The following is a 57,671-nucleotide window of genomic DNA, read 5'->3' as shown; positions in this document are numbered from 1 at the left end:
TGACGCCGTCGATACTGAACGAGTGCGCCGAGATATCGTCGCCTGTCGCACCTGTGAGATCATCCGTATAGACAGTGATGGTAGCCCGCGCCATTGAGCATCTCCTCCGGAGGACCGAGAGTTCGGCTGCACATACCTCGGTTACTCGGTTTCTCCCGAATATGTTAAGCCTCCTGCGCCGATACACGGCCTGCCAGACGGGACGCGATACATACACCCTGTCACAGGCTGAGGTATTCACCTGTACGGAGATTGGGTCTCACAGCGGGAGAGTTATCCCGAGTTCCTGCATGGCGCTGGACGGCGGGCCGCCCTCGGAGCGTTCCGTCTTGTAGCCCTTCACCCGCGCCGACAGGGTGCGGGGATCGACGGCCTCGGCGGGCGCTCCCTTGGCGTAGAGCCCCTCCGGCTCGCTGTCACGGTCGTGGGGAAGCAGCCAGAACACCCGGCGCCTGAACGTCCCCGAGGAGCGCGACGGCTTCGCCTCGGTGCCCAGACAGGCGTAACCGACCATGCGCCCGTCACGGTGGTACGCCGGTTTGCCCCTGCGGGTGGGCAGCCGGTCGAGACTCTGCCGAACGTAGTCCAGCTGTCCGATGTCTTCCAGCCAGACGAGATCCGTCTCGTGGCTGATCTCGTCTTCGGTGATCAAGGAGCTCATGCGACGGCTTCCCTCTCCTCGCCGGTGAGCAGACCGATACCCGGGTAGTACTTCCGCTGGTTGGACAGGATCATCTCCTTCGGCGACGCCAATCCGACGAGTTCTCGGGCCCGTGCGGCGAAGGCACGAGAAGACATGGGTGGCACTCCCTCATTGTGGCACCAGTCCTTGTACGCCTTGTAGAGGCCCGTCTGCTCGGTGCGGAGATCGGCGGACAGGACACAGCACTCCTCGAAGAACCGGCCCGTGTGGTCCTCCGTCTCGGCGTAGGCGTTCGTGGCGATCCTTACCCGCTCCGGGCCCGTGAGATCCCGGGAGCCCTCCAGGTAACGGCGTGCCCCGTCGATGAGCCAGCCTAGGATGCCGGGTCCCTCCTCCGTGACGAGGATGTCGGCCAGGTTGTCGATCTTCCGGTCGTCGGAGACCACCCGCTCGAAAGGGATGAGCCGCATACGGCGCCAGAAGGCGAAGCCACCCGTGCCGACCTCCGGGCGATGGTTGCCGAGCAGCCAGAGCTTGTGAGTGGGCTGGAAACTGAAGAAGTCCTGCCGCATACGCCGGGCCTTGATGCGGTCACCGCCGGTCAGCAGCTTGACCCTGGCCTCGTCGAACTTGTCCCCGGGTTTCACCTCGGAACAGACGATCACCCGACGGCCGTGAAGTTCCGCCAAATCAGTGGGATGACCTTCATAGGGACGAGCCATGAGGAACCCGGGCGGCGCGGCATCGGCGTAATCGCCGAGCAACCGCATCAAAACATCCAGAAGAACCGACTTGCCGTTTTTTCCCGAGCCGAAAAGGAACGGGAGCACCTGCCCACCGACGTCACCGGTAACGGAATAACCGAGCAGTAGCTGGAGAAAATCGATCATCTCGGCTCCTTCGGCGTCGTCGCCGAAGGTGTCGGTCAGGAACCGGTTCCACCGGGGGGTGGCCACGTGCTGGGGACCCACCGTGGTCGAACGGGAGTGGAAGTCCTTGTTCGGGTCGGGGGCCTTGATCAACCCGGTCTTCAGATCGACGATCCCGTCGGGCGTGCACAGGGCGTACGGGTCGGCGTCGAGCCGTGCCGCGTTGAGGACCATGCCGGGGGCCGACTTCGCCTGGGCCAGCATGGCGTTGATGCCCGCCGTGGACAGCGCGCGCTTGCGGTGCTGCTGGAGGGACCCCGAGCTGAACACACCCCGCGGATCCTGCAAGGCGATGTTCTCCGCGAGGTCACCGGCCGCCCACAGGACCGTGTCGTCCTCGTCGATCTGCCAACGGGTGGTGTCCCACCGGTACCAGCCGATGCCCGGGACATGCCGGTAGTCGTTGGCGTACAGCTTCACGAAGAGCTTGGCGTTGCCCCGGTCCGACAACGTGTCGGGAAGCAGTCCCGCGGCGGTGACCCGGGGATCGTTCACCCTGCCCGAGTCGTTCTGCGCCGGAAGCGGTACGGCGACCTGGCTTCGGATCTGGGCCGCTACCGCGGCGGGATCGAAGTCGAACAGTTTCGGGTTGCTCGGCGATGTCACAGGTGTCCCCCGCCGTGGTACAGGGGTCGTTTGGAACCGGCTGTCAGACCGCTGCTGATGATCGCCTCGGCGCGACGGCGTTGTCCAGGCCTGACTGCCTCGGCGGCCTCGGTAAGGATGTGCTCGGCCTCCGCCTTCGTCACGCGTCCGGCCGCCACGAGCCCTCCGAGGGTGTATGCGGCACGGTTCAGGGCTTCCGAGAAGCCGGCGCCCTCCACCAGCCTCCCGCACGCCCACACGGGCGCCAGAACGGCTTTCAGTGCCCGTTCCACACCGGTCGCTCCCCCACCCGCCGCTCGGACCGCCTGCTGGGCCCTGGGCGGCACCGGGCGCGGTGCCGGGATGTTGGGTGCGGGCAAGTGGCCGGTGCGCTCCAGTTCCTGCTCCAGCCACTTGGGAAGCTCCGCGGGTTCCCGGACGCTTCCGATGGGAGTGTACGTGCCCGCGGCGGTCACGGTGCCCGGGGCAACGATGTAGCCACCGTGCGCCCGCACATCGACCTGCCAGGCGAGGGCACGCCCCTTGCCGGACCCTGACGAGCACTGCCAGCGGCGGTAGTCCCCGGCCCGGTACCAGACGTGCATTCCGCCCGACGGGGTGCGTACCCGCAGCGTCGTCTCGTCGTCTGCCGGGCTTTCCCGGTCCCGGAGGGCCGCGAGTACGGCGAGGGTGTGGAAGCCGTTCGACAGGCCGCTGAGATCGACCTGCTCGCCGATGGCGATACCCGGCAGGATGCGGTTCCTGTCCGGCGGCTGAACGGCGTGTGCGTCGATGTCGATGACCACCAGGTTGGCCGGGCCGCAGGCGACTCCCACCCCGAAGTCCGGGCGGGTCCCCCACCATTGGCCGATGCGGTGCTGATCCAGCGTCGCCGCGTGGAAGCCGTGACACCAGCGACCGAGCGGCAGACAGGCACACTCGGCGGCGGAGTGCGGAGTGGCCCGGCAGGCCGCGCAGTTGGCGGCCGGCGTCTTGCGGCCAGGAGCCAGCGGGTGGACGGGCCACCCCCGGCGGGCGCACCAGCGGGCTGTCGCCAGGGCGGAGGCAGCGACTGAAGGCTGCCGGTAGGCCTGATTTGAGTCGCTGGTGGAAAAGCCCAGTTCAGCGGACATACGCACCCCCTACCAGCGACCGAAGCTACCCAGTGACGCACACAGATTAGCGAACGTGAGCGCGGGGAGCATGGAATGCCCACCTGGGGAGACGCGGGCAAGTCGGGCTGCCAGGGAACCGCTGCCACGCGGAGCGACTGAGACTGAACAGCGAGCGACTGAGCAACTTCAGTCGCTGCGGTTGGGTCGCTCAGAAAAGCCCAGGTCAAAGCGGGCACGCCGGGGAGATTAGCGACTGTAGCGACTGAAGGTTTCTATCTATGACGCGCACACGCACACGCATAACCCCTTCATATATGGCAACCGTCGGTCGCTACAGTCGCTGTCAGACGCGGTCTACCCCCTCTGACCTGGGCTTCTGCTGATCAGCGACTCAGCTACCGAAGGGGTCTCACAGTCGCTGAGCTTCAGTCGCTGCGTTTTGGAGCCTGTGCGGCAGCCTTCAGGAGGCAGCGACTGAACGCCGACGGACCAAGAGGGGACGCGCCGGGTAGATGTTCAGGTTCGGTCGCTTCGGTCGCTGGAGTCGCTCCCCCGCCGGGCGTAACCTCCTGGCTCCCCGCACGTTGGTTCCGGTGTGGGGGCGGTCTTGGTCGGGAGTCAGGAACGGGAGGGGCGAGGGGCAGTGCGGGCGTACCGGTGCGGCTGCGTGGCGCTGACTGTGGCGCACCGCCGACTGCGGGTAGCTTGCACAGAAATGGGCGTCAGGATTGTACCACACAGCTGTCCGGATGACATGCCCCGCCCCTGGCTGATCCCATGCATGTCCCAGTCTCCCTGTGCGGCTACCGACTGGACCGCTGCAGGAGCCGTTCTGCGAGTCGGTGTGCCACCCGGATTGGTTACCTGCCGGACACCGCACGATAGTTCATCGTTAATCTTCGCTTCTCCTGGAACGGTCGTTGAATCGGTTCAGGTGGTGGTCGAGCACGGGGTGGGGTGCCCGCCCTGTCTCGGAGCCAGCAGGACGGCCGCTCTTGTGTCGAGGAACGTCGCGTGACGGATCGGTCTCTGGTGAAGATTTCCCTGAACAGCCCGCAGGTGCTTTGTGCGGATGCAGCCTTCGAGGTGGCCGGAGCGGCCTTGTCTACGGACGGGCCAGTTGCCTCGCGGTCGAGCCCCGGCGTGGGAACGGGAGTGATGTACGACGCGGTCAACCAAGGTTGCCCGAGCCAGGCTGCCTGCGCAGACTGCTGGCCTCAACGCCACTGCGACCGTAGCCGGCGGGCGGATCGTCCGGGTGGCCGACAGCAGCGACTGGCTGCGGTCCGACGTCTTCTCCCTGGCACTGCTGTTTTTCCACGTCTATGGGCGGGGTTGCAGCGCGGATCAGGTGATCCCCGATTCGCCCTCCTCCTCCGTCGCCGTCCTGGAGGCCGACGGCCGTCCCGGACCGCTACTGTGCTCCGCGAGGTCATGACTCGGCTTGTGCGAGCGGGGACAGTGGCACCCAGGAGACTCCTACCTTCGCATCGTCCTGGACACCGGCTAAGACGTCAGCTGTCTTGTTTCCGTCCTGACCGACCTGCCCGTTTGAGCCGGTCGGCCGCTGTGCGTGGACCGGGCCACCCTCCTCGCCGCAGGCCTCCGCCGCTCCCCCATGAGGCGGACCGCCCCACGGAACACGGAGACGTCCTCGTCTTCGCCAAGTCCGTAACGTGGCACGGCCCCGCCGCTGTCACGGTTTGTGACACCACCTGCTCCCCTCTTGATCACGGCATGTTGATCAGGCTGTAGGTCGAGCAACTGCCCGGCGACCGCGCCCCGCCAGGGTCTGGCTGTAGTCATGTCGGACTGGCATGACCCGCGCGGACGTCGTTCTCCGCCGACGGGCCTTCCGCCGCGATTCGACTTGAAGAGCCAGACCCTGAGCTGGACGGTGCCGAAGGTCCGCGATCCGCATACCGCCAACCGTGGACCTGCTGATCAGCGCCGCTCACACCCAGCTCCGCCTTGCCCGCGCCCTCGCTGAACATCTGTGCCGTCCTCCTGCCGGATTCGCCGGGGGTTTGGCACCTCCAGATGAAAAGTACGTGTCCCGTCAGCGTGCCGAGACACACGCGGCCTGGACCGGGACAGCCCTCGTTCGAAGAGTTGTAGGCCGGCTCCCTGCCACGAGCCCGGAAGACCGTGAAGCGAGTTGAAGCACGCATTGAGCATGTATGCCTGAAACAGCGGCAAGGTTAAAGATCAAATTTGATAGCTGCCGAGCCAGAGGCGTACTGCCGGGCTCAGCGGGTGCTCGTCCGCTTCGTTCATCGTTCCGTTCCCCCATTCGGCGGCCTGCCGACTCACTTGGACGTTGTGGCGCTGTCAGCTCGGAGGTCGCGCTGGAGGCGTTTGCGCTGTACCCGATGAAGGCTGTGTCAACGCCAGGAGGACCGGCTCAAGACAGCGTGCGAGACGCTGGAGCCGACCTGCGGGGTCTACACGGGCACGACGCCTGCGCCTGACCGCGCGCCCTGATGCAAGAGATGCCACCGGACATCCTGCTGACCACCTACTCCACGTTGGAATACACCTGAGACGACGGCAGGACCGGGAACTCTTCCGAAACGGGCTGCTGCGCCACCTGATCCTGAACGAAGGCCGGTTGATTATTACGTCGTAATAGCCGTCGGTTCCGTCACCGAGTCACATGTTGGTCCGCTTGCGTTCCGAGCGAGAGGGGCGAGCGCGGCCAGGGTGGGTGGCGGCGGCCCCCGCCCTGGCCGCCCCTAGGCGCAGTTGCCTGCCGCCCAGTCGATCGGCAGGGGCGAGGCCAGTGCCCGCAGGATCATGGCGTGGGCAGGTTCGCAGCGCCGCACGTAGCCGGATCGCGGTTGTCGTGAGAGGGCTGGTGCTATGACCACGAAGGTCCACCAGGTTGGTGGTTGCGGCGGTTGAATATGCAGTGACCTCTGATCCGACCCCCGCCGATATCGCACCGGGCTCGTGCTGCCCCGGCGCACGATGGGCGATGATGCTGCTGGTCTCGGCCGACGGGAACCGTGTGCCGGTGATCGTACAGCTGGTACACGCCGACGAGGCCCCCGTCCGGGACGGGAGCCACCGGTTCAAGGAGATCGGCTTGGCCTGTCTGGTCGCTTAGTGGGCGGGAGGCCGTCCCCGCCGGCTCAAGCTTGACGGCGAGGAATTCGTCGTGGCGACGACCACACCCCCAGATCGGCCGAGCTAGGCCAGTCCTTCACCCGCTGGTCACTGCGCAAGCTGGTCGCCTACCTGCACAGAGCCTCCGGCCGGGCCATCCACATCGGCCGCGAGGCATTACGTTGCCTGCTCGCCCGCTGCGGTATCACCTTCCAGCGCACCAAGACGTGCGAGGAATCCCGGGACCCCGAGCGTGACGCCCCGCCCGACCGGATCGAGGAGGTCCTGGACCGCTTACTGGACCGGGTCTCCGCCTTCGACGAGTTCGGCCCGCTCGGCATCCGCCCCCGGCGGGCTCAGGCTGACGCGAACAGGGGCGGCCGACCGGCTGCCCGCCACCTATCACCGCACCCATGAGGTGCGTTACTTCCATGGCTGCTACTCGGTCGACGACGATCGCTGGTGAGGCGTCAACCGCCGCAGAAGGAGTGCCGCCAACACGTTGGCCGCGCTGAAGTCGATCCGTGCCGTCCGGCCCGACGGCGCACCGATCTACGTGTTCCTGGACAACCTGTCCGTCCACAAGGGTGCCGACATCCGCTACTGGGCAATGTCCTGGCCGCCGAACGACGAGAACGCGCCCGCATCTGCAGCGAGAAAGGCCTCCGCTGGGGCGGTCGGCCCCTGTCAGCGGAGGCCCTGAGTCGGTCGGAAGGTGAGTCACCAAGACTGCTGTGCTCTCGCTCCCAAATACGGAATCCGACTAGCAGGACACCGCCACCGAACAGCACGGCCTGTATTGACCTGACGGCCACGGCCCGCTGGCTGTGGCCGTCAGCGTTGCTGTCTCTCTTGCGCACCGGGGCTCCCCTGATCCCTCAGTGCACCGACTGTACTGATGCAGGGGGCCGTCGAGGCGCGATCGCCCCGCGCCCGGCTGGCGTGAGCCGGCGCCTCGTCCTCGCGCTTGTTCGCCAGGCGGGCGCGGTAGGCCGCTCCTTGCTATTACGGCGTAATAGTTCTGGCCGACTCGTGGGAGTGAGAAGCGGCCGGTGGCTGCGGGACAGCGGTGCTGCGGTGGCGGTGTCCTCAAGGCCAGCTGGCTAGACCCCCGCTGGCTATTACGGCGTAATAACTCGCCCCCTCGTCTACGCCGCATCGCGTCTCCAGAGGCCATCGGAGACCGCGCAAGCCGTTCCAGCCCAGCTGCGCGGTCCGCTGGATGACCTGCCCGTTACAATAGACGTGAATAAACCGTATGAAACGAGAGGGTGGGTGGATCGGTGGAGATCATCCTGACTGTCAAGGAGCCCAGCAAGGAGTTTCAGAGGGACTTGCTGGCTTTGTTGGCGAGGCACGCCGATCAGGTGCGGATGGACTCCGACTGGGATGACGAGCGCGCGGCTCGCTTCTATGAGTCGCTGCCTGCACGGGCTCGGCGGATCATCCAGGGTGCAGTGGCAGGAGGGGGCTTTGTCTCCGCGGACGCACTGCGACTCACTCCTGACGCGAGTTTGCGTGGCCACGCTGGTGCGTTGAAGCAGACGCTGGAGCGAGGGGTCCGCATGGGCTGGTGGCCTGAGGGGATGCGTCCTCCAGTCAAACCGGTGGGGCCGGGCTTCGGGAAGGTGCAGGGCTACCGCATGCCGGCTGACCTACTGGAGATCTTCAGCTCTGTGTTGCCGCATGGCGCACAGCCCCCCACCGTTGGCAGTGATTCAGTGGCATAGACAGGTGGCGCTTCACTCAACCGGGGCGCGCCACGGTGTCCTGCTATGGCTCCACCGCTCCTCGACCCCCGCCCACTTCCAGACGAGTAGGGCGACGACCCAGGTGGCGAAGAAGAGTCCGACGATGATGAAGCCGACGGTGTTGAGGTTCACGCCGCCGATCCACTGCCAGAAGGCCCCGTGCAGGTCGAGCTTGTCGGCAAGGAGGCCTAGCAGTTCCACGGTACCGATGAGGAGGGCTACGGCGACGGACATGCCGGTGATGGTGAGGTTGTAGTAGACCTTGCGGACCGGTTTGGAGAACGCCCAGCCGTAGGCGAAGTTCATGAACGTGCCGTCGATAGTGTCGAGGAGGGACATGCCGGCCGCGAAGAGGACGGGCAGGCAGAGGATGGCGTACCAGGGCAGACCGGAGGCGGCGCTGGAGCCGGCGAGGACCAGTAGGGCGATCTCCGTCGCCGTGTCGAAGCCGAGCCCGAAGAGCAGGCCCAGCGGGTACATCTGCCAAGGTCGGGTGATCGACTTCATCAGGGTGCCGAGTATCCGGTTGAGAAATCCCCGCTTGTTGAGGTGCTCCTCCAGTTCCGTCTCGTCGTAGTGTCCGGAGCGCATGCCCCGGAAGACCTTCCAGATGCCTACCAGGGCGAGAAGGTTGATGAGGGCGATGACGTACAGGAACGCCCCGGAGACCAGGGTGCCGATCCAGCTCGTCAGGGTGTGCAGGGTGGAGTTGTCGTCCTGAAGCGGGCCGGCGAGGCCTTTGATCCCGAACGCCAGGAGGAGGGAGAGGGCGAACACGATGCTGGAGTGGCCCAGAGAGAACCAGAAACCGACCGACAGGGGCCGTTTCTCGGAGTTCATCAGTTTCCGGGTCGTGTTGTCGATGGCCGCGATGTGGTCGGCGTCGAAGGCGTGCCGCATCCCGAGGACGTAGGCGGTGACGCCTATGCCCACGCCGAAGCCCTTCTGCCCCACGGTGAAGTGGTGAGGGGCCACAACGGTGATGAGGATGCCCCAGCCGATGATGTGCAAGGCGGCGATGACGGCGAAGACGCCCCCCAGGCGCGACCACTCGGCCTTCGTCAGCGAGCGACGGACTGTGGACAGTCGGCCGGGGGAGGAGGGTGGCCTCAGAGTGGGAGCGGACATGATGGTTCCTCTTCCGTGGGTGCGGGCGCGGCTGGCGCCTGGGTGCGCTCATGAGAAAAGCCGTGCGGACCTGCGTCAGGTCCGCACGGCTCAGTGCGTCAGACCGTTCAGGCCGCCGACGGCACGTACGGGAAGGTCTGCGACGGCTTCGCGGTGATCGACTCCTTGCCGATGCCCAGGGTCACCGGGGTGTTGCTGGCGAAGGAGAACATCACGTCCGGCGCGTTGTCCGTCAGGGTGCGGCCGTTCCACCGCGCGAACCCGTACGATGCGGGGGTGCCGACCTCGTACGGCAGGACGTTGGGGAGGATCCGGTCCACCACCGTCTTGGCGTATGCCTCGGGGTCCTCGGCCGTGCCGTAGGCACGGACCACGCCGGCGACCGACTCGGTGAGGGCCTTGCCGTACAGCGCCACGTCCTCGCTCGGCACGTTCTCGTTGAGCCGGTCGCCGAGGGTCTCGTTGTACTGGGTGAAGAGCGGGTGGATCATCGGCAGGCCGGCCCGGTTGATCGGACGCCAGCCACCGGCGTCCGTGGCCAGGAAGGCGACGGCCCATACATCGATCTTGCGGTCCTCACCGGCGATGGGCAGCAGCTCCTCGTCAGCGACCTCCAGGACGATCGAGTACACGGTGTGGCCGGCGAACAGGTTGGCCGCCCGCTCGGGGTCCCAGGAGGACAGGTCGACCTTGGTCCCGTCCTGGAAGGCGTGACCGACGGCGTGCAGGACATCCGGCTCGATCCAGAAGGGATCGCCCGCCTTGCCGACCCAGGCGCGGCTGCCACCGGGCAGCTCCAGGGTCTCGCCGGTGCGGCCCCGGCCGATCACCGTCCCCTCGGCGAAGTCGTCCTGAGCATCGGGCCCGGCCAGCCGGCGCACCTCATAGGTCTGGACGCCGTTCGTGTCGGCCTCGGCGAAGGTGAAGCGGTAGGTGACGTCTTCGATCGCGTCGCCATTGGAATCGATCTTGAACTCGTACTTGCCCTCCGGGTGCAGGCCGCGGGGGATGTCCTCGCCGGCCAGCGAGTGGCTGTGGTCCGTGACGAACACGGTGCCCTGCTCTCCTCGGAAGACGTACAGGTCCGTGATGTCCAGGCGCGGGTCCTGGCGGGCGATGGGGGAGTCGAGGTGGTGGGACATGGTGCTCTCGCTTTCTTGTCGAAGCCGTGCTCCACAGTCTGCTGAGATGACGGACCGCGATCTGTCGAGATGGCTCCAGAGTCGGTTGAGCGTCACCCACACAGCCCATGTGGGGTTTACCCGACAAGCCCTCCGCCGATCGCCCTGCGCAGCTCAGGAGGACAATGCGACCTCTTGGTCCACTTCCCGTAGGTACAGGCGAGCCAGCTGAACCCGGGACCGAACGCCCAGCTTCTCGAAGGCGTGACGTACGTGGGTGTTCACTGTGTGTGGCGACAGGAAAAGTCGTTCCGCGGCCTGTCGATTCGTCGCGCCGTGGGCGATCAGGCGCACAACGCCCAGTTCCGACGGCGTCAGTCCGCGCCATCCGGCGTCCTGTGCTCCGCCGGCAGTGATGGGCTTGATACCCAGCTTGCGCAACCGGCTGCGCGCGCGCCGGCTGTCGCGCTCGGCGCCGCATGCTTCGTACCCCTCCAGTGCCCGTTCGAAGCAGGCTTGTGCTTCGGATGGGTCGGCCATCAGCGTGCCGGCGTCCTCCCACGCCTGGGATCTGAGCAGCGGGCGCCCGTTCCCGTAACCCTCGGCCGCCTCCACGATCCTGCACCGGTCGCCGTCCAGAAGTCCCCGCGCATGCCGGGCCGTCACCTCGAAGAGCGGGAAGCGCGGGTTGCGTTGTGCCCGGCTCTCAGCGAACTCCACGACAGAAGCGGCGACTTCACGCATTCCAGAAGCCAATGCGACACGAACGAGCAGGACCGCGTCCCCGGCATCGATACCAGCCACGTGAACGTATCCTCGCGTCAAGTGCGCCTTGGCAATTCGTAGTTGACGCTCAGTCAGTTCCTCGCCACGACAAGCCGTCGTGACTGTGGTGATCCATGCCCCGATCCGGCGCTGCTGCGGTTCGGCACTCGACAGCAATTCCTCGGCCCGTGCCGCGCAGGCTTCGATTCCCGCGTCATCACTGAGGTGGAAGGCCAACCGGGCCTTGGTGCACAGCGCCGCCGACTCCCCGGTGAAGGAAAGCCCGGTGGCCGCGACGGCCTCCTCGGCGGCTGCCAGATCCCGTGCCGCGGCCGCCAACTGCCCGGTGTCCAGCAGAAGGCGGGCCCGAGTGGTCCGCCACAGGGGTATGAGCGCGCGTCGCCCGTGCTGTTCGGCCTCTTCGACCGCCGCCTCCACCAGCTCCAGGGCGCCCCGGTCATCTCCGGTCACACTCAGGACAGAGGCGCGCCAGCTGGTGGTGAGGGCCACCTCGGGAAGGGCGGCCGCCCGACCGGGATCGAGGTGTGCGAGGCCCGCTGTGGCCGCGTCGCTGTGCTTGAGGGCGTCCGCCCAGTGATGCCGGTGAACGGCGTTGATCGACTGCAGGGTCCGATGCGTCAGTTCACTGACGGGGTGCACACCGCGCGTCCGCATCAGGGTCTCTGCCACGGTACCGCCGGCCTCCTCGGCATCGCCGCTGAGCAGGCGGTTGAGCATGGTCATCGACAGCAACTGGTCCTTGAGCGGGACCGGCACGTCACGTCGACGATGGATGTGACGGATGTGGGCGTCGAGCCGGGGGACATCGAACTGACTGCCCATACGGGTCAGTTCCAAGCAGGCTCGTGCGTGGGCGACGGGATCGGGCGGCGTCTGGACGAGGCCGCGCGCCACATCACGAGCCTCGGCGATCTCGCCCGCCTGCCACAGCAAGGGAATGAGCTCCACCGAAAGGCGTTGACGCTCGGGGCACAGCTCCGTGGTGATCTCCAGAGCCTGCTGGAGATACCGGGCCGCGGTGCCAGGTGCCACGAAAGCCAGCTCCTGCGCGGCCTGCCGCAGGATACGCCCTGCCCAGACGTCCCCTGGTTCGGCGACGTCGACCAGCTCGCCGGCCAGCGACACGATGGGCACGCCCGCTCGCGCCCGGACCTCGACGGAGCGTCTGCGGACGGAGAGGCGTAGGGGCCGGGGCAGCGTTGCCGCGACCGCATCGCGCAGTGGCGCGTGCGGGAAGGACAGACGGTCGTCACCCGCCCGCAACAGCCGTGCCGCCAGGACCTCACGCAGCGGCGCGAGCAGTGCGGGTTCGGATCGGTCCAGCAGCTGGGACAAGTGCTGGACGGTGAACGTGTCACCCAGCACCGAGGCGATCAGCACCAGTTCCCGCGCGTCCTCGGAGAGCTGGTCGAGACGGCGGGTGACCAGCCAGGAGGTTACCTCCCACACGCCACCCGTATCCGCGGCCGGGCCCTGTGCGACGGGAGAGACGTCCTGGAGGTGCGCGCACAACTGTCGTACCGTTCCCGGGAGTCCATCGAGGTAGCAGAGAAAAGGCGTCGCCAGGGCCGCCTGCGCGCCCAAGAGGTCCTGTGTCATCTGCCGGATCGCGTCCGGTGCGAGCGGACCCAGTTCGAGTTGCGTCGCGTTCCTGGTGAACAGGTCCCGGCGCAGTGCTCGCACGGCTGGCGCTTCCGCATGGGTCCGGGATGCGAGTACCCACAGCAGCGGTAGGCCTGCGAGTTGTACCGTGAGGGTGCGTACGGCCAACAGCGTCAGGTCGTCGCAGTCGTGCACGTCGTCGACGAGCACGACGACCGGCCGGTCGCGGGTGAGTTCACGCAGACGGCCGGCGACCTTGCGCAGCAGCCAGTAGGAGGTGTCCTCAAGGTCCGGGACACCGGCGCTCGGCCCGTGGGTGAGGTCGTCGGGCTCGACAGCGAGAGCGTCCAGCAGCGGTGCCAGGGGAGTCATCCTGCCGCCCGCCGTCCCGGCGCCCGTGAGTACATGCGCCCCGGCCAGGGCCGCTTCGTTCCCGGCGAAGGCCAGGGTGCGGGACTTGCCCGCTCCGGCCGGTCCCTCGAGCCACAGCACTCCGCCGCCGTTGCGGTGGACGTGCCTGCGTACCCACTGAGTGAGCCGCTCCTGTTCCGCTCTGCGCCCGCGCACGGGGAACGAGGTCGCCTCGGCGACGGCGCCGGGCATTATTCTCAGGGTGTCAATCGCCTGGCTCAAGGCATCCTCCAGGGGTCCGTGTTCACTGCGACCGACGGGGGCACGAGACCGTGAGGCGTCAGTGCCGGGAGCCGGCATCCGATGGGCAGGACGGGCACATGAGATCCCGCGGCCAGCCGATCGAGTGCAAGGCCGCCGTCCCCCGTACCGGGGGTGTGGCCTTCCCCGCGTCATCAGACATAGTGGGCAATCCCGCGTCCCCTTGGCTGTCGAGAGCGCCTGAGAAGTGGTCCGGGCGCTCCCCAGGGCGGATGTCGGGACAACCCCACATGACGGCTCCGTACCGGGTTCACCGCCCCTTCCCCGGGTGCGATGGGCCGTGTGTGGCGCGGGCGTCGCCGCAGGTCCCTCCACTCGGCTGTGGGGTCCTCCCCAGGGTGGGCGCCGGGATGTCCCGTGGGAGATGTCGAGGTCGCACTACAGCCGGGGCGGCGGACCGGTCGCGACACTGGGAACCTGTCACGCCAGTCTCGGCAGCTAGGCCGGCGGGCCTCTCCGCGCGGGTGGCTGAGCATCGGCCGCCCACACGGAGAGGGACCGGGACGTGACTGTTGACGATGGATGGTCGCCGGTGGAACCGACGACTCGATAAGGACCCTGCCGGACGCGCTGCTCGCGGACGGCACGGAGAAACGGGAAGTGAACAGATGGCACAGCTGCAGACCGCGCGGTTCGAGGACCAGTCTGTTCCGCACCGGGCGATGGTGAGCGCGCTCCGCGGGTTTCGAGTGCGCCGCCGCGCCGCCAGGCTTGCCGGAGCCCTGATCTCCGTGAGCGTCGGCACCACCCTGCTGGTGACCCCGGGCCTGACCCGCACCACGGTGGGGATCGTCTTCGGGCTGCAGTTCGCTGTACAGGGTGTGCTCCAGCTGTTCGCCGCGCAAGAGGCGAGGGTGCCGCGTCCCGTGCGCTGGCTCCTGACCGCCGGTGGGCTCCTCGTCCTGTTCCTGGCGGTCTCCTTCTTCCGCGGCCATGCCGACTCCGTGTTCCTGCTGGGCCTGTGGACAGGTTTCGGTCTGCTCCTTCGCGGCTTCACCATGGCGGTGTCGATGATGCCGTCCTCGGTCAGTCACGTGGTCGCCTACGACGACCTGCTGAACGCGCTGATCGTCTCGGTCGGTCTCTTCATGACCGCCTTTCCCTTCTCATCCCTTGGCCAACTGACCTATCTTGCCGGGTTCGCCCTGATTCTTACCGGCCTGGTGGAGGCCGTCGGTGCCTTCCGCCGCCCCAGCAGGGCGCTGCGCACGCTGCACTGAATAGGCGGCTCGCTGCAATGCCCGCATTTCGCATCGGTAATTCGTTTCATTGCACAAGATGATTCCCGGCGCGACGCGGCGGGCGATCCGGTCGGCCCACAGGAGGTTTGAAATGACGAAGTGTCACATGAGGGTTGAGATCACGCACTGGATCGCCCGGCGACTTCCCGTGCCGATTATGTGCGAGTTCTCGTTCGACCCGGGTGACCCCCTGGCCGTCACTCTGATCTTCGACTCGGAGGGGGAGTATCCGGTGCGCTGGGTGTTCGCCCGTGACTTGCTGACAGAAGGTCTCACCGCCAGATCCGGTCGGGGTGACGTGGAGTTGTGGCCGGTTCACTCCGATGGCCGGCGTTTCCTGTGGATTCAGGTCGGGAACGCGCGCGCCGGCCGAACGGCGCTCTTCGAGGTGCCGGCTCAGTCGGTTGCCCAGTGGCTCGCCGGTTGTTACGGCCTGGTGCCGCGCGGCGCGGAGATGGCGGGCGTGGACTGGGGCGAGCTGACGCAGCTCATCCAGTGAGGTGGTCCAGGTTTCACAAATCGACAACCGAAGTAAGTCAATACCACGGGCGCGGCGTGTCGGCAGTCAGTGAGTTGACTCCGCGAGGGCAGACAGTCGGTTCACTTTCGTGTAGCGGTAACACAGTCCGCGTGTGACCGGCCAGCCCGGCCAATGGGACGAGGCGTAGTATCTGTGGGAGCGCCTGAGACACGCCCCCTCAGTAACCGCATGACACACATCGACATAGAGCCTTCGTCCTAGAGCCGAACCAAGGAGGGTCTGCGGCATGCCTGACGCCGAACTGACCACCACTGAGCTGCTGACGCATTACAGTTCCCAGCTCTCCAGAGACCTCGAAGAGAATGTGCAGGAGCAGGACAGGGTCCGAAGTGAGATCGAGGCACTTCAGGCTCGTCTGCTGACCCTGCAACGGGACCACACCGTACTCGCGACCATGCAGCAGGCCCTGGAAAGTGGCATTCCCCTGCAACAGGTCCGCATGTCGTCCCCCTCCCAGGGCTATGACCTGCCTGCCGTCTCCGCACCGGGCGCCACGCGGAGGAAGCAGCAGACACCGACCCTGGTGGCCCTGATCCGGAGGTACCTTGCCGAACAGTCGGAACCGTGTTCCGCGGCGGAGGTCGCGGCCGCGCTGAGCGAGGCCCATCCGGACCGCGTCATCAAGACGACCGTGGTGCGCACCACGCTGGAGGGGCTCGTCGCCCGGAGCAGCGCGCAGAGGCTCAAGCAGGGGCACTCGGTGTTCTACATGAGTCTGGAGAAGCCCCCAGGAGATGGCATGGCGGGAACCGACGCCGGCGAGGACGGCTCCACCGGCCTCTCTGCGGTCGACGGCTGACGGCGCCTGCTCCGCAGGCCGCGGGGCCAGGCTCCTCAATCGGGAGAGCGTGGCCCCGCTCCTGCAGTGGGAACGAGCAGGGAATTGTCATGAGCAGGTCACTGCCCGGTCGACCAGTGTCAGTCATCTGACGGATGCTCCACGACTGTCGAGTAAAAGAGGATAAAGCCAGTGAAACCCCGCGTGTTGCCTGTGAGTTCGGCCAGTGCGGGGAAGGAAGGAGGAAGAAGATGCGAACCCGACTGCTGCCTCTGCTGAGTGACTGGGAGTGGCAGGAACGAGCGGCCTGCCGCGGGATGAGCAGCACTGTCTTCTTCTCCCCTGCGGGGGAGAGGGGCCGCGAACGCCGGAAGCGCGAGGAGCGGGCCCGCCGGATATGCGGCCGGTGCGAGGTCATCGAGGCGTGCGCCGCCATGGCCCTCGACTACAGGGAGCGGTACGGGGTGTGGGGAGGCATGTCGGCAGGTGAACGCCAGGGCATCCTCGGCGAAGGCCAGCAGGATGCCGGCCAGGTCACCAGCTGAATATGCCCCTCGTGTGAGTAATCCGTAAGCGTTACCCGAGATCACTCGCAGGAAACCCACATTCCGCGCCCGAACACCTCATGACGCCGGGTGAAGGTGTACCCACTGCGTACACCCGCCGGGAATTGGTTTGAAGGCACAACGAGATCGCCTAGGGTCGTTCGCGGAAGCAAGTCTGTTGCGCCCCGGCTCCCTGCCCCCTTCCGGGAGCGGTGAGGACGCTGTCCTCCCCGACTGGCCGTGCGCCCTCCGCTTTCGTTCCCCTCTGGCGACTCGTGGTGATTCAATGCTCAACAACGGATCGAACGTCGTGCACACCAGTGCGGAGCCGATGCCGGCCACGGCAGGTCACGGCCCGTTGCTCACGGCGGTGGAAGGTCCTGTGCTGCTGCCCGACGACATCGGCTACCGGGAGGAGTGCCGCACGTTCAACCTCTCCCGCGCGCTGACTCCGGCCGTCGTCGTCGGTGCCACCCGCACCGACGACGTGGCCGCAGCCGTACGCCACGCGGGCCGTCTCGGCATGCCGGTCGCGGTGCGCAACCAGGGCCACCAGGTGGTGCTGCCCACGGCCGAGGACGCTCTGCTGATCACCACCAACCGCCTTCAGGAGATATCCGTCGACCCCGGACGGCGCACCGTGAGGGTGGGCGCCGGGGTCACCTGGGCCCAGGTGCTCGCAGAGACGGGCAAGACCGGACTGGCACCCATCGTCGGATCCGCTCCGCACGTCGGCGTCATCGGTTACACGCTGGGCGGCGGACTGAGCCCGCTTCTGGGCCGCAAACTGGGCTACGCGGCGGACCACGTCCGCTGGATGGAGGTGGTCACTGCCGACGGAGCCGTCCGCGAGGTGACTCCCGAGCGCGCTCCGGACCTGTTCTGGGCGCTCCTGGGAGGCAAAGGCAACTTCGGCGTCGTCACGCGCATGGAGTTCGACGTCTTCCCGTTCCCCCGCTTCTACGGCGGCGGCCTGTGGTTCCGCGGCGAGGAGATGCTCCCCGTGCTGGAGGCATGGCGGGCGCTGGTCCCGGAACTCGGCGAGGACACCATGACCTCCTTCTCCGTCCAGCGGCTGCCGGACGTCGCCGCGCTGCCGCAGCCGCTGCGTGGAGCCTTCGTCCTGCACGTCCGGCTGGGGCATCTGGGTGACAGCGCGACGGGCGCGCGGATCGCCGCGCCGCTGCGCGCCGCCGCCACACCGGTCTTCGACACGCTCACGGAGCGTCCCTTCGGCGAGATAGGCGAGATCCACCGGGACCCCGTTCACGCCATGCCGCTTGTGGAGACGGGCTTCGCCCTGCGCGAGTTCTCCGCCGACACTCTCGGCCGTCTCATGGAACTCACCGGTCCCGACTCAGGGTGCTCGATGAAGAACGTGGAGGTGCGTGCGCTGGGCGGTGCGCTGGACCGGGAGCCTGCCCGGCCCAACTCCGTGTCCTCCCGCGGGGTGCCTTACATGACGTTCGCGGTGGGCAGTGGTTCGCCCGCACAACTGCGGACCATGACGGAGTTCGCCCGTGCGTACGTCTGTGGCCTCACCCCGTGGCGGGCTCCGCACCATGTGATCAACTTCCTGTCGCCGGACGAGGCCCTGAGTGAGGCCGAGGTCCGCGATGTCTACGGCGCCGAGCGCTATGCCCGGCTTGCCGCCCTCAAGCGCGTCTACGACCCGGCCAACATGTTCCGGTTCAACCACAACATCAGGCCGGCGGCGTAGCCGACCCCTGCCCTGGCCTGGTGCCGGGCAGGGCGTACCCAGTGAAACGAATGGGCCTCGCGGTGCGGGGCCGCGAAAGGAATCCAGTGGCCGAGCTGTTCTACGACGCCGATGCCGACCTGTCCATCATCCAGGGCCGCAAGGTCGCGGTCATCGGCTACGGCAGCCAGGGCCACGCCCACGCCCTGTCGCTGCGTGACTCCGGTGTGGACGTGCGTGTCGGTCTGCACGAGGGCTCGAAGTCCAAGGCCAAGGCCGAGGAGCAGGGCCTGCGCGTGGTGACGCCGGCCGAGGCCGCCGCCGAGGCCGACGTCATCATGATCCTGGTTCCGGACCCGATCCAGGCCCAGGTGTACGAGGAGTCCATCGCGCCGAACCTGAAGGACGGCGACGCGCTGTTCTTCGGTCATGGCTTCAACATCCGCTTCGGTTTCATCAAGCCCCCGGCGGGCGTGGACGTGTGCATGGTCGCGCCGAAGGGCCCGGGTCACCTGGTGCGCCGTCAGTACGAGGAGGGGCGCGGTGTTCCCTGCATCGTGGCGGTGGAGCAGGACGCCTCCGGCGGTGCCTTCGCGCTGGCCCTGTCGTACGCCAAGGGCATCGGCGGCACCCGCGCCGGCGTCATCAAGACGACCTTCACCGAGGAGACCGAGACCGACCTGTTCGGTGAGCAGGCCGTGCTGTGCGGTGGTACGGCCGCGCTGGTGAAGGCGGGCTTCGAGACGCTGACCGAGGCGGGTTACCAGCCGGAGATCGCCTACTTCGAGTGCCTGCACGAGCTGAAGCTGATCGTGGACCTCATGTACGAGGGCGGTCTGGAGAAGATGCGCTGGTCGATCTCGGAGACCGCGGAGTGGGGCGACTACGTCACCGGTCCGCGGATCATCACGGACGCCACGAAGGCCGAGATGAAGAAGGTCCTCGCCGAGATCCAGGACGGTTCCTTCGCCCGGAACTGGATGGACGAGTACCACGGCGGTCTGAAGAAGTACAACGAGTACAAGAAGCAGGACTCCGAGCACCTGTTGGAGACCACCGGCAAGCAGCTGCGCAAGCTGATGAGCTGGGTGCAGGACGGCGATGTCTGACCGGACGGCTGCAACGGCCCGTGGCGCGGACTTCGCGGCTCTCCTTCTCGACAGCCATGTGCGGCTCGTGGGCACGCCGTTGTGCCCACAGCGGTGGCGGGAGGGGGAGGCGGCCGACTGGCTGTACGGCCGGGCGCCCTTCGGACTGCTCGCACACGACACCTCGGCGGATCCCCGCTTCATCTACGCCAACCGCACCGCACAGCGCTGCTTCGGCTACAGCGAGGCGGAGTTCACCGGTCTGCCGTCCCGGTTGTCCGCGGCGCCCGACGCTCAGGAGGACCGGGACGCGTTCGTCGCCGCGGTGGACCGGCAGGGTTTCGCGGACGGTTACCGGGGGCGCAGGGTCCGCAAGGACGGCAGCCTCTTCTGGATAGAGAACGTCTGCATGTGGGACCTGGTGGACGCCGACGGGCACAAGCACGGCCAGGCGGCGGTCTTCCGGTCCTGGTCCGACGTCACCGGCCCAAGCTGATCATCCGAGGGTTATCCATGAGACGGAGAACGAGATGACTGACGAGTCGGGCACCCGGGTGCCGCCCGGACAGGCCGGGGAGACCGACGGGCACACCGAGGCCGTCGAAGTGTTCTTCGACGACCTGGACGCCTTCGGGATGCTCTACCACGGGCGATTCGCCGCCCTGCTGGAGCGGGCCATCACCCGGTACTTCGCCGGGCTGGGCATGTCACTGGGCCATCCCGACCTCAATGTGGTGGTCCGGGAACTGCTGGTCGTCTTCGAACGGCCGGTCACCCGGATCGGGCCGGTGGACGTGACGTTCCAGCTCGGTCGCCTGGGCCGTACCAGCGCGGAGTTCGCCTTCCGGATCCACTCCGGCGGACATACGCATGCGCACGGTCGACGCGTCATCGTCAAGATCGACCCGAGGACCGCGGTACCCGAACCGTGGACGGACAAGACGCGGGAGATCCTGGAACGCGATCTGCTCAACCGCGCTGACGCCTGAAGGGCGGAAAGGTCACCGCTGGGGGACGCCCGAACGGCATGAACCGCACAACCGTCCAGGAGTGGACCAGTGGGCGTGGCGAACGCACAAGGACCACGAAGCCGGGCCGGAAGGCGGTCCGGGCAACGGTGAAGCCGCTGGTCGGCGTCCGGCGCGAGTCCCTGCCGTGTGCGCGCAGGGCGGATCGTACGGACGCCGGCCGGTTTCAGCCCGCCACCTGTCCGGGAGGAGCGCGTGCGCATCGCTGACGTGCGGCGCGTGAAGGGGCGCGCCGAGCCGCACCGGCCACCACCGTCCGTTCTCCGCTCGGAAACGGGCGGAGGCACACCGCTCGCGCCCCGAGCTTGTCGCCGTACCGCACTGTTCCGGGCCGCTGGGAAGGTGATCCGACGGTCGGGGCGGAGTTCGGTCATCGGCAGATGGCGCATCGCCAAGCCTTCTTTGAGCATCCGGTGTAACGGTGTACTTCTGCGGACGTGGCCGCCACTGAACTGAACGCAGGGCCCGGAAGACGCTCGGCTGGGAAGTCCCGGCCGAGCGCTTTGCCGAGCCGCTCAAGAACGACCCCGACACTGCCGTCAGGACACTTCGTCGGACTCGCCACCTCCGGACGCGGCCGGTCTGTGCCCGCAAGAGGTCGGGGCGGGTGTCGGATGGGGGCTACACCCGTACGGCGGCGCGGGCGTGCGCGCGGCGCGGCGTGGCCAGGCGGTGCGTGGCGTAGATGAGGAAGGACAGGCTGAGGGCCGCCACTATCACGTAGGCGGTATCGCTGTTGAAGCTGTCCCACGCCGTGTGCAGGCCCACCGCGACGGCGTACACCAGGACGAACTTGGCGATCGCCGCCTTGCGGTTGCGCTGTGCCGCCGCCGACCACAGCGCGGCGGCCGTGAGCCCGGTCCACGCCATGTGGGCAGCGGGGCTCAGCAGGCCCCGCAGCACCAGCAGATCGTCCACGGCGTGCAGGTCGCCACCGGAGTTGATGAGTTCGACGAAGGCGTAGCCCATGGTCTCGAACACGGCGAATCCCGCGCCGGAGGCGACTCCGATGAGCAGTCCGTCACCTGGGTGCCGATCGCGGATGACCAGCAGCAGAAGAAGCGGGACGATGAGTTTCGCGGCCTCCTCGATCAGGCCCACGGCCACCATCGGCAGGAAGTCCATCAGCAGCAGGGTCCGGTACTCCAGGAAACCCGCGGTGGTCACCCCGATCGCGCCGCCGGCCAGCGCGGTGGCCCCTACGACACCGGTGCCGACCCCGAAGTCGAGGCGCCGGCCCGCCACGAAGGTGACGAAGGCCGCGGGAACCAGAGCCGCTCCGAAGAAGATCAGGGCGGGGACCAGATTGGGGTTCTCGGTGGAGACCAGCGCCCAGTGGATGAGCCAGAACAGCAGCAGGCCGACCAACAGGACGGCGAGCCAGCCCCAGCGACGGCCGAAACTGAGCAACCGGCTCCGCTCGGTACGAGCCGGCTCTTGTGCGAGGGACACGGACACGGATTCCTCCCGGACGCATGATGATGACCCGAGAGTGCCCGACCATCCGCCGAGAGACATCGCACGTTCATGTCAAGATGAGCAGACTGGCCGAGTCACGTGCAGTCGCTACAGGCACTTTCGTGGATTCGCGCGCCCTTGAGTACGTGCTTCTCACATACACTTCACACATGTGTGCGCATTGCGTGCCCGCCTGCCGCGGGCCGACGAGCGCACGCATCTGTGTGAAGTTCAGTCGCTTCGGTCGCTGACCGGAGCGTCCACTCGTCGGCGGACGCCTCCCGCCCATTTCGATGAGCCGGTTCCGGCTCTTATGGAAGGCAGAGCAGTGAATTCGGAAACGACGGGCGGCGCGCTGGAAACGGCGTACCGGGAGTACAGGCGCCATCACGACAGCTGCCCGCCCTGTTCTTCGGGCCGTCCCTGTGCGGCCGGGAAACACCTGCGCCGACTGTACAACAATGTGGTACGAGCCGAGCGGAACAGGCTGTGAAAGCCGTCTCGGTCAGACAAGCCTGTTGAAGAGACCGGCGGATGCAGTGAACGGAGAGCCGCACCGTTGTCCGCATCCGCCGGTCGGATTACCGCTTGAGTTTTCTGGCCTGTGCATAGACGCCCCCTACGACAGTGCCTGACCCAAGTGGAACAGGCGGAGCCGCTCCGGACTGATCCGCAACGACGCCACCACGTCCCGAGAGTAGGCGCCACCGGTCGAAATGTGCAGAGACGCGATAAGTACACCCAGGCACTTGCGCGGCGGCAGGGTCACCGATAGGCGCGCGTCAGGCCACCGGCTCCAGCAGCAGCACCGGAATCAGCCGGTCGGTCTTGGTCCGGTAGTCGTCGTAGGAGGGCCAGGCCTGGACCGCCCGGTCCCACCACTCCTGCCGTTCCGCCTGTGTCGTCCGTCGCGCCTGGTAGAGGCGGTGCTCCGTTCCGTCCCACACCTCGACCTCGGGGTGCGCGAGGAGGTTGTGGTACCACGCGGGATTCGTGGGCGCGCCACCCTTGGAGGCGACGGCCGCGTACCGGCCCTCGTGCTCCACCCGGATCACCGGGGTCTTGCGGTACCGGCCCGTCTTCGCGCCCCGCGTGGTCAGAATGACCATCTGGGCGCGTGTGCCGTCGTACTCCACGGCGATGCTCTCCGTGGTACCCGACTTGGTCGCCGCTTCCACCAGACGTGCCTGGTCGTACACCCAGACTTCGTCCGGCATGACACTGAGGTCCATGTCCGCAGTGGGCTGGTTGGCGTCGCGCTCTGACATAGGTTCAAGACCTTTCGAATTGACTGGCGCTCAGTATGTCAATCTCTACCAGTCCTCGACATCACTGTGATCAGTCAGCTGAGTACCCGACTAGACTCATGCTCCGTCACCCCGCGCGCCGGCATGTGTGGACGTCCCGGCCTGACGCGTCAGCGTCACTCCCTGACCCGAGAAGGTAGTGCCATGCCCCATTCACCGAACGACCGTGCCGATGTTCGCGACATGCTGGTCGTACACGAGGCCTTCAGGCTGAACTACTCACGTCTTCCCGGCATGGTCAGGGCGGTCACCAGCGGCGACGCCGAGCGCGCCGCGGTCGTCGCCGATCACGCGCAGCTCATCGAAGACTTCCTGCACCTGCACCACATGGGCGAGGACGAACTGCTGTGGCCCAAACTGCTGGAGCGCGCGGGTGACCGGCTCGGTGAGACGGTGAACCTGCTGGAGAGCCAGCACGTGGAGATCGCGGCACTGCTCACCGAGACGTCCCAGCGGCTCGCCATCTGGCGGGACCAGCCCACCAAGGAGCACGGCGAGCAGCTCGCCCGCTCCCTGGAGCGCCTGGGCGCCCAGCTCACCGAGCACCTCGGGATCGAGGAGAAGGACGTGCTGCCGATCGTCCCGGAGTATGTGACGGCCAAAGAGTGGCACGAGCTGGGTGACCACGCGATCAACGCGCTGCCCAAGAACAAGCTGCCTGTCGTTTTCGGCATGCTCGCCTCGCTCGCCGACGCCGAGGTGGTCAAGCTGATGCTGTCGACGGCGCCGCTGGTGCCCCGGCTGCTGATGCCGGTGCTGGGCCCCAAGGCCTACACCCGGTATGCCCGTAAGGTCTTCGAGCCGGTCGTCTGAGCGATGCGGGACCGGAGAGTTCGGGTGTCGCCCCGTCCTCTCCGCCGCTCACCAAAGCCGCGTCGTGGCCGCCGTCCGGCGGTGGCGGCCGCGACGCGTTCCACGTCCCGCACGGTGGCGGGCCCCCGGGCCGACGTGCCCGTCGCCGGCAGTGGGACACTCCTGAGGAGAGCACCGTGACCGTGGACGCCCACGGCCGAGCGGAACCCGGCGAGGCCGCGCCGCGCCGCCCGCGACGGCTGGACGCCGCGCGCAACTACGACGCGCTCGTCGCCGCGGCCCGCGCGGAGTTCCAGGAGAACGGCGCCGACGCTTCCCTGAAGGCCGTAGCCCGGCGCGCGGGTGTGGGCATCGCCACGCTTTACCGTAACTTCCCCACCCGCACCGCCCTGCTGACGGCGGTCTACGCCGACGACGTGGCCGACACGATCGGCGCGCTGTGCCGTACGGCGAGTACGGCACCGACGGCGGGGACCGGCGCCGAGCAGGCCTGGCGGACCCTGGCGGACTGGCTGGACCGGTTCACGCGGACCGTCGCTGAGGACGCCGCGCTACGCGAGGTGTTCAGCCCCGAGGCGCTGTGTCGGTCGCCCTGCCGGCAGGCCTTGTCCGAGGCGGTCACCGGGCTGCTGGCGCACGCAGGGACGGCACCGTGCGCCCACCCCTGCGCGGAGGAGGAGGCCGACACGTTCCTCCGCGCCGCGGTGTCCCTCGCGGTGTCCCCCTTCCTCACCGCTGGTGAGCGCGAACATGCCCTGTCCCTCCTCCTGAACGGACTGCGGTACCACGGGGAGCCCGGCCGTCACGCCGGACCCCAGGTGACGAAAGAACGGAGCGCACATGAATGACGGCGGGCGCATCTCCCGCTTCTCCGCCGGCGTGGAGCTGACCGCGCTGCTGGTAGCGGCGGCACGGGCCATCGAGACCCGGCACCCGGACGGCATCGTCGGTGATCCGTACGCCGAGGCCTTCGTGAAGGCCGCAGATACACCGGTGCCGCTGCCCGTCTCCATCGAGGAGGTCGCGGGAGGCGACGCGGACCCGGTGTGGGGCCGCGGCGGACAGTACTTCGCCCTGCGCACCCGGGTGTTCGACGACTTTCTGCTGGACGCGGCGCACAGGCACGGCATCCGGCAGGTGGTACTGCTCGGCGCCGGTCTCGACACGCGGGCCCTACGGCTGGACTGGCCGGCCGGTACCGTGGTGTACGAAGTCGACCGCCCCGCCCTGTTCGCTTTCAAACAGGACGTCCTCGACGCCCTGGGCGCCCGGTCGGCCGTGGAACACCACCGCGTGGTCGCCGACCTGGAGGGCGACTGGGCCGAGCCGCTGCGGGCCTCCGGGTTCGATCCGCTGCGGCCCACCGCGTGGGTCGTCGAAGGGGTCATTCCCTACCTGTCCGCTCCCGTGGAGCGGAGCCTGATCGCCACGGTGTCGGCCCTGTCGGCGCCGGGCAGCGCGATTGCCTACGAGATCCTGCAGGGCCAGGAGACAGAGGAGATCCGCGACAGCTCGCTGTACGCGGACACGGAACAGAAGATGGGCGTCCACCTCAGCGGACTCTTCAGCGAGGACGCGCGTCCGGACTCCGCGCGAGCCCTCGCGGGGGAGGGCTGGCAGATGTCCGGGGAGTCCGTCTACGGGTTCACCGAACGGTACGGCCGTGGCCCGCGTCCCGGTGTCGACGACCCGATCTCACACGCCCGCTGGGTCCGTGGTCACCGGGTGCACGGACCGGACGAGGGCTGATCCGGCACAGTCGTACGGCGGCCGGGCGCTCGCGGTCACACGCCCGGCCGCCGTACTCCCACGGTCACCGCGCGGGAGCGGGCGCGGGTGCCTGCGGCAGGAACAGGGTGCCGCGGAAGCTGCCGCGCAGGGTGCGGACGGCGACGACCGCCCACGCGGCCAGGAGCAGGACGTACAGGGCTCCGGCCGCCACGTCGAAGGCGTCCGAGTGCAGCCGGGCCGCCAGCGCACAGGTGCCGGTGACACAGGTCCCCACCGGGAAGGTGAAGCTCCACCAGGTCAGGGCGAAGGGCAGGTGGTTGCGCGCGGTGTGCAGGGTGAGCCGGGCGGCGAGCACCAGCCACATCATGGCGAAGCCCCAGGTGGGAAGGCCGTAGACCATCCCGAAGACGGCGGCACCGGTCGCGTACGGCTGCGGCAGCGCGAGGTGGGCCACCGTGCCGAGCGCGTTGGCCGCCGTCACCGACTGGCCCAGCGGGCCGAGGACGATCCACAGCGTGGGCACCATCGCCGCCGGGCCGAGCTTGTGGTGGACCAGCCGGCCCCACACCTGGGTGATGATGACGAGGCTGGTGAAGAGGCTGATGCCGAACATGGCGTAGCAGGCCAGCAGCAGGGTCAGCCGTTCCTGGCCCGGCGCGAGGTGCGGGACCAGGGCCGCGCCGGTGGCGGCCGACACCATCGGCGGTACGACCGGCATCAGCCAGCCCCCGAACGCGGAGTCCTCGCCGACCTCGTGCTCGGTCATGGCGAGGTAGGGGATCCACACGCAGGTGACCAGGCCGAGCAGGGTGCCGGCGGTCCACAGCACCGAGTCGACGCGTACGGCCGCCTGGACGCCGATCCAGTCCTTGCCCAGGGTGAGGGTGCCCGCGCCGACCGTCATCAGGGCCATCGCCGGGGCTCCCCAGAAGTGCCCCATGACCGGGTGGTGGGCGTGACCACGGGCGATGTCCCGGTGCCGGATCCAGTGCACGGCCCAGGCGCCGGTGAGCGCCACGAGGATCGCGGAGGCGAGAGCCCACACGACCGTGGCGAACAGGCGCAGACCGCTCACGTGGAAGGGCAGGACGGCGGCCGCGTTGGCGACGATGCCGGTGCCCATCACGGAGGCGTACCAGTTGGGGCCCAGATTCCGGAACACGTCGGCGGGGCGGTCCAGATCCCTCAGGAACCGGCGTGGGACGCGGTGCGCGTGCGGTGCGGGGGCGAGGGACGTGAGAGACGTAGTCATGAAGCAAACATCTCTGAGCACCGGGGCGGCTGGTAGTGCGTCCCGATGTATCAGGTCATAAGGCAGGTCTATGAGTCACTGCCTCACATGCTCCGGTTGCTTATCGCCCGAACGTGTGATGTCCGGTCGGCAACCTCCGCGACAGCATGAGGTCTCGGACAGCAGTGAGGAGTCCTCGGATGTCTGGCTTTCCCCACCGCAGGGACGACATGGCGGGCCACCCGGACGCCTTCGAGATGCGCGAGCGCTACGCCCGCGTGCTCGGGGCGCACGACGTGGCCCTGGTGAACGGGCCGGTCTTCCTGGTCGGCCTGTTCTTCGCGGCGTCCCCGTGGATCCTGCACTTCGCCGCGGCGAACGGTGATCTCGCGGTGCACGACCTGGTCGTGGGCGCCGCCATCTGCCTCCTGGGCCTCGGTTTCACCGTGGCACCGGAGCGGATGACGGGGATGAGCGGTGCCCTTGTCCTGATCGGAGCCTGGATGAGCGTGTCGCCGTGGGTGGTGGGCCGGCATCCGGGCCGTGCCGCGGCCGTCGACGGGGTGGTCCTCGGCGTGCTCGCCCTTGCGCTGGGGCTGATGTCCATGGCCATGGTCCGCCGTGCGAACCGAATTCTGTGATGCGGCGATCCGCTTCGCAACCCAAGTGCCGCTTCCCGAGGAGAAGAAGCCCGATGACCGATCCCGTTCCGCCGCGTCATGACCCACGTCAGTCCTGGCGTACCGAAGGAATGCCGGGCGGATCGTCGCCGTCGCCGAACGGATGGCGCTCCCGGGGCGGTTGCCTCGTGCAGCTCGTGGTCCTGCTCGTCGTCTACGCCGCGTTCGGCTTCCTTTACAACAACGTGCGCGGGGACGGTACGACCTCCGTCGACTACACCGCCTTCACCGCGCAGCTGGACGCGGGCAACGTCAAGAGTGTCTACTCCCAGGGCTCCGAGATCCAGGGCACGCTGAAGAAGCCCGGTGAGGTGCCCGGGGGTGCCAAGGGCGCCACGTACACGCACTTCAAGACGTACAAGCCCGCGTTCGCCGACGACGGGCAGCTGTGGGCCGAGATCACCCGGCAGAAGGTGGCGGTCGCCGCCGAACCACTGGCGCAGGGGCCGGGCCTCGGGGAGACCCTGCTGGTGTCGCTGCTGCCGACGGTGCTGCTGATCGCCGTATGGGTGTTCGTCGCCCGGCGGATGGGCGGGGGACTGGGCGGCGGACTCGGCGGGGCGGGCGGGGTGCTCGGCCGCAAGCCGCCGAAGCCCGTGGGCGCGGAACCGGGCGGCAAGCGCACCACCTTCGCGGACGTCGCCGGCATCGACGAGGTGGAAGGCGAACTGAACGACGTCGTCAGCTTCCTGAAGAACCCCGACGCCTACCGGCGGCTGGGTGCCAAGATGCCGCGCGGTGTGCTGCTGGCGGGGCCTCCCGGCACCGGCAAGACGCTGCTCGCACGGGCGGTCGCGGGGGAGGCGGGCGTGCCCTTCTTCTCGGCCAGCGCCTCCGAGTTCATCGAGATGATCGTGGGTGTGGGCGCGTCCCGGGTGCGGGAGCTGTTCGCGGAGGCCCGCAAGGTGGCGCCGTCGATCGTCTTCATCGACGAGATCGACACCATCGGCCGGTCGCGGGGCGGGTCGAGCGTGGGCGGGCACGACGAGCGGGAGCAGACGCTCAACCAGATCCTGACCGAGATGGACGGCTTCTCCGGCTCGGAGGGCGTCATCGTGATCGCGGCCACCAACCGGGTGGACGTCCTGGACGCGGCGCTGACCCGGCCGGGGCGGTTCGACCGGGTGGTCCAGGTGTCGCCGCCGGACCGGGGCGGCCGGGAGGCGATCCTGCGCATCCACACCCGCGCGATCCCGCTCGCCGCGGACGTGGACCTCGCGCAGGTGGCGCGTACGACACCGGGCATGACGGGCGCGGAGCTGGCGAACCTCGCCAACGAGGCGGCGCTGCTCGCGGTGAAGTACGGCCAGGACCGGGTGACGCAGAAGAACCTCTCCGAGGCCCTGGAGAAGGTCCAACTGGGTGCCGAACGGCCGCTGGTGATGCCCCAGGCGGAGCGGCGGCGCACGGCGTACCACGAGAGCGGGCATGCGCTGCTGGGCATGCTCCAACCGGGCGCTGACCCGGTCCGCAAGATCACGATCGTGCCGCGTGGCCGGGCCCTCGGGGTGACGCTGTCGACACCCGACGCGGACAAGTACGCGTACACCGAGGAGTACCTGCGCGGTCGCATCATCGGCGCCCTGGGCGGGATGGCGGCCGAGCAGGTGGTGTTCGGGGTCGTCACGACCGGCGCCGAGAACGACCTGGAGCAGGTCACGGGCATCGCGCGCGGAATGGTGTCGCGCTGGGGCATGAGCGAGAAGGTCGGCCGTCTCTCGGCCCTGCCCGGCGACGCCCAGCAGCCGTACGGCCTGTCGGCCGCGCCCCGCACCCTGGACGTGATCGACGCCGAGATGCGCCGGATCGTCGAGGAGTGCTACGAGGAGGCCTGCCGCACGCTGCGCGACCACCGCGACCGCCTGGACGCCCTGGCCGCGGCCCTCCTGGAACACGAGACGCTGGAGGAGCCCGACGCGTACCGCATCGCGGGGCTTCCGGCCGGGGGCGCGGGGGGCGACCGATGAGCGCGGGGACCTCCGCTGAACTCAGGGTCCCGACGGGGGGTTGGTGGGCGCCGGGTCCTGCCGGGGGCGGCTGGGCGTCGCACGGCGGCGCTGTTCGCGGCCGGGGTGCCGGTCTCCGGGGTGTGCCGGTGTGCGGCCGGTGGGTCGTGCCGGGGGAGTGGCCGGGGGCGGTGGCTGGGGCCGGCGAAGGGGTCCGGACCGGCCCCGGAGGGCGAGCGCTGACCACATGGACAGCCGAGTGCCGCTTTCCCCGAGCTGGTCACCGGGCGGCGGCAGGTGCCGGGACCGGCGCCCGGCCGGAGCCCGGGGCGCGCGGCGCAGTGGCGGGCCCGCGCCGGGGATACGCCTCGGCGCGGGTGGGAGCCGTCGGCCCGCTACCCCGCGCTGGTCGGTGCCGTGGCGGAGGCGAGGCGGGTCAGCCACTCGGTGAGCAGCAGGTGCTCGCCCGGGGTGAAGGAGCGCTCTTCTCCGGCCTCGTCCAGCAGGGCCTTGAGGGCCACCGCGTGGCGGGCGCGGGCGGCGCGCGGGTCCTCCGCGGGGGCCGCCCGCTCCGCGTCCGTGACCAGGGCGGCCAGCACGGCGTCCCGTGTGCTCTCCGACAGCCCCTCGTGCTCGGCGAGCCGTCCGGCCGCCGCTGCGCCGATCAGGGTGACCGTGACGCCGATGCCGGTGGAGTGGATCATCGCCGCCGCGGCCTCGACGCCCATGCGCAGCCGGCCGGTCTCGGCGACCCGGGTGACGAGCTGGACGAGCATGCCGTACGCCTCGTCCATGGCCGCCGCGCCCTCACCGGGGCGGGGGTCGGTGTACAGGAGCCGGTACAGGGCCGGGTTGGCGAGTCCGAAGGCCACGTGCAGGTCCCAGCCGCTCCGCAGCTGCTCCACCGGGTCGCCGGAGGAGAGGTTGGCCTTCTTGCCGGCGAGGTAGGCGGCGAGACCGCGCCGCGCGACCTCGTCCAGCAGGCCCTGCATGTCACCGAACTGCCGGTAGATCGTCTGTGCCTGAACTCCTGCGGCCGCGCTGACGGAACGGGTGGAGACCGCCTCCCGTCCACCTTCGGCGAGCAGGTCCGCTGCTGCCCGCAGGATGCGTTCACGCGGCTGCTGGGTTGTGTCGATCACTGTCATGCAATCAATGATAACGCTTGACTGTGATCGATGGTGTGTTATCGTCGATGCATCAAACGGGTGAGCGGTGATCCGGTCGAGGAACCGGCACGTCGACGCCATCATCAAGGAGGAAGAAATGTCCGCTGAGACCTCGCGCACGGTTCTCGTCACCGGTGCCGGCACCGGCATGGGGGCCCTCTCGTCCGTCTCGCTCGCCCAGGCCGGCCACCGCGTCTTCGCTTCGATGCGCGACCCGCAGGGCCGCAACGCCGACAAGGCCCAGGCCCTGCTGGACCAGGCCAAGGGCGCTCCCGGGGAACTGTCGGTCGTCGAACTGGACGTTCTGTCGGAGGAGTCCGCCGCAGCCGCCGTCGAGCAGGTCGTGCAGCAGGCCGGCGGCCTCGACGTCGTCGTGCACAACGCGGCCCACCTGCTGGTCGGCGTGACCGAGGCGTTCAGCCCGGAGGAGGTGCTGCGCGCCTTCGACGTCAACGCCGTGGGCGCGCTGCGCGTCAACCGTGCCGTCCTGCCGGTGATGCGCCGCCAGGAGTCCGGCCTGCTGCTCTGGATCGGCTCCGGCACCACCCGCGCCATCCCGCCCTTCCTCGCGCCGTACACCGCCGCCAAGGCCGCGTTCGACGCCTTCGCCGAGTCGACCGCCTGGGAGGTCACCGCCTACGGCATCGAGACCACGATCCTCATGCCCGGCGTCTTCACCCACGGCACCGCCCACTTCGCCAACGCGGCCTTCCCCGCCGACACCGAGCGCTCGGCCGCGTACGACAAGATCGCCCCCTTCCTCGCCTCGATGGGCGAGGACACCGAGCGGATGATGGTGAACGGAGTGAGCGCCGACCCGCAGATCGTCGCGGACGAGGTGGTCCGGGTCGTCGACCTGCCCGTGGGACAGCGCCCGCGCCGCACCGTCGCCGACGGCTCCGACTACGGCGCCGAGATCATCAACGGCGCCGCCGAGGAACTGCGCCTGCGCCTGGCCCGCCGGATGGGCGTCACCCGCCTGCTCGGCCGCATCTGACCCCTGGAACTTCCGCACACCGCTGCTTCGTACGAGGAGAAACACCATGTCCGTGAACCGGCGCAAGCTCGGCACCTCCGGCCCCGAGGTCTCCACCATCGGCCTCGGAGCCATGGGAATGTCGGACCTGTACGGTCCGGCCGACGACGCCGAGAGCATCGCCACGCTGCACGCGGCGATCGACGGAGGCATCAACCTGATCGACACCGGCGACTTCTACGGCTCGGGCGCCAACGAGATGCTCATCGCCCGCGCCCTGCGCGAGCGTCGCCGCGAGGACGTCGTGCTGAGCGTCAAGTTCGGCTCCCGACGCGCCCCCGACGGCGCCTTCCAGCCGGTGCCCTACGACGTCTCGCCGGAAGCCGTGAAGGACCGGCTGGCGTACTCGCTGCGCCGCCTGGACACCGACTACATCGACATCTACCGCCCGGCCCGGCTCAACCCGAACATCCCGGTGGAGGAGACCGTCGGCGCGCTGGAGGAGATGCGCCAGGCCGGCTACATCCGCCACATCGGCCTGTCCGAGCTGGGTGCCGAGACGATCCGCCGCGCGGCCGCCGTCGCCCCCATCAGCGACCTCCAGATCGAGTACTCGCTGCTCTCCCGCGGCCCCGAGCAGTCGATCATCCCGACGCTGCGGGAACTGGGTATCGGCCTGACGGCGTACGGCGTCCTCTCCCGTGGTCTGCTCAGCGGCCACTGGTCGCCCTCGCGCGAGCTGAGCGGCAACGACTTCCGCGCCCACTCGCCGCGGTTCCAGGGCGAGAACCTGGAGGCCAACCTGCGCCTGGTCGAGGCCCTGGGCCGGGTCGCGGAGCGGCTCGGCGCCACCACCAGCCAGGTGGCCATCGCCTGGGTGGCGGCCCAGGGCGAGGACATCGTGCCGCTGGTGGGCGCCCGGCGCCGGGAGCGACTGGCGGAGTCGCTGGGCGCGGCCTCCGTGACCCTCGACGCGGAGACGCTGAAGGAGATCGAGGAGGCCGTTCCGGCGGGCGCGGCGGCCGGCGAGCGCTACGCCGCCCCTCTGCTGGCCACGCTGGACAGCGAGCGCTGAGCCCGGGCGCGGCGCGCTGACCGCGGTGGTCGGCTCTCGACGACACTGCCACCGCGTGCCCACCTCAGGGCCCGGCGCGAGCGCCGCCCCCGGCGCCGGGGGCGCCGACCCGCCGACGGCCGCCCGGGCGGCGTCCTCGGCCAGGCCGGTGCCCTGGTGGTCGCGCTCGTCGCCGGAATGGACGGCGCGGGGCCGCCGCGACCAGGTGTTGCACGCCGCCCGTCACAAGCCGCACGCGGGCCACGGACCCGGCTCCCCACGGGACCGTGGCCCGCGTGCGTCGGGTGAGGGGCCGGGGTTGGTCGCCGGTGTGTATGGCGGGTGTCTCCTTGGTGGCGCTGTCCGGTGTCCTCGCCCGTCCCGATCAGGTGAGGCACGCCGGTTGTGACAGGTCGCACGCGGGCCACGGACCCGGCTCCCCACGGGACCGCGGCCCGCGTGCGTCGTGCGGCAGGGCATGTCGGTCGCCGCACTCCCGTACGCAGTCACCCGTACACGTGCCTGACATCCGCATGGCTAGGCTGAGCCGACTCGTGTTCTGGCGTGTCAGGGAGCGTCATGCGTGATGAGGATGCGGCCGACCGGCGTGTGGACGCCGACCTCGTCCGGCTGGCCCAGCGGGGTGACGCCACCGCCCTGGCCCTGCTCCTGGAGCGGCACGCGCCGCGGATGCGCGCGGTGGCCCTCGCCCTGCTCGGGCCGGGCCCCGACGCGGACGACACGACGCAGGAGGCCGCGCTGACAGCTCTCCGACGGATCGGGGACGTCCGCGACCCCGAGGCCGTGGGGCCCTGGCTGCGGATGATCGTGCGCAACGCCTGCCGCTCGCTGCTACGCGACCAGGCGCGCACGGAACCCGTCGCAGACCCGGCGCCGCCGCCGACCGCCGACGCCGACCCCGAGCGGTGGCTGGAGCGCAGTGCGCTGCGCGACTGGGTGTGGGAGGCCGTCGACCAGCTCTCGCCGACGCTGCGCATGCCCCTGGTGCTCCGGCACTTCAGCCGGACAGTGACGTCGTACGAGGACATAGCCCGCGCCTGCGGGACACCCGTGGGCACGGTCCGCAGCAGGCTCAGCCAGGCACGGGCCCGGCTCGGCGCACTGCTCACGGACCTCACCGCCGCCGCGCACAGCGACGCCGCGGTCCGCACGGCCGCGAGCCGCCTGGAGGCCCGGGAGACCCTGGAGGCGGCCGAGCTGGGCCGGTTCGGCTCGTTCACGGCGCGGCGCTGGTCCCCGGACGTCGACCTGTATCTGGGCGGCCGGCGCGTCGGCGACCGCGAGACGCTGGTCCGGGGCATGGAGTGCGACCTGGCCGACGGCGTCCGCCAGCGTCCCGACCACATCGTCGCCGGGCGCTCGCTGGCCGTGTGGGAGATGGAGCTGGTCAGCCCGCCGGACGATCCGGAGCACTGCCCGCCGGCCGTCGCCTGGCTGCTGACGCTGGACGGGGGTGGGCGGGTGCGCCGAGTCCGCCTGCACCACTCCAGGCCGCTGCGGCCGGACCAGGCGAGGCTGCCCGAGGCCGCCGACCTCCTGGTGTGACGACGATCACGTCGTACGCGTCGAACTTCCCCCGTGCGGGTGCGTCCTGTCGGCGTCGACCCCGACGACCGACCACGGAACGGAGTTCCCATGACCACCCAGCCGACCGCAGCCCCGGCCCCGGGCGCGCACACCATCGAGGTGGACGGCACCGTCCAGGCGTACCACGTGCACGGCAGCGGCCCGGTGTGCGTCGCGCACCCGGGAGGCCCCGGCATCCCCTGGGAGTACCTGCGCGTGCCGGCGGCCGAGCGGCACCTGACGATGGTGTACGTCGAGCCCGTCGGCACCGGGGCCTCCGGCAGGCTGCCCCGGCACCCCGACGGCTATGTCCGGGCCCGCTACAGCCGCTTCCTGGAGGCGCTGGTCGACCACCTCGGCGTGGGCCCGGTGCACCTGCTGGGCCACTCGCACGGCGGCTTCGTCGTCCAGTACCACGCGCTGCACCACCCCGGGCAGGTCGCCGGAGTGATCCTGTACGACAGCGCACCGGTGACCGGGCGGGAGCACGGCGCCGAGGCCATGCGCCAGGTGCGGGCGTTCGCGGCCCGGCACGCGGACCGGCCGGAACTGCCCTCGGTGCTGGCCGCCCTCCAGTCGGTGCCGGCGGCCCGTGACGACGCGAGCGTCACGGCCGCGCTCCGCGGCCTCCTCCCCGCCTACTTCGCCGATTACTGGAACCGTGAGGCGGAGTTCGACGCCTTCCGGCGGAGCACCGGCGGGGTCCACATCTCCGGCCTGGACGACGACGGCGAGCCGGACGTCATCGACGACCGCGAGGCCCTGCCCCGGCTCACCGTGCCCGCGCTGGTCCTGGTCGGCCGCCATGACGTCATCTGCTCCGTGCGCTGGGCGGAGGAACTGCACAAGCTGATCGCCGGGTCCGAACTGGTCGTCTTCGAACACAGCGGCCACTTCGCCCACCTGGAGGAGTCCCGGCGCTTCGCGGAGGCCGTCACACGGTTCGTGACCCGGTGATCCCGCGCCCGGCGGCGATCGTGTCGTGGTCCGGGAAGCGGGCGGCGATGGGGGAGCCGGTGAAGGTGCCGACCCACCCGTCCTGCCGACGGAAGAAGCGGATCGCGGTGAACGCCGGCCGGGCGCCCATGTCGAACCAGTGCGTGGTGCCGCGCGGTACGCCCAGCAGGTCGCCCCGCTCGCAGAGGACCGCGTGCACCTCGCTGCCGATGTGCAGGTAGAAGACGCCGGATCCGGAGACGAAGAAGCGGATCTCATCCTCGTCGTGCGTGTGCTCCTGGAGGAACTTCGCGCGGGCGGCCTCGGCCTTCGCCGGGTACCCGGGGTCGCCGTCCGGGTGCAGGCCGAGGACGTCGACGGTGGTGAAGCCCTCCTCGTCGGTCAGCCGGTCGATCTCCGTGCCGTACGCGGCGAACACCACCTCGCCGTCCGCGTCGGCCGGGACGTCCTCACGGACCGGCCACCGCTCGAAGCGAACGCCGAGCGCGTCGAGGGCCGCGGCGATCCGGGCGGGATCGGACGTACGACGGACGAGCCTCTCGGGGCCGCTGTCCGGCCAGGTCATCAGCAAAGTCATGGTGCAAAGCTAACTCCCTTGGAGGCTGCCCCGCACACTCATGACATCAGTGACTGACGTAATGTCTCAGCAGTTGACAGTCATCAGCCGAAGAGGAGCCCCGTGGAAGAGGACCCGATCGCCGGGACGATCGCCGCGATGATCCCGGCGGCACGGAGGGAACTCACCGAGCTGGTGGCCTTCCGCTCCGTGGCGGACCTGGACGTCAGTCCGCGCGACGAGTCCGAGAAGGCCGCGCAGTGGATCGCCGCCGCCCTGCGCGCCGAGGAGTTCGAGGACGTCACCGTCCTCGACATGCCGGACGGCTGGCAGTCCGTGTACGGCTTCCTGCCCGGCCCGCCGGACGCGCCGACCGTCCTGCTCTACGCGCACTTCGACGTCCAGCCCGCGCGGGACGAGACCGCCTGGACCAGTCCGCCCTTCACCCTGACCGAACGGGACGGCCGCTGGTACGGGCGCGGCACCGCCGACTGCAAGGGCGCCGTGCTCATGCATCTGCTCGCGCTGCGCGCGCTCACGGCGCACGGCGGGGTGCCGGTGAACGTGAAGGTGATCGTGGAAGGCTCGGAGGAGCAGGGCACGGGCGGCCTCGAACAGTACGCCCGCGCCCATCCCGGTCTGCTGGCGGCGGACGCCGTGCTGGTCGCGGACGCGGGCAACTTCCGGCGCGGGGTGCCGACCGTGACGGCGGCCCTGCGCGGTATCACCATGCTGCGCGTCCGGGTCGAGACGCTGCGCGCCGACCTGCACTCGGGGCAGTTCGGCGGTCCGGCGCCCGACGCCCTGACGGCCCTGCTGAAGATCCTCGCCTCCCTGACCGACGAGGACGGCACGGCCCGCGTGGACGGGCTGCCGGCGAACGGCCACTGGGCGGGGCTGGACTACCCCGAGGCGGACTTCCGCGCGGACGCGGGGCTGTTGGACGGAGTGCGGCTCACGGGCACGGGCAGGGTCGGCGACCGGCTGTGGGCCCGGCCGTCCGTCGGCGTGATGGGCATCGACTGCCCGGCCGTCGAGGGAGCCACCCCGACGATCCACGCGACGGCACGGGCCGCGCTCAGTCTGCGCGTCCCACCGGGCCAGGACGCGCGGACGGCGACCTCGCTGCTGGTGGCACACATCGAGAAGCACACCCCCTGGGGCGCCCGCGTCTCCATCGAACCGCTGGGACAGGGCGAGCCCTTCCGGGCCGACGCCTCGGGACCGGCGTACACGGCCATGGCGCGGGCCCTGAACACGGCGTATCCGGGGCAGACCATGCGGCTCGGCGGCTTCGGTGGAGGCATCCCGCTGTGCGGCGCGCTGGCCGAGCTGTACCCACGGGCCGAGATCCTGCTGCTCGGCCTCAGCGAGCCGGAGGCCAACATTCACGCCGCCGACGAGAGCGTCAGCGTTGACGAACTGCGCCGGCTGGCCGTGGCCGAGGCGCACTTCCTGCGGGGCTACGCGGCGAACGGCGTTCGCCGCTGGCAGGGATGAACACCGTGCCGCCGGGGTGCCGGCCGGGGCGAGTGGGGTGCCGGCGCCCCCCGTCCGGTGGCGCCCTCCGGTGGTCAGGGCCGGTGGTGCCGGCGCGCGCGGCAGTGGGCGTGCACCGGTCCCCGCCGGTCGCACGCCGGGCAGTGCCGTGCCGGGCCGTGCCGCATCGGCCCGCCGGGACGGCACGGCCGTAACCCTCTGCGGGGCCCGGCGTCTCGCGGGAACCTGCCCCTTCAACCCCCGGTGCCCGCGCTGAGGACGGTGAGGGACGCCTGGGAGGCGGTGCCGGACACCGGCACCGCGCCGCCGGTCCACGCGACGCGCAGGGAGTCCCGTTCGTTGGGGGGAGTGATGAGGAGCCAGGCCGGCTTCGCCGACTCGGCCCCGCTCACCCCGGGGTTGGTGAAGGACAGGCCCGACCACGCGCTCCGTCCCGGAGCGAGGGTGACCGGCGTCGCCCGGCCGGGCGTACGGGCCGGATCGGGGCCCAGTTGCCGACCGGAGGCGTCGGTGAACGCGGCTCCGGGATACCCGGTCACGGTGCAGGTCCGGCTGGAGGTGTTCGTCAGCACGAGGGGGAAGTTCTCCTGGCCGGCCCCTGGGTCGTCCGTTCCGAGCGAGGCACGCAGCTCGGAGGTGTGGCACCGGCCGCCCGTGGCCCCGGCCCCGGTGGCGGCCGCTGTGGGCGACTCCGCCGCGCCGGGCCCCGACGGTTCACCCGATGCGGGCGTCCGTGCGGGCGGGCCGGAGGTGGTGGCCGCCGCTGTGCCCGTGTCCGTCGTGGGGGAGGCCGACGGGCCGTTGCCGCCGTCGCCGCAGGCTGCGAGCAGAGCCGCCAGGGCAGCGGTGCCTGCCAGCAGGGCGGCGGCGGGCCGACGGCGAGGTATGTCCACCATGAGTACTCCTTCATAGCCATGCGTAGTTAGTTCCGCGCGGCAGCAAGAGTTGCATACATAGTCATTCGGCGCGTGTTAACTCAGCTGCTACGCATATGTGTCTTGGTTTTGCCAATGCTTGACGCTGACTCAGGTATCAATGAGTGAGCGGATGTCTTGTGGTCACCACAAAGTGACCTCAAGGGTCTAAGGTTCGAGGGGGCGGTGTGGCAACTTCCCCGTAGGCGTAACACCGCCCACCCCCACAATCGAGATGGATACGATGTCCCAGAATGCTGCCGCCGCGGCGGATGATCTGTTCACGCCCGACGACGTGGCGGGTCTGCGCGCGGCCGTCACCGGCCCGGTACTGGAGCCGGCGGATGCCGCTTACGCGGCCGAGTGTGCCACTTACAACGTCGCGCTGCCCACGGTGCCCGTCGTCGTCGTCGGCGCCACCAGCGCCGAGGACGTGGCCCACGCCGTCACCTTCGCCACCCGTCACGGCCTCGCGGTCGCCGTCAAGAACTCCGGCCACCAGGTGTCGCCGTCGGTCGGTGAGAGCACCCTGCTGATCACCACCACCCGCCTGACCGGCGTCGAGGTGGACGAGTCCGCCCGCACCCTGCGCGTCGGCGCGGGCGTGCGCTGGCACGAGGCACTCGCCGCCGCCGCGAAGGCCGGCCTCGCCCCGCTGGCCGGCTCCACGCCCGGTGTCGGCGTGGTCGGCTACACGCTCGGCGGCGGACTCAGCCCGCTGCTGGGCCGGGCCCACGGGTACGCGGCCGACCATGTGCGGTGGATCGAGGTCGTCACCGCCGACGGAGTCATCCGCACCGTCACCCCGGACGACGAGCCGGAGCTGTTCTGGGCACTGCTGGGCGGCAAGGGCAACTTCGGCGTCGTCACCCGCATCGAGTTCACCGCCGTCGAACTGACCGCCTTCTACGGCGGCGGACTCTGGTTCCCCGGCGAGGACATGGCGGAGGTGCTGGAGGTCTGGCGCACCTGGGCGCCGACCCTGCCCGAGACGGCGAGCACCTCCTTCGCGGTCCAGCGGCTGCCCCAGGACGACGCCCTGCCCGAGCCGCTGCGCGGCGCCTTCGTCCTGCACGTGCGCTTCTCCTACCTCGGTGAAGCGGCCGAGGCCGAGGAACTCCTCGCCCCGCTGCGGGCCGCGGGCACTCCCGTCCTCGACTCGATCGCCCCGCGCCCGGTCCCGGACATCGGCGCCATCCACGTCGACCCGGTCGACCCGCTGCCGTACGGCGAGACCGGATTCGGTCTGCGTGAGTTCTCCGCCGAGACGTTGGCGGCGCTGGTGGAAGCGGTCGGTCCCGGCTCCGACTGCCCGCTGGCGACCGTGGAGGTGCGGGCCCTCGGTGGCGCACTCGACCGGGAGCCCGGAACGCCGAACGCGGTGCCGTCGCGCGGCCTGCCGTACGTCACCTTCGCCTTCGGCGTCGCCGCGCCCCCCGACCTGCCCTTCATGGACGAACACCTGGCGAAGTACGCGGCGGCCCTGACCCCGTGGGCCGATGCCCGCAACGTGGTGAACTTCGTCGCCCCGGACGAGGCCGTGTCCGAGGCGGAGGTCCGGCGGTTGTACGGCGCCGAGCGCTACCACCGGCTCGCGGCGGCCAAGCGGCGCTGGGACCCGGACAACGTCTTCCGCCGCAACCACAACATCCGGCCCTCTTCTGCGCCCGTCGGAGACTGAGCGCCGCGGCCGACGGCCTCGGGCCCCGCGGGGTCGGCCCCGCACGCGTCCCTTCCGCCGCGTGACCCGTGCACGCGGCGGCCGGTCCGTGCGGACGTGTGACCGGAGCGGTGCCGCGCCGCAGCAGAAGGAGGACCCCATGTCTGGACCCCACGCGCGTGAGGTCGATGCCGTCCACGAACTCGGTGCGCACAGCCGGACGTACCGAGCGGACCGCAGAGCCGGAAGCCCGTACGCGGCGGACGAAACGGAGAGCGCGCGCCCACCCCGCTCCCACACCGGGGTGAACGGCGCGGCCGGCGACCGTTCCTTAGGGCCGGGCGGCCGGCTCGGGCAGGCCGAGGCGGAATCCGCCGCGGCGGGCGGCCACGGGCGGACCCCGACGGGACGGCCCGTGGTCGGCGTGCTGCCCACCGGCGACCCCATCTCGGAACTGGCCCTGGAGAACTTCGTGAGGCAGTGCCCGCAGCTGGTGTGGACCGCGGACAGGAACGCGGCGGACGTCGTCGTGGCGGCCCTGCACAGCCCGGACACCCAGGCCGTGACCCGGCTGCGCAAGCAGGTGGGGGAGCGGGTGTCGCTGGTGCTCGTGGTCGGCGGGGAATGGCGTGCCAACCTGCACCAGGCCGTCATCTCGGGAGTGCGGGCCGTGCTCCCGCGTACCGGCTTCACCTGGGAGGCGTTCACCCAGACCGTCCGACAGGTGCGCGCGGGCCACGCCGACCTGCCTCCGGCCCTGCAAGGACGGCTGATGGACCAGATGCAGTACACCTACCGGGAGGTGCTCGTGCCTCGCGGTCTCACCCCGGGGGGACTCACCGAGCGCGAGGCGAAGGTTCTGCAACTCGTCGCCGACGGCCATGAGCTGCAGGACATCGGCAACCAGCTCGGCTACTCGGAGCGCACCATCAAGAACGTGCTCTACGGCGTCATCAAACGGCACCGGCTGCGCAACCGTTCCCACGCCGTCTCCTTCGCCATCCGCTCCGGCCTCATCTGACGGCCCCCAGAGGCACGGCAGGCCGGCCCGCGCCCGCGGGCCGGCCCCGCCCGCGAAAGGAACCCAGGACTTGAGCACCACCGTAGCCAAGCGGGCCCCGCGCGAGGAGGGCCCCGTCATGCCCGAGGGCCAGGTGGAACTCGCCGAGCCACCGGTGCTCGGCGAACCCGCGCAGACGGACATGTCCTCCGCCCTCATGTACATCCCGATGGGGCTGGGCAGCGGCGCGATGATGCTGATGTTCACCCAGGGCAGGCCCGGACCGACGACCTACCTCATGTCCGGCATGATGGGCGCCTCGATCGCCGGCATGGCCCTGACCCAGCTGGGCCGCTCCGGCAGTGAGCGGCGCCGCAAGATGCGGGCCGAGCGCCGAGACTACCTGCGCTACCTGGCGCAGAAACGCCAACAGGCCCGGGAGGCCGCCGAACAGCAGCGCAAGGCTCTCCTGTGGGACAACCCCGACCCGTCCGCGCTGCCGGTACTCGCCGAAGGGAGCCGGCTGTGGGAACGCCGGCCGCACCACGACGACTTCGCGCGCATCCGCATCGGCACCGGCTCGCGCCGGGCGGCGCTGGAGTTCCTGCCGCCGCAGACCAGGCCGGTGGAGGACCTGGAACCGCTCACGGCGATGTCGCTGCGCCGCTTCACCCGGGCCCACCAGCGCGTGCCGCACCTGCCGGTGCCCATGGCGCTGCGCCGGTTCACCAGTGTGGAGTTCGCCGGTTCCGGCACCGACGTGCTGGCGCTGATGCGGGCCATGGTCGGTCAGCTGGCCGTCCTGCACGCGCCGAACGATCTGCGGATCGCCCTGCTGGGCCGCGGCATGGCGGCGACGGAATGGGAGTGGCTGAAATGGCTGCCCCACAACCAGCACCCCGAGGAGACCGACGCGGCCGGCCCCCTTCGCCTGGCCGCCGACGACCACGACGCACTGATGGAACTGCTGGGGCCGGAGGTGCGGGACCGGCCCGACCACGACCCGGACGCGTCCCCGAGCACCGCGGAGCCGTTCGTGGTCGTCGTGGCCCAGGACATCCGTGTTCCCGAGTCGTCCAGGCTGCTGGGCGGCGGCATCCGCAACCTGGTGCTGCTGGACGCCACCGGCGCGCTGCCCGGCGGCGAGCGCGTCCTCAGGCTGACCGTGCGCGACGGACACGCCGAGTACCCCTCCGGCGACACCACCGCCCGCATCCGCGCCGACTCGCTCAGCCGGGTACGGGCCGAACTCCTCGCCCGGTCCCTCGCCCCGATACGCCCCAGCGGCGCCATCGACCTGTCCGACAACTCGCTGGAGGCGGACTTCGAGCTGACCGCGCTGCTCGGGCTGCGCGACCCGCACACCTTCGACGTCGCCGCCGCCTGGCGGGCCCGGCAGGCCCAGTCGGCACGGCTGAAGGTGCCGCTCGGCGTCACCGAGCACGGTGAGGTCGTCGAACTGGACCTCAAGGAGTCCGCGCAGGGCGGCATGGGACCGCACGGACTGCTGATCGGCGCGACCGGTTCGGGCAAGAGCGAACTGCTGCGCACCCTGGTGATGGGCCTGGTCACCACCCACTCCTCCGAGGTGCTCAATCTCGTCCTGGTCGACTTCAAGGGCGGCGCGACCTTCCTCAACATGGACCGCCTGCCGCACACGTCGGCCGTCATCACCAACCTCGCCGACGAGATCCACCTGGTGGACCGGATGCGGGACTCCATCAACGGCGAGCTGACCCGCCGCCAGCAGCTGCTGCGCGACGCCGGCTACTCCTCGCTGTTCGAGTACGAGAAGGCCCGGTTGTCCGGTGCGAGCTGGCTAAGCCCGCTGCCCTCGCTGCTCGTCATCGTCGACGAGTTCTCCGAACTCCTGGCCGGCAAGCCGGAGTTCGTGGATCTGTTCGTGTCGATCGGCCGGCTCGGGCGCAGCCTCGGCGTGCACCTGCTGCTCGCCTCGCAGCGGTTGGACGAGGGCCGGGTGCACAAGGTCGAGGGCCATCTGTCGTACCGCGTCGCGCTGCGTACCTTCTCCTCCATGGAGTCCCGCAGCGTCATCGGTGTCTCCTCCGCGTATGAACTTCCCTCGGCTCCCGGCAACGGCTACCTGAAGATCGACACCACCAATCTGGTCCGCTTCAAGGCCGCCTACGTCTCCGGGCCCGCCCCCGCCCCCCGCTCGGCCGAGGACCCCACGGGGGGGAACGCCGAACCCGCCCAGGAAATAGCCCTGTTCGGGCTGGAGCGCCTGGACGCCGCAGAACCCGAGACCCTGCCGGTGCCGTCCGCGGCCGAGGCCGTCGCGGCCGGTCCCGAGGAACCGGAAGAGAGCGGCGAGAGCCTGCTGGAGGTGCTGGTGCGCCGGCTGGAGGACAGCGGTCCGCCGGCCCGCCAGGTGTGGCTGCCGCCCCTGAACGTCTCGCCCAGCCTGGACGAACTCCTGCCGGGCATCGAGCCCGACCCGCACCTGGGCATCACCGCCAAGGGACACACCGCGCCCACCCTCACCCGGGTGCCGCTCGGCATGGTCGACCGCCCCTACGAGCAGGCACGTGAACTGCTCACCACCGACCTGTCCGGCGCGAGCGGCCACATCGGTGTCGTCGGTGCCCCGCAGACGGGCAAGTCGACGCTGCTGCGCACCCTGATGATGTCGCTCGCCCTCACCCACACCCCCCAGGACGTGCAGTTCTACTGCCTCGACTTCGGCGGCGGCCTGGCCTCGGTCGGCGGTCTCCCGCACGTCGGTTCCGTCGCCGGCCGACTCGACCGCGACCGCGTGCTGCGCACCGTCGCGGAGATGAGCCAGCTGTTGGAGCGGCGCGAGCGGGCCTTCGCCGAACGCGGCCTCGAATCGATGGCCGCGTACCGGGCGCTGCGCGCCGAGGGTGCCGTCGACGATCCCTACGGTGACGTCTTCGTGGTGGTCGACGGCTGGGCCACGCTGCGCGCCGAGTACGAGGACGCGGAGAACGTCCTGATGGACCTGGCCGCGCGCGGCCTCGCCTTCGGGCTTCATCTCGTCGGTTCCGGCGTGCGCTGGTCCGAGTTCCGGCCACGGCTGCGCGATCTGATGGGAACCAAGCTGGAGCTGCGGCTCGGTGACTCGGTGGAGTCGGAGGTGGGCTCGCGGATCGCCGCCACCGTCCCCCACCAGCCCGGTCGCGGGCTGGTGGCGTCCGGCCACCACTTCCTGTCGGCGCTGCCCCGCATCGACGGCTCCGCCGAGACCGGGGACCTGACCACGGCGACCCGGTCGGCCGCCGCCGAGATCAACACCTTCTGGACCGGACGCCCGGCCCCCGAGGTCCGGCTGCTGCCCGCCCGGCTGCCGGCCGGTCAGCTTCCGCCGCCGCCCGCCGACAGCGAGGAGCTGCGGCTGTGCCTGGGGCTGGACGAACAGCGTCTCGCGCCCGCCTGGCACGATTTCGGCACGACACCCCACCTGATGGTGTTCGGCGACGGTGAGACCGGGAAGACCAACGCCCTGCGCCTGGCCATCCGTGCCGTCCTCGCCCGTTACACCGCCGACGAGGCGCGCATCCTGGCCGCAGACCCGGGGCGCGGCCTGCTCCGGGACATCCCCGAGGCCTACCGGGTGGGCTACGCGGTCGACGGACCCGCACTCACGGAGCTGATGAAGTCGGCAGCGGTGTCGCTCGGCAAACGCGTCCCCGGACCGGAGATCACCCCCGAGCAACTGCCCCGGCGTGACTGGTGGCACGGGCCCCGGCTGTTCGTCGTGATCGACGACTACGACCTGTTCTCCAGCAGCCCCGGCATGGCCTCGCCCACCTCACCCCTGGTGGACCTGCTGGCCCAGGGCCAGCACATCGGCCTGCACCTGATCGTCGCACGCAGTTCCTCCGGTGCCGCCCGCGCCATGATGGACCCCCTGCTGCGACGGGTGTGGGAACTGGGCAACCCGGCCCTGCTCCTGTCCTATCCCAAGGAAGAGGGCAAGTTCCTCGGCGAGGCCCGCCCACGCCTGCTGCCGCCCGGCCGCGCCCAACTGGTCACCCGACGCTCGATCGGCCTGGTGCACCTGGGACTGGTGACTTCCTCGTGACAGCCATCCGCCCGACCCCCTCGACCAGCGTCCACCGGACCCCCGTTCCCGCCACCCCTTCCCGCAGCGGAGCAACCCCATGACCACCTCACCCCCGCTGAGCCCGGCCGTCCCCGACCTCTGCCGTCTCACCGTCGAGGGCCTGGCGGGCCGGGCCGACCTCGCCGTACCGGTCACCATGCCGCTCGCCGCACTGGTGCCTGTGCTGCTGCGGCAGGCCGGAAAGCCCTCCGGTGAGGGCACCTCCTGGACACTTCAGCGGTTCGGCGAGGAACCGCTGGACCTCGACGGCACCCCGCAGACCCTCGGTCTGCGGCACGGTGAGGTGCTGTACCTGCGTCCGGAGGCGGAGGCCCTTCCGCCGCTGGTCTTCGACGACGTCGCGGACGGTGTGGCGCACGTCGTCGACGGGCGGCCCGGTCGTTGGTCGCCCGGGGCGACCCGGTGGCTGGCCCTCGTCACGGCCTGCCTCGCCGTCGCCGCCGCGGCGACCGCCGTCCTGCTCGCCGCTCCGGGCGGCACCACGGCAGCCGGAGCGGGCCTCGCGGCCCTCCTCCTGGGCACCGCCGCCGTCGTCGCGCGGCGCGGACGGGCGGACCGGGCCGTTGTCGCCGTCGCCGGCTGCGGCGCCCTGGTCCTCGGCCTGCTCGCCGGAGTGGTCTCCACTCCGGCACCAGGCACCACGGGGCTGCTGCTGGCCGCCGCCTGGCTCCTCGTCCTGTCCGGCGCGCTCCTCGCGCTGCGCACCCTGCCGCCGTTGGTACCGGCCACGGCCCTCGCCCTCGCGGTCACCACGGCCGCCGTCTGCGCGGTCCGTGCCGTGGGCTGCTCGGCCGCGCAGGCCACCGGCCTGGTGGCCGGGGCCCTGTTCGTGCTCGGCCACCTCGCTCCGCGTGTCGCGCTGCGCACCGCGCGCCTGCGCGTCCCCCATCTGCCGCACGACGCCGAACAGCTGCAGCAGGACATCGAGCCCGAAGCGGAGGAGGACGTCCAGCGGCGCACCGTCGTCGCCGTCCTGCTGCTGGACGTCCTGGCCCTCACCACCACGGTGATCTGCACCGCCGCCTGGTGGCTGCTGTCCCTGGACCGGGGCTGGATCGACTGGACGCTGCCGCTGGTCTTCGGCGCCGCGTTGCTGCTGCGCGCCCGTGCGCTGAACGGTGTGGTCCAGCGGATCGCGACCACGCTCGGCGGCGCCACGGCCCCCCTCACGGTCGGGCTCGCGCTGGGCACCCGCCACGGCACCGGGGCATGGGCCGTGGAACTGGCAGCACTGCTCGTCGCCGCGGTGCTGCTGCTGTGGACGGCGCAGCGGCTGCCCGACGGCAGGCTTCTGCCCGTGTGGGGGCACGCCGGGGACATCGCCGAGTGGGTCTGCTCCATCGCGTTGCTGCCGCTGCTGCTGCAGCTGGTGCACGCGTACGGCCACTTCCGCTACCTGGCCAGTTGAGGGAGCGGCGTGCAGACACAACGGGACCACCTCCAGGCCTACCAGTTCGCGATGGGCCGTCTGGCCGCGGCACTGGTGACAGGGCAGCCCGGCGACGGCGGCAGCCCCCACCGGCGCGGCTCGGTCGGCACCTTCTTCGGCTTCGCCCTCGTCCTGCTGCTCTGCGCGGGCTTCGCGGTGTGGGGCCTGATCGACCCGGTCGAGAAGGACACCTGGCGCCAGCGCGGTTCGATCATCGTGGAGAAGGAGACGGGCACGCGCTATCTGCTGCTCGACGGCACCCTGCGGCCGGTGCGCAACTACGCCTCCGCGCTGTTGCTGACCGGGCTCTCCGGCACCGTCCGCACGGCGTCCCAGGACGCGCTGGAGGCCGTACCGCACGGTTCACCCATCGGTATCGACAAGGCTCCGGACTCGCTGCCGGCCCCCGGCGATGTGGCTTCCGGTGGCTGGACCCGCTGCCTGCGCCCCGATCTGCCGGCCGGTGAGGTTCTCGATCTGACCCCGGCCGGGACGACGCCGGTACCCGCCGGGACCGCCGCCGTGGTCGCCGACCGTACGGGCCGCCGGTTCGTGCTGTGGCGCGGCGTCAAGTACCCGGTGCCAGCCGAAGGCACCCTCATCGCGCTCGGCCTGGACGGCGGGCGGCCGGTGACCGCTCCCGACGACTGGCTGGCCGAGGTGCCCTCCGGCGCGCAGCTGAGGGCCCCGGTCGTCCCGCACGACGGCGACCCGGCCGGCCGGATCGGCGGCGAGGCGGTGCGGGTGGGCCAGGTCCTGCGCACCTCCGCCGGCCGGGGAGCCGCATACGTCATGCTCAAGGAAGGCATCACGCGGGTGACGGCCACCGAGGCCGCCCTCCTCGCCGCCCGGCCCGGAGCGCCGGCACCGGCGACCGTCGACGCCGCCTCACTCGCCGCCGCGCCCGTCGCCCCGCACTGGCCGACGGCGCCCCTCCCCGACCTGCGCGGGGCTCCGTTGCCCGGCGCGGACGGCGGGCGGCTGTGCCTGCGCCAGACGACGGCCGGCGTCCATACCACCAACAGCCTGGTGCAGGAGCGGGGTGACGTGCTCACCACCAAGCGCCCGGTGCTGGTGGCTCCTGCCCACGGCGTCCTCGCCGTCGACCAGGACGAGCTGCGCGCACGTGTCGTCTCCCCGCGCACCTACCTCATCGACGACCAGGGCACCCTGTTCCCGCTCTCCGGCCGGGCGGCCCAGGACCTCCGGCTCAGCGGCCCCACCACCGCGATGCCGGCGCGGGTGCTGAAGCTGCTGCCTGACGGTCCCCTGCTGTCCCCGGACGCCGCTGCGGCCACCGTGAAGGAGAGGTGAGCGTGCGACTCGACGGCACGCTGGCCGCACGGCTGCGCAGCGGTCTGCGGCTGCGCCAGAGCGGTCACGCCCTGGTGGTGCACCGCAAGGGCGGACCGGACCCGGCCGCCGTCGCCCTGGCCGAGAGCGTCGCGGTGGACACGCACCACCGCGTCGTCGTCGCCGATCTGCCCGCCGACGCGCCGCTCACGGACTGGCAGGCGGCCGGCCGGCTGCTCGCCGGGCGGACCGACGGCATCCGCCTGGTCTTCGCGCACGCGGAGTCGTACGACACCCGGCGCATCGGCCAGGCCGTGGCCGAGACCGCGGGGGCCGCGGTACTGGCCGCGGACGGGACTCCCCGCAGACTCGCCGGAGGTGGCCTGTTCGTGCCCCGCGACCAGGGCGCGGGCTGGCTGCGCTTCCAGCCGGGACGACCGCCCGCAGCGGACTCCCGGCGCTTCCCCAAACCGCAGTGGGAGTTCGCCGCGGCCGATGAGCCGTGGAGCCCCGAACCGGGGACCGTCGTGGAACCCGTCGCCGCCGGGATCTGGCTGCGCAGTACCGGGGACGAACGGGGGATCGGCGCCCGGCACTGGCTGGTTGACCGAATTCCCGCCGGACCCGACACGCTGACGGTCGTCCTGGGCGGCCCCGGCACGGCCCCGGTCAGTCTCGCGTCCACCGTGCGGCTGTGGCACAGCGTGCTGCCCTCGGCCCGGGCCTGGTTGCGCTTCCTCCAGCTCGGGCCCGTCACCCTGCCCGGGAACGTGGACTCCTGCGGCCAGGGCCTGGCCGACGCCGTCGGCGAACGGGTCGTCTTCTACGCGGGCGTGCCCGCCCCGTCCCCGCACGCGGGCGACGGCGTGCGCGTCGAAGTCCCCAACCACGACGGAACAGCCGCGTGGCAGCCCTTCGTCACCGAGGTCCTGTACGTGCCGGGCACCGGCGGCAGCCCCTCGCCGCCCATCCTGCTGGGCCTGCGGGCACCGGTGCCGCTAGCGGCGCAGACCTCACCCGGGGTGTACGCCTACACCCCGGACACCGTCCTGGAGGTGGTGCAGAGCGGGCTGTGGCTGCGCTCACCCGCGGAACCCGCGGACGGGGACCGGGTGCGCCGCGTGGCGGCCGCGCCGGGCCGGGCGGCGATCCTCTACGACCGCCGGACCCCGGACGGCGGAGCACGGCTGCGCCTGCTGGCCGAGGACATGCTCCGCCAGCTCGACCCCGCGCTCCGCGACGCCTTCCGCATCGCCCCGGCGGACGCGCCGGGCGCCGCCCTCGGCTGGAGCGACACGGACTGGTGGGCGGCGGCCGACGACGGCACCGCCCGCCGGGCACCGGGTGCGGCCGGGGGCCGGCTGGACACCACCGAACCGGAGACCACCGCCACGCGGCGTGCGTCCGCAGAGCCGACGGAGGCGTCCGTACCTTCCAGCGGGACGCGGACGAGCGTACGGCGGCCCGCGCGGGAGGTGCGGCCGGGCACGGCGCATGCGCCCGGCGCTCCGGCGCCCGCCGAACCGCCCGCTCCCGTGCCTCCACGGGGCCGTCCGCCGCTCACGGCCGTCGGTCCCGTGGCCCCTGAAGGGGGCACCGGTACCGGGACGGCCGTCTCCGCGGTCGCGTCGTCGCAGCCGTACGAGCCCGTCGTGACCGGCGACGAACCGTACGGGCCGCCGTCCGCCCCGGAGCCGCCGGGTCCGCCGCCGGTGGCCCCGGAGCCGGGCGGCGTGCCCGGACCGACCCCGCCCGTCGGCTCCGCCGCGGGGACCGTCCGGAACCACGGCCCGGAGCCGGGCGTCCCCGCCGCTTCTCCGGGGGATCGTCCCGAGTTCTCGGGGCGGCCGACCCGCCGGGAGCTCGTCGCCGAGTCGGCGGCCGTGGCGGCAGCCTCACCAGGTGGGCGCGGGACCCCACCGGCGGACGCCACACGGTCCAGGACGTCCGGGGCGACGTCCGCCGGCGAGAGGCACGAGGACGACGCGTCCGCGTCGCCGTCCGCTGTCCCGTCACCGGGTGCCGCGCCCGCCGCGGCCGGCGACCCACCGGCTCCGGCAGGCGGAACCGCGCCCGGTGGCGCCGTGGTCCCGCCACCGAACGCTCCTTCGGCCCTCGACCCCGCGGCCTCTCCTGCCGCCGGCCGGCCGGTCGAGGAGACCGACGCTCCGCCCGCCGCTGCCGACACCGGCGGCACCACCGCCTCCGCGCACCTCCCGTCCGCCGTGCCCGCGCTGCCCCGGCTGCTCCGACTGGAGTCCGAGGCCGTGCCGGCGCCGGCGGAGCCTTCCGTCGTACCGGAGGAGCGGGCCGTGCCCGTGGCGCGGCAGCCCGCACCGCCCGCCGGCGGTGCGGGCATGCCGGGCGTCCGGGTGCAGCCGGTGCCGGCCGCCGCGGCGTGTGCCGTGCCCCCGGCTCGCGGGCTCGCGCAGGAACGGGAGTGGGTGCGCAAGAGGTTCGGCGCCCGGTTCAACGAACTCTCCGGCTCGATCTCCCGGGTCATGTCCGAATCCCCAGGCCTGCGGGCAGGGTCGGAGGAGGACACCATGGACGTCCTGACCGATCTGGCGTCGGCGCGGCTGTACCTGACCGGTGACCACGCGGCGGTGGACGCCGCCGTGCGCGGGGCCACCACCGGTCCGCACGTGCCGCTGGCGCGTTGCGTGTCCGCCGGACTGCTCCGGCTGCCGTCCTACCGCGGCCCCGTCCTGCTCCAGGCCCGTGCCACGGCCGCCGAGCTGGCCTGGTTCGAGGAGGGTCGCCGGACCACCGAGTGGTCCTTCTGCGTGGCGGCCACCCATCCGTCCGACGCGGAACCGGGCGCCGTCGACTTCCTGCTGTGGTCCATGACCGCTCGGCGCACCCGCCTGCTCGACGCCTCCGTGCCCGACCGGGTGGTTTTCGTGCCCGGCACCGCCTTCAAGGTGCTGCGGACCGACACCGAGGGCCGCCGGCCCGCTGTCCTTCTGCGTGAACTGTCCGCCTCCGAGGCCGGCCCGGACGGCGGCGGCGCCGGACAGCAGCGCGTGCCGCTGGACGACCTCGCGCTGGACGGCCTGTCCCAGGCACTGGAACTGCTGCGGACCCACCGGTCCCGTACGGCCGAACAGTCCTCCGGGCGCACCGCCCGCGCCGTGCCCCTCGGCGTTCCGCCGGGCCTGGTCCCGCTGAACGGCCCGAAACCGCCCGCCCCCGCCGACGGCGGGACGACGAACATGGGAGTGGAAGCGTGAGCCGGCAGGTCCTGACCGTGGCATCCGACGGACCGGGCGGGTACCGGTCCGTCACCGCGGCCCTCCGCGACGCGCGGGAAGGCGCGCTGATCACCGTGGCGCCCGGCCGGTACGCCGAGAGCCTGCACGTCACCGTTCCGGTCACCATCACGGCGCAGGACAGCACCCGGCCGCCCGAACTCCACGCGGACCAGGGCAGCGCGGTGGTCCTGGACGCGGAGGCGGTGGCGCTGTCCGGCCTGCACCTGACGGGGGCCGATCCCGAGGCCCCGGTCGTGGACGCCCGGCGCGGCCAGGCCGCCCTGGACGGCTGCCGGGTGGCCGGCTCCGCCTGGGCCGGACTGCTCGCCTGGCACGAGGGCACCGTCGCGTTGCGCGACTGCGAGGTCAGCAACGCACGCGGCGCCGGCGTCGTGGTGACCTCCGGCCGGGGCAACGTGGTGGAACGTACCCGGATCAGCGATGTCGGCTCCTCGGCCGTCGTGGTCGCCGAGCAGGGCAGGCTGAGCGTCCGCGACTGCCAGGTGGAGCGGGCTGGAGGCAACGGGGTCTGCGCGAACGGAGAGGCCCGGGTCGACGTCGAGGCCAGCCGGATCGACGGGTGTGCCAAGCCCGCCCTCGCGGTGGAACAGCAGGCTCGCGCCCAACTGTCGGACGTGCACGTCGCCGGGAGCGCCACGCTGGACGCCTACCTGACCAGCAGCGGGGAGACGGTCCTGAAGGACTGTCGGTTCACTGGCGCGGCCCAGCGGTCCGTGCACGTGGGCGCCGGCGCGGCGCCCTTGCTGCGGGACTGTGCCGTGGAGGGCGCGGGCGAGTACGCGGTGCACGTCTCCGCAGGCGCCCGGCCCCGCCTGGAGGAATGCGCGATCAGCGGGGGCCAGGTGGGTGTCGCCGTCGAGGCGGACGGGTCCGTGGAGTGCGCGGGCCTGCACGTCGCCGACGCCGCGCAGGCCGCGCTGCGCGTGGACGGCCCCGGCCGGGCGTTGCTGGAGCGGTTCACCGTGTCGGGGCGGCGGGGTCTCGCGGCCGTGGTACGCGGAGGCGGGCGCCTGGAGATCCGCGACGGGGAACTGGACGCGGCCGGCGGCATCGACCTCGACGACACGGCCGAGTCGCAACTGACGGGGGTGCGGTTGCGGGTACCGGGGGGCGTGGGACTGTCCCTGGGCGGCGCGTCGCGCGCCACGCTCACCGGGGCGTCGGTCTCCGACTGCGCGGTGGTCGTCGGCACGGACTGCGAACTCATCGCGCAGGACAGCGAGTTCAGCGGTTCTGACGGCGACGGCATCCGTCTGGCCGGTGGCGGGACGCTGCACGCGACCGGCTGCCGGTTCTCCGGAGCCCGCGGTCACGGTGTGCACGTCATGCCCGGCGGCCGGGCCGAGCTGACCGGCTGTGCGCTGACCGGCAACGCCGGCGACGGCGTGCACGCCCAGCCGGACGCGCCCGTCGTGGTGGTCGAGTGCGACATCCGTGACAACGGCGGCCGTACGCCGCGTGACCTGCCCGCTGAAGGTGGCGGGACCGCGTCCACCGACGCCCCCGGCCGGGCGAACCCGATGCACACGGTCGGTCCCCTCGCCGAACTCGACGCCCTGGTCGGTCTGGAGAGTGTCAAGCGGGAGGTCACCGGGCTGATCAACGTCAACAAGATGAGCCAGCGGCGCCAGGAGATGGGCCTGCCCATGCCGCCGATGAGCCGGCACCTGGTCTTCGCCGGCCCGCCCGGCACCGGCAAGACGACGGTGGCCCGGCTCTACGGCGCCGTCCTCGCGGAACTGGGCATCCTGAGCCAGGGCCACATCGTGGAGGTGGCACGGGCCGACCTGGTCGCCCAGATCATCGGCGGTACGGCCATCAAGACCACCGAGGTGTTCAAGAAGGCCCTCGGCGGTGTGCTGTTCATCGACGAGGCGTACACCCTGACCAACCAGACCCGCGGCACCGGCCCGGACTTCGGGCAGGAGGCCGTCGAGACACTGATGAAGCTCATGGAGGACCACCGCGACGAGATCGTCGTCATCGTGGCCGGCTACTCGGAGCAGATGGACCAGTTCCTCGCCTCCAACCCCGGCATGGCCTCCCGTTTCGCCAGGACGGTGGAGTTCCCCAACTACAGCACCGGGGAACTGGTCACCATCGTGCGCGGGCTGTGCGCCAAGCACTACTACGAGCTGTCCGACAGCGCCATGGAGGCCTTGCGACGCTACTTCGAGGACGTTCCCAAGGGCCCGACCTTCGGCAACGGCCGCGTCGCCCGCCAGGTGTTCGAGGAGATGATCAGTCGGCAGGCCTCCCGGCTCGCCGCGGACCCACCCGGGGACGACTACGAACTGAACGTGCTCACCGGCGACGACGTCCTGACCGCGCCGGTGGCGAAGGCCGGGACGGAACGGGAGGAACCGGGGGAGGGGGCCGTGCCGGGAAGCGCGGCTGCCGCGAGCGGGCCGGGCGCCCGGGCGGAGGCGGCGGTGCGCCGGTTGCGGGCGATGAGCGGGCTGGCGTCGGCCCGCGAGGCGCTGACGTCGAGGCTGCTGGAACTGGCCGAGAGCCGGGCCCCGGCCGCGGACCTGGTCCGCTTCGCCGGTGTGGTCCTGGACGGCCCGCCCGGTTCCGGCCGCCGCGCGCTGGCCGCCCGCTACGCCTGCGGCCTGGCCGAACTGGGTGTGTCGGCCACGGGCTGCGTGCACCGGGTACCGCTGTCCCGGGTGGGCGCCCACTGGCCGGAACAGCCCCTGTCCTGGCTGCTCGCGGCCCACGAGGAGAGCGCGGGGGGCGTCCTGCTGCTCGACGTCGATCCGGCGTTCGCCCACCGCGACGAACACGAACGCGGCGCGGTCGTCGAAGCGGTGACGACGGCCCTCGCCCGGCCGGACGGTCCGGTGACGTTGCTGAGCGGCTCGGCACCGCAACTGGTGCCCCTGCTGCGTGAACAGGACGCCCTGGCCGCCGGTTTCGCCGAGTACGTGCGTCTCCAGCCGTACTCCGCGGAGGAACTGGTGGGTGTGGTCGCGCGTCGACTGCGCGGCTGTGGAGCGGAGCTGACCGACGACGCGGGGGCCGCGTTGTTGGCCGAGTTCGGCCGGCGCCCCCCGCAGGGCGGGGCGTTCGGCGCGCACCGGCTCGCGGACCTGCTGGCCCGCCGCGTCGTGTCGCCCGCGGTGTCCGCCGCGCAGCTGTATACGGCGGGGGTGCTGACCGGGCCGGAACCGGGGGCGGCGGACGCCGCCGACGAGACCGGGCCCAGCCCCGAACGCCGTGCGGAGACGGTGCCGTCGCCCTGAGTGCTGGAGACGTCCCGGTCACCCGGAGCGGTCCACAGGAGATCCATACCCCGCGTGGGCGGCTCCGGGCAGAGACAAACAGGCAGAGTCGGCAGGCAGCCGGACCTCATCGGCCGCCACGCCGAAGGCGAGCGCGGCAGCCGCTCGATGATGGCACGAGGTTCGTTGGCAGGTGCGAACTGAGGCTCGCGCCTGCCCGAGCGCAGTACGAGACGAAAGGGCAGGACATGGCACTGAAGACGAACGTCGACATCGAGGGAATGGTCGCCGCGCAGGGCGCCTTCCAGACCGCTGTCGACGAGACCGGCAGGACCCGCACACAGATGGAGACCCAGATCACCTCGCTGATCGCGAGCTGGTCCGGTGACGCCGCCACGACGTACCTCGGCGCCATGACGGAGTGGCTGTCGGAGTACCAGCGAGTGTGCGAGGCCCTCCAGCGCATGCTGGAGACCTTGCAGAACAACACCCACCTCTACGGCAACGTGCACTCGGGCACCCAGTCCCAGGCGAGCGCGGTCGCACGCACGATGGCGACCCCCGCCCTGCCCGCTTTCCCCATCTGATCCAGGGGCCGCGGCTCATTCCCGGCAGCCGTGAACAACTCACTCCCCTTCCGAGAGGCAAGAAGATGACGTACTCCGTCGACCGTTCGAACGTGGACACCATCGTGGGCGAGATGTCCGCGATCACCAGTCAGCTCCTTTCCACCCTGGAGCAGCTCGACAACCAGACGGCGATCCACCTCAGCCAGTGGACCAGTGAGGCCCAGGAGGTCTACACGCAGGTGAAGGCCCAGTGGGACGGCGCGGCGGCCCACATGGCCCAGCTCGCCAACACCGCCACCACCACGCTCGGTCACATCAACGCCGCCTACACCTCCGGTGAGCAGCAGGGCATGAGGATGTGGGGGGCCTAGGGATGCAGCTTCCCAAGCCGCAATGGTCCGGCGGGCAGCCGCCTCCGACCTCGGGCGGCACGGTCAACGACAACGGAGCCTCCTGGCCTCCTCCGGCCGTGCCCGGTGGCGGCGGTGACGGCAAGCCCACCTCCGTGGACACTCCGTCCATGATCCTCTACGCGTCGAACTTGGAGTCGGTGCTTCCCTATATCGACACCGCGATGCAGCGCCTCGAGCCGGTGCTGGCCGCGGCCGGAGGTCTGCCGACAGGACGGACGCTGCGCAAGACCGTCGGATCCACCAGCAAGACCACCGGTACCTCATCGGGGTTGGCAGGCGCGTACTACGCCTCGCTCAAGGACGTCAAAGACGGGGTGACGGACCTCGTCGCCGCCGTTCGTGAGATGGCCAAGAAGTACGCACGCCTCGAAGACGCCAACCAGATGTCCGCCACCGACCTGCAGAAGTACCTGCAGAGCGCGCAGGCCGACTTCGACCAGCTCAACAAGGACCTCCCGACCACCTCGGGCGGCGGAAGCGGCGGTGGGGGCGGAACCGGCGGCGGAAGCGGGAGCGGCGGCGGCAGCGGAAGCGGGAGCTGAGCCCGGCCTGGCACCGTCATCTCTGCACCTAGGACACACACCATGCCTGAAGACAAGTACAACACTGGTGGGTTCTCACAGACCACCGACGGTGCCATCTTCCCCAATCTCAGTGATGAGCTGGACCGGCCGGACGCCTACAACGGGTGGGACTGGAAACAGATCATGGCTGCCATTCTCGGCAGCTCTCAGGGTGACAACACGCCGGCGAACGCCGACCACCGCCGTGGCATAGCGGATCCGCAGTCCCTGCAGGACGCCGCGGACGCCTTCTACTTCGTCCAGCGCACCCTTGAACAGGTCGCGTCGGTGATGGCGGACCAGACCAAAGCACTGGCCGGTCCCGATGGTCCGTGGCGAGGTGACGCGGCCGATGTCTTCCACGACACGATCGACAACTTCTCCAAGCGCATCGCGGCGGCGGCCGACGCGCTGGCCGGCGGTAAGTCAGGGCAGAACTCGGTGCCCCAGCAACTCGCCAACAATGCCGTCGCCCTCAAATGGGCTCAGGAAACGGTCGTGGCGATCGACAACTGGTATGCCCAGCTTTCCCTGAACTACGGCATGTACCACAATCAGCGGGTCGGTGCCATGAAGGACGGCCGGATTCCCATTCACGATGTGAAGGTCGGGAACACGCTGATCGAGCCTTTGATGCAGAACGACATGTACCAGGTCGCGAAGACCCTCTCCGGCAACTTCAGCCTCACCGTCGACAACGTCAAGCTTCCCGACTCGGTGAACGGCCCGAAGACCGACGGTGGCAACGGCGACCTGAACCCGCCCAAGGTGGACCCGCCCCCGGCCACGGGCGGCGGCGGCGACGTCAAGGTCCCCCCCCTCGGCGGTGGTCTGAGTGCCGGCGGTGGCGACGGGCTGCCCGGCTACGGCGGGAACCTCTCGAAGGTACCCGGGCTCGATGACACCGGAGGCTCGGCGACGCCCTTCCCCGGCAGTACCCTCGCCACCGACACGGGCGGCGGACTGGGGGACGTACCGCCCTTCGACACCGGCAACCTGGACGCGGCCCTCAGCCCCGGCGGCCCGGACGCCTCCGCCAGTCCGTTCCCCGGTGACACCAGCGCCTTCCCCGGCGGTGACACCAGCGCCTTCCCGGGCGGCGACCTGCCCGGCGACTTCGCGGCCAGTCCGTTCCCCGGCGACACGAGCGCGCTGCCGGGGGGCGAGGTCTTCCCGGGGGACACGAGCGCGCTGCCGGGGGGCGAGGCCTTCCCCGGGGACACGAGCCTGGGTGAGGGCGGTCAGAACCCGTCGGCCTTCACGGCCACGCCTTTCCCCGGCCTGACCGGCCTGCCGGTCGACGCGGCAGCCGTTCCGTCGACGAGCAGCGGTCTCACGGACGCGTCGGAGTCACCTTTCGGCGAGGCCGGTCTGCCCCAGGACTACCCGGGTGACCTGGGTCTTGGCGCGGCCGGCGGCCTGCCGGCGGTGAGCGCGGCCGACCTGCCCGCCGACACGGCGATACCGTCGGCGCTGCCGGGCAACGCAGCCTTGGAGTCGCCAGGCACCCTGCCGGACACGACCCCGGCGGAGTTTCCCGGGTCGGGTGATGCCTCGGCGGGGGCGGGACAGCAGCAGGGTGGTGCTGGTATGCCGTACATGCCGGGTATGGGTGGTTTCGGGGGTGCGGGTGGCGGTGCGGGCCAGGGCGCCCTGGCCGAGCCGCCGGATGCGGCGGGGTTGCTGGACGCGTCGTCGGTTCCCTGGGGTGAGGGTGTCGGTGGTGCCGGTGATGTGTCGGAGTTCGGCGGTGCGCCGGTGGAGCCGGGTGTGGCCGGGGAGGTGCCTGGTCTGGATCTGCCCGAGTCGACGCCGGCGGAGTTCTCCGGTGCGGGGGAGGCCGACGGGCGCACGCCGGCTGCGGCCGGTGCTGGTATGCCGTACATGCCAGGTATGGG

Annotated in this window: 43 protein-coding genes and 1 pseudogene (1 of these 44 running past the window's edge); 31 read left to right on the top strand and 13 right to left on the bottom strand. The window is 70.7% G+C overall.

The genetic code is table 11. The features are described from left to right. The 4 genes from ACH4LD_RS39885 to ACH4LD_RS39870 all read right to left on the bottom strand — a co-directional run. On the bottom strand, positions 1-94 hold the start of the coding sequence (locus tag ACH4LD_RS39885; protein WP_398057234.1) for an Lsr2 family protein. 248 nt of this gene lie to the left of the window's left edge; the window shows 94 of its 342 coding nt (coding positions 1-94); the start codon lies at positions 92-94; the stop codon falls past the left edge of the window. 165 nt (positions 95-259) lie between these two features. After that, on the bottom strand, positions 260-661 hold the full coding sequence (locus tag ACH4LD_RS39880; RefSeq protein WP_103810472.1) for a DUF6009 family protein: 402 nt from the start codon (positions 659-661) through the stop codon (positions 260-262). Further along, positions 658-2,178 (bottom strand): phage/plasmid primase, P4 family, encoded by a 1,521-nt coding sequence (locus ACH4LD_RS39875; protein ID WP_398057235.1) that lies wholly within the window; start codon positions 2,176-2,178, stop codon positions 658-660. Before ACH4LD_RS39875 ends, ACH4LD_RS39880 begins: the two co-directional genes overlap by 4 nt. Continuing rightward, on the bottom strand, positions 2,175-3,290 hold the full coding sequence (locus ACH4LD_RS39870; RefSeq protein ID WP_398057236.1) for a bifunctional DNA primase/polymerase: 1,116 nt from the start codon (positions 3,288-3,290) through the stop codon (positions 2,175-2,177). The genes ACH4LD_RS39875 and ACH4LD_RS39870 overlap by 4 nt, the downstream gene beginning before the upstream one ends. Before the next feature lie 2,950 nt (positions 3,291-6,240). Here ACH4LD_RS39870 and ACH4LD_RS39865 point away from each other — a divergent pair. Together ACH4LD_RS39865 and ACH4LD_RS39860 are read left to right on the top strand one after the other, a co-directional pair. After that, positions 6,241-7,079, top strand: a pseudogene (locus ACH4LD_RS39865) (IS630 family transposase); the annotation flags it as partial. Positions 7,080-7,663: 584 nt separating this feature from the next. Next, positions 7,664-8,110: a hypothetical protein gene (locus tag ACH4LD_RS39860; RefSeq protein ID WP_398057237.1), complete on the top strand. Its 447-nt coding sequence runs from the start codon at positions 7,664-7,666 to the stop codon at positions 8,108-8,110. Positions 8,111-8,122: 12 nt separating this feature from the next. Here the strand turns inward: ACH4LD_RS39860 and ACH4LD_RS39855 are convergent, their stop codons facing one another. From ACH4LD_RS39855 to ACH4LD_RS39845, 3 genes are all read right to left on the bottom strand, one after another. Beyond that, the gene (locus ACH4LD_RS39855; RefSeq protein WP_398057238.1) at positions 8,123-9,259 is read right to left on the bottom strand and encodes a HoxN/HupN/NixA family nickel/cobalt transporter; all 1,137 of its coding nucleotides are present in this window, start codon (positions 9,257-9,259) and stop codon (positions 8,123-8,125) included. A 107-nt stretch (positions 9,260-9,366) separates the two neighbouring features. Then, on the bottom strand, positions 9,367-10,401 hold the full coding sequence (locus ACH4LD_RS39850) for a DUF4331 family protein (protein WP_398057239.1): 1,035 nt from the start codon (positions 10,399-10,401) through the stop codon (positions 9,367-9,369). 153 nt (positions 10,402-10,554) lie between these two features. Continuing rightward, a complete protein-coding gene (locus ACH4LD_RS39845; protein ID WP_398057240.1) occupies positions 10,555-13,401 on the bottom strand; it encodes a LuxR C-terminal-related transcriptional regulator in 2,847 nt (948 codons plus the stop codon). A gap of 647 nt (positions 13,402-14,048) precedes the next feature. Here ACH4LD_RS39845 and ACH4LD_RS39840 point away from each other — a divergent pair. The 8 genes from ACH4LD_RS39840 (at position 14,049) to ACH4LD_RS39805 (ending at position 20,321) form a co-directional block, all read left to right on the top strand. Further along, positions 14,049-14,660 (top strand): DUF308 domain-containing protein, encoded by a 612-nt coding sequence (locus tag ACH4LD_RS39840; RefSeq protein WP_398057241.1) that lies wholly within the window; start codon positions 14,049-14,051, stop codon positions 14,658-14,660. 127 nt (positions 14,661-14,787) lie between these two features. After that, entirely contained in the window at positions 14,788-15,180 is a 393-nt protein-coding gene (locus ACH4LD_RS39835; protein ID WP_398057242.1) for an SsgA family sporulation/cell division regulator, read from the top strand. Between the two features lie 268 nt (positions 15,181-15,448). Beyond that, positions 15,449-16,021: a hypothetical protein gene (locus tag ACH4LD_RS39830; RefSeq protein ID WP_398057244.1), complete on the top strand. Its 573-nt coding sequence runs from the start codon at positions 15,449-15,451 to the stop codon at positions 16,019-16,021. A gap of 230 nt (positions 16,022-16,251) precedes the next feature. Beyond that, a complete protein-coding gene (locus tag ACH4LD_RS39825; protein ID WP_398057245.1) occupies positions 16,252-16,545 on the top strand; it encodes a WhiB family transcriptional regulator in 294 nt (97 codons plus the stop codon). Positions 16,546-16,831: 286 nt separating this feature from the next. Next, on the top strand, positions 16,832-18,265 hold the full coding sequence (locus ACH4LD_RS39820) for an FAD-binding protein (RefSeq protein WP_398057246.1): 1,434 nt from the start codon (positions 16,832-16,834) through the stop codon (positions 18,263-18,265). Between the two features lie 86 nt (positions 18,266-18,351). Then, positions 18,352-19,353: a ketol-acid reductoisomerase gene (ilvC, locus tag ACH4LD_RS39815; RefSeq protein WP_398057247.1), complete on the top strand. Its 1,002-nt coding sequence runs from the start codon at positions 18,352-18,354 to the stop codon at positions 19,351-19,353. Next, positions 19,346-19,828, top strand: a complete 483-nt coding sequence (locus ACH4LD_RS39810) for an MEKHLA domain-containing protein (RefSeq protein ID WP_398057248.1) — start codon at positions 19,346-19,348, stop codon at positions 19,826-19,828. Before ilvC ends, ACH4LD_RS39810 begins: the two co-directional genes overlap by 8 nt. 34 nt (positions 19,829-19,862) lie before the next feature. Then, positions 19,863-20,321 (top strand): acyl-CoA thioesterase, encoded by a 459-nt coding sequence (locus ACH4LD_RS39805; protein WP_398057249.1) that lies wholly within the window; start codon positions 19,863-19,865, stop codon positions 20,319-20,321. A 660-nt stretch (positions 20,322-20,981) separates the two neighbouring features. On the opposite strand, the gene ACH4LD_RS39800 is transcribed toward ACH4LD_RS39805, so the two are convergent. Next, complete coding sequence (locus tag ACH4LD_RS39800) at positions 20,982-21,812, bottom strand: PrsW family glutamic-type intramembrane protease (RefSeq protein ID WP_398057250.1); 831 nt, start codon at positions 21,810-21,812, stop codon at positions 20,982-20,984. 788 nt (positions 21,813-22,600) lie between these two features. Beyond that, on the bottom strand, positions 22,601-23,050 hold the full coding sequence (locus ACH4LD_RS39795) for a nitroreductase family deazaflavin-dependent oxidoreductase (protein WP_398057371.1): 450 nt from the start codon (positions 23,048-23,050) through the stop codon (positions 22,601-22,603). 219 nt (positions 23,051-23,269) lie between these two features. Here ACH4LD_RS39795 and ACH4LD_RS39790 point away from each other — a divergent pair, with 219 nt between their 5' ends. From ACH4LD_RS39790 to ACH4LD_RS39780, 3 genes are all read left to right on the top strand, one after another. Further along, positions 23,270-23,938 carry a hemerythrin domain-containing protein gene (locus ACH4LD_RS39790; RefSeq protein ID WP_398057251.1) on the top strand — a complete coding sequence of 223 codons (669 nt, stop codon included), beginning with the start codon at positions 23,270-23,272 and terminating at the stop codon, positions 23,936-23,938. Positions 23,939-24,114: 176 nt separating this feature from the next. Then, positions 24,115-24,786 carry a TetR/AcrR family transcriptional regulator gene (locus ACH4LD_RS39785; protein WP_398057252.1) on the top strand — a complete coding sequence of 224 codons (672 nt, stop codon included), beginning with the start codon at positions 24,115-24,117 and terminating at the stop codon, positions 24,784-24,786. Then, positions 24,779-25,687 (top strand): SAM-dependent methyltransferase, encoded by a 909-nt coding sequence (locus ACH4LD_RS39780; protein ID WP_398057253.1) that lies wholly within the window; start codon positions 24,779-24,781, stop codon positions 25,685-25,687. Before ACH4LD_RS39785 ends, ACH4LD_RS39780 begins: the two co-directional genes overlap by 8 nt. Positions 25,688-25,751: 64 nt before the next feature. On the opposite strand, the gene ACH4LD_RS39775 is transcribed toward ACH4LD_RS39780, so the two are convergent. Continuing rightward, the gene (locus ACH4LD_RS39775) at positions 25,752-26,921 is read right to left on the bottom strand and encodes a TDT family transporter (RefSeq protein ID WP_398057254.1); all 1,170 of its coding nucleotides are present in this window, start codon (positions 26,919-26,921) and stop codon (positions 25,752-25,754) included. Positions 26,922-27,100: 179 nt separating this feature from the next. Between ACH4LD_RS39775 and ACH4LD_RS39770 the strand changes: the two genes are divergently transcribed. Together ACH4LD_RS39770 and ftsH are read left to right on the top strand one after the other, a co-directional pair. After that, a complete protein-coding gene (locus tag ACH4LD_RS39770; protein ID WP_398057255.1) occupies positions 27,101-27,541 on the top strand; it encodes an SPW repeat protein in 441 nt (146 codons plus the stop codon). 53 nt (positions 27,542-27,594) lie between these two features. After that, on the top strand, positions 27,595-29,547 hold the full coding sequence (ftsH, locus tag ACH4LD_RS39765) for an ATP-dependent zinc metalloprotease FtsH (RefSeq protein ID WP_398057257.1): 1,953 nt from the start codon (positions 27,595-27,597) through the stop codon (positions 29,545-29,547). 374 nt (positions 29,548-29,921) lie between these two features. On the opposite strand, the gene ACH4LD_RS39760 is transcribed toward ftsH, so the two are convergent. Further along, positions 29,922-30,674: a TetR/AcrR family transcriptional regulator gene (locus ACH4LD_RS39760; RefSeq protein WP_398057258.1), complete on the bottom strand. Its 753-nt coding sequence runs from the start codon at positions 30,672-30,674 to the stop codon at positions 29,922-29,924. A 118-nt stretch (positions 30,675-30,792) separates the two neighbouring features. On the opposite strand from ACH4LD_RS39760, the gene ACH4LD_RS39755 reads away from it, so the two are divergent. The 4 genes from ACH4LD_RS39755 to ACH4LD_RS39740 all read left to right on the top strand — a co-directional run bounded on the left by ACH4LD_RS39755 (position 30,793) and on the right by ACH4LD_RS39740 (position 35,269). Beyond that, on the top strand, positions 30,793-31,692 hold the full coding sequence (locus tag ACH4LD_RS39755; RefSeq protein ID WP_398057259.1) for an SDR family NAD(P)-dependent oxidoreductase: 900 nt from the start codon (positions 30,793-30,795) through the stop codon (positions 31,690-31,692). Between the two features lie 46 nt (positions 31,693-31,738). Next, positions 31,739-32,746: an aldo/keto reductase gene (locus tag ACH4LD_RS39750; RefSeq protein ID WP_398057260.1), complete on the top strand. Its 1,008-nt coding sequence runs from the start codon at positions 31,739-31,741 to the stop codon at positions 32,744-32,746. A 558-nt stretch (positions 32,747-33,304) separates the two neighbouring features. Beyond that, complete coding sequence (locus ACH4LD_RS39745; protein WP_398057261.1) at positions 33,305-34,291, top strand: RNA polymerase sigma factor; 987 nt, start codon at positions 33,305-33,307, stop codon at positions 34,289-34,291. Between the two features lie 90 nt (positions 34,292-34,381). Next, positions 34,382-35,269: an alpha/beta fold hydrolase gene (locus tag ACH4LD_RS39740; RefSeq protein ID WP_398057262.1), complete on the top strand. Its 888-nt coding sequence runs from the start codon at positions 34,382-34,384 to the stop codon at positions 35,267-35,269. Here the strand turns inward: ACH4LD_RS39740 and ACH4LD_RS39735 are convergent. Beyond that, positions 35,247-35,846, bottom strand: a complete 600-nt coding sequence (locus tag ACH4LD_RS39735) for a 1,2-dihydroxy-3-keto-5-methylthiopentene dioxygenase (RefSeq protein WP_398057263.1) — start codon at positions 35,844-35,846, stop codon at positions 35,247-35,249. The genes ACH4LD_RS39740 and ACH4LD_RS39735 overlap by 23 nt on opposite strands. 102 nt (positions 35,847-35,948) lie before the next feature. On the opposite strand from ACH4LD_RS39735, the gene ACH4LD_RS39730 reads away from it, so the two are divergent. Then, positions 35,949-37,325: a dipeptidase gene (locus tag ACH4LD_RS39730; protein WP_398057264.1), complete on the top strand. Its 1,377-nt coding sequence runs from the start codon at positions 35,949-35,951 to the stop codon at positions 37,323-37,325. A gap of 233 nt (positions 37,326-37,558) precedes the next feature. Here the strand turns inward: ACH4LD_RS39730 and ACH4LD_RS39725 are convergent, their stop codons facing one another. After that, positions 37,559-38,221, bottom strand: a complete 663-nt coding sequence (locus tag ACH4LD_RS39725) for a DUF4232 domain-containing protein (RefSeq protein ID WP_398057265.1) — start codon at positions 38,219-38,221, stop codon at positions 37,559-37,561. A 262-nt stretch (positions 38,222-38,483) separates the two neighbouring features. Between ACH4LD_RS39725 and ACH4LD_RS39720 the strand changes: the two genes are divergently transcribed. The 11 genes from ACH4LD_RS39720 to ACH4LD_RS39670 all read left to right on the top strand — a co-directional run. Further along, complete coding sequence (locus tag ACH4LD_RS39720; RefSeq protein ID WP_398057266.1) at positions 38,484-39,920, top strand: FAD-binding oxidoreductase; 1,437 nt, start codon at positions 38,484-38,486, stop codon at positions 39,918-39,920. A gap of 139 nt (positions 39,921-40,059) precedes the next feature. Next, positions 40,060-40,920 (top strand): LuxR C-terminal-related transcriptional regulator, encoded by an 861-nt coding sequence (locus tag ACH4LD_RS39715; protein ID WP_398057267.1) that lies wholly within the window; start codon positions 40,060-40,062, stop codon positions 40,918-40,920. Between the two features lie 70 nt (positions 40,921-40,990). Then, a complete protein-coding gene (gene eccCa, locus ACH4LD_RS39710; RefSeq protein ID WP_398057268.1) occupies positions 40,991-44,965 on the top strand; it encodes a type VII secretion protein EccCa in 3,975 nt (1,324 codons plus the stop codon). 79 nt (positions 44,966-45,044) lie between these two features. After that, positions 45,045-46,415: a type VII secretion integral membrane protein EccD gene (gene eccD / locus ACH4LD_RS39705; RefSeq protein WP_398057269.1), complete on the top strand. Its 1,371-nt coding sequence runs from the start codon at positions 45,045-45,047 to the stop codon at positions 46,413-46,415. 9 nt (positions 46,416-46,424) lie between these two features. After that, a complete protein-coding gene (gene eccB / locus ACH4LD_RS39700) occupies positions 46,425-47,750 on the top strand; it encodes a type VII secretion protein EccB (protein WP_398057270.1) in 1,326 nt (441 codons plus the stop codon). Then, positions 47,747-50,962, top strand: a complete 3,216-nt coding sequence (locus ACH4LD_RS39695) for a hypothetical protein (protein WP_398057271.1) — start codon at positions 47,747-47,749, stop codon at positions 50,960-50,962. Before eccB ends, ACH4LD_RS39695 begins: the two co-directional genes overlap by 4 nt. Continuing rightward, positions 50,959-54,249, top strand: coding sequence for a right-handed parallel beta-helix repeat-containing protein (locus ACH4LD_RS39690; RefSeq protein WP_398057272.1), 3,291 nt, complete (start codon positions 50,959-50,961; stop codon positions 54,247-54,249). Before ACH4LD_RS39695 ends, ACH4LD_RS39690 begins: the two co-directional genes overlap by 4 nt. A gap of 227 nt (positions 54,250-54,476) precedes the next feature. Beyond that, positions 54,477-54,815: a WXG100 family type VII secretion target gene (locus tag ACH4LD_RS39685; RefSeq protein WP_398057273.1), complete on the top strand. Its 339-nt coding sequence runs from the start codon at positions 54,477-54,479 to the stop codon at positions 54,813-54,815. A gap of 65 nt (positions 54,816-54,880) precedes the next feature. Next, on the top strand, positions 54,881-55,168 hold the full coding sequence (locus ACH4LD_RS39680) for a WXG100 family type VII secretion target (RefSeq protein WP_398057274.1): 288 nt from the start codon (positions 54,881-54,883) through the stop codon (positions 55,166-55,168). A 149-nt stretch (positions 55,169-55,317) separates the two neighbouring features. Next, positions 55,318-55,752 carry a hypothetical protein gene (locus ACH4LD_RS39675; RefSeq protein WP_398057275.1) on the top strand — a complete coding sequence of 145 codons (435 nt, stop codon included), beginning with the start codon at positions 55,318-55,320 and terminating at the stop codon, positions 55,750-55,752. Positions 55,753-55,794: 42 nt separating this feature from the next. After that, positions 55,795-57,671 (top strand): WXG100 family type VII secretion target (locus tag ACH4LD_RS39670; RefSeq protein WP_398106218.1); only part of this gene is annotated, 1,877 nt, incomplete at its 3' end.

It is taken from the genome of Streptomyces sp. NPDC017676, from assembly GCF_044329325.1.
In the GTDB taxonomy this organism is placed as follows: domain Bacteria; phylum Actinomycetota; class Actinomycetes; order Streptomycetales; family Streptomycetaceae; genus Streptomyces.
The sequence above is the reverse complement of the archived record's forward strand: the minus strand, read 5'-3'. Positions and strand labels throughout refer to the sequence as shown.

Excerpts from the sequence above, each read along its gene's own strand:
- ACH4LD_RS39880 (WP_103810472.1), bottom strand. The coding sequence starts at position 661 with ATGAGCTCCTTGATCACCGAAGACGAGATCAGCCACGAGACGGATCTC.
- ACH4LD_RS39870 (WP_398057236.1), bottom strand. The coding sequence starts at position 3,290 with ATGTCCGCTGAACTGGGCTTTTCCACCAGCGACTCAAATCAGGCCTAC.
- ACH4LD_RS39855 (WP_398057238.1), bottom strand. The coding sequence starts at position 9,259 with ATGTCCGCTCCCACTCTGAGGCCACCCTCCTCCCCCGGCCGACTGTCC.
- ACH4LD_RS39850 (WP_398057239.1), bottom strand. The coding sequence starts at position 10,401 with ATGTCCCACCACCTCGACTCCCCCATCGCCCGCCAGGACCCGCGCCTG.
- ACH4LD_RS39840 (WP_398057241.1), top strand. The coding sequence starts at position 14,049 with ATGGCACAGCTGCAGACCGCGCGGTTCGAGGACCAGTCTGTTCCGCAC.
- ACH4LD_RS39835 (WP_398057242.1), top strand. The coding sequence starts at position 14,788 with ATGAGGGTTGAGATCACGCACTGGATCGCCCGGCGACTTCCCGTGCCG.
- ACH4LD_RS39830 (WP_398057244.1), top strand. The coding sequence starts at position 15,449 with ATGCCTGACGCCGAACTGACCACCACTGAGCTGCTGACGCATTACAGT.
- ACH4LD_RS39825 (WP_398057245.1), top strand. The coding sequence starts at position 16,252 with ATGCGAACCCGACTGCTGCCTCTGCTGAGTGACTGGGAGTGGCAGGAA.
- ACH4LD_RS39820 (WP_398057246.1), top strand. The coding sequence starts at position 16,832 with ATGCTCAACAACGGATCGAACGTCGTGCACACCAGTGCGGAGCCGATG.
- ACH4LD_RS39810 (WP_398057248.1), top strand. The coding sequence starts at position 19,346 with ATGTCTGACCGGACGGCTGCAACGGCCCGTGGCGCGGACTTCGCGGCT.
- ACH4LD_RS39805 (WP_398057249.1), top strand. The coding sequence starts at position 19,863 with ATGACTGACGAGTCGGGCACCCGGGTGCCGCCCGGACAGGCCGGGGAG.
- ACH4LD_RS39795 (WP_398057371.1), bottom strand. The coding sequence starts at position 23,050 with ATGGACCTCAGTGTCATGCCGGACGAAGTCTGGGTGTACGACCAGGCA.
- ACH4LD_RS39790 (WP_398057251.1), top strand. The coding sequence starts at position 23,270 with ATGCCCCATTCACCGAACGACCGTGCCGATGTTCGCGACATGCTGGTC.
- ACH4LD_RS39780 (WP_398057253.1), top strand. The coding sequence starts at position 24,779 with ATGAATGACGGCGGGCGCATCTCCCGCTTCTCCGCCGGCGTGGAGCTG.
- ACH4LD_RS39775 (WP_398057254.1), bottom strand. The coding sequence starts at position 26,921 with ATGACTACGTCTCTCACGTCCCTCGCCCCCGCACCGCACGCGCACCGC.
- ACH4LD_RS39770 (WP_398057255.1), top strand. The coding sequence starts at position 27,101 with ATGTCTGGCTTTCCCCACCGCAGGGACGACATGGCGGGCCACCCGGAC.
- ftsH (WP_398057257.1), top strand. The coding sequence starts at position 27,595 with ATGACCGATCCCGTTCCGCCGCGTCATGACCCACGTCAGTCCTGGCGT.
- ACH4LD_RS39760 (WP_398057258.1), bottom strand. The coding sequence starts at position 30,674 with ATGACAGTGATCGACACAACCCAGCAGCCGCGTGAACGCATCCTGCGG.
- ACH4LD_RS39755 (WP_398057259.1), top strand. The coding sequence starts at position 30,793 with ATGTCCGCTGAGACCTCGCGCACGGTTCTCGTCACCGGTGCCGGCACC.
- ACH4LD_RS39750 (WP_398057260.1), top strand. The coding sequence starts at position 31,739 with ATGTCCGTGAACCGGCGCAAGCTCGGCACCTCCGGCCCCGAGGTCTCC.
- ACH4LD_RS39745 (WP_398057261.1), top strand. The coding sequence starts at position 33,305 with ATGCGTGATGAGGATGCGGCCGACCGGCGTGTGGACGCCGACCTCGTC.
- ACH4LD_RS39740 (WP_398057262.1), top strand. The coding sequence starts at position 34,382 with ATGACCACCCAGCCGACCGCAGCCCCGGCCCCGGGCGCGCACACCATC.
- ACH4LD_RS39735 (WP_398057263.1), bottom strand. The coding sequence starts at position 35,846 with ATGACTTTGCTGATGACCTGGCCGGACAGCGGCCCCGAGAGGCTCGTC.
- ACH4LD_RS39725 (WP_398057265.1), bottom strand. The coding sequence starts at position 38,221 with ATGGTGGACATACCTCGCCGTCGGCCCGCCGCCGCCCTGCTGGCAGGC.
- ACH4LD_RS39720 (WP_398057266.1), top strand. The coding sequence starts at position 38,484 with ATGTCCCAGAATGCTGCCGCCGCGGCGGATGATCTGTTCACGCCCGAC.
- ACH4LD_RS39715 (WP_398057267.1), top strand. The coding sequence starts at position 40,060 with ATGTCTGGACCCCACGCGCGTGAGGTCGATGCCGTCCACGAACTCGGT.
- eccD (WP_398057269.1), top strand. The coding sequence starts at position 45,045 with ATGACCACCTCACCCCCGCTGAGCCCGGCCGTCCCCGACCTCTGCCGT.
- ACH4LD_RS39685 (WP_398057273.1), top strand. The coding sequence starts at position 54,477 with ATGGCACTGAAGACGAACGTCGACATCGAGGGAATGGTCGCCGCGCAG.
- ACH4LD_RS39680 (WP_398057274.1), top strand. The coding sequence starts at position 54,881 with ATGACGTACTCCGTCGACCGTTCGAACGTGGACACCATCGTGGGCGAG.
- ACH4LD_RS39675 (WP_398057275.1), top strand. The coding sequence starts at position 55,318 with ATGATCCTCTACGCGTCGAACTTGGAGTCGGTGCTTCCCTATATCGAC.